A 57,671-nucleotide genomic window follows, 5' to 3' on the forward strand; every position below is an offset into this window, starting at 1 on the left:
GTCAACAGTCAACAGTCAACAGTCAACAGTCAACAGTCAACAGTCAACAGTCAACAGTCAACAGTCAACAGTCAACACTTTAAAAATCATGGCAAAATTGCAACTCAAAAACCTCAATAAAACCTACAGCCCTAAAGTAGTTCCCGTAAAAGACATTAGTTTGGATGTCAGCGAAGGGGAATTTCTGACCTTGCTGGGGCCGTCGGGGTGTGGCAAATCTACGACGCTGCGGTTAATTGCAGGGTTGGAACAGCCGACTAGGGGTGAGATTAGAATTGGCGATCGCAATGTCACTTATCTCAGACCGGGCGATCGCGATATAGCAATGGTTTTTCAAAGTTACGCGCTCTATCCGCACATGACAGTATACGAGAATATGGCGTCGAGCCTCAAACTCCGCAAAATCTCCTCCAGCGAAATCAATCGGTTAGTCACCGAAGTTGCAACATCCCTCGGATTGACGGAATTAATCGATCGCAAACCCGGAAAACTATCAGGCGGACAGCGGCAACGAGTCGCCCTCGGCCGCGCTTTAGTGCGCCAACCGGAAGTATTTTTGCTCGACGAACCTTTGAGCAATCTCGACGCATTATTGCGGGAAAAAGTTAGGGCCGAACTCAAACAATTGTTTTCCTCCCAAAAAGCTCCTGTAGTTTACGTCACTCACGACCAAACCGAAGCAATGACGCTTTCAACAAAAGTCGCAGTTCTTAACAGCGGCAACGTGCAGCAACTAGACCCGCCATACTTAATTTATACCCGTCCTGCAAATCAGTTTGTAGCCGGTTTTGTGGGGAGCCCGCAAATGAATTTGCTAGTGCTTAAATGCCAGGGCAATTTTGCTCAGTTGGGCGATTTTCGAGTTCGACTACCAGATATGCCGACTGTGCCGCCAGAAATTGTGTTGGGAATTCGCCCGGAACACGTCGGCTTCGCAGATGCAGAGGCCGGCAAGATGCCGGGTTCTGAGGCAATTAAAGGTGAGGTTTATTTAGTGGAAAACTTGGGAATGCAAAATTTAGTTAGCGTCCGAGTTAAAGGTTTGGAGTCAGTAACGGTGCGGGCTTTGCTGCCAAATGACCGCCACTGGAATTCAGAAATTGTAGAGCTGGTTTTTCCGCCTCAGTTGCTGCACTGGTTTGACGTGAAAACGGGCGATCGCTTGCAATAAGAATTTGCCCTGCATAGCATGATTGATTAAAAATTGTCTAACCCTGTGCTGAAAAATATTTTTTTTGCTTCTCACTAAGTTATGACTTTAGTTAGAGGTAGAACTCTTTGGCTGCTGTTAAGGTGATATTCATGTGTGAAAAAGCTAATTGACTGACACAATAGGTTGCGTGTTTCCCAGATTTTATCGCTAACCTATAACTCTATTTAGGTGGTTAATGGGAAGTTAAAGCTAAGTTGGCTTTACCTCGCCTTAGCTGCTGATTTTGGAGCGAGTCAATTAGATAAAAAAATGTTGAAAATTATCACCAATCAACTTAGGGAGTATTACTGAGATGAATTTGATTTCCACAGCCATTGCTCGCATCAGTTCCCTGCTTAAGGGCTTTCAAATCAAGAGTTTTTTGAGTGTTGTCCTAGTCGGTTTTCTGGTGCTGACAACCACTGTTGATTCGGGACGCACTAACAAAGGTTTTGGCACGCAAGCCAGCTCAAAGTCTGAGCTCAACAATCCTGAAAGACCCCAAACAACGCGGGAATGGAGGCAAGAAGCTCGCGAAACCTCAGACTCTCCCGGCAAACGAACTCAGAAGATTGGGCAAGAGGCAGGAGCAGCCGTGAAAGAAATGGGGGAGATGTATCAAGACACTGCTAAGAGAAGTGTCCGCGAATTAAAGGATAACTAGCTCCAAGTAGAAAAATATAACACTGAGAAACCTGATTGCTTTCGGGGCGCAGCCAAGAGAGCTCGCCCTTCCGGGTTCTCCACACCGGAAAAGTTTGACGTTTAAAATAGGTTGAGCTACTTAATACGACAGACGCAATCAAGTAGGCGATCATAAATAAACTAGAACAGATGCTCAAAAACCCAGTTTCACCTGAGAAACTGGGTTTTTGAGTTGGAAGTCTTTTATGTTAAATTAAATCAAATTCGCGCTAAAAACCCGTTGCTCAGACTCGGTGGTTAAAACTGAGATATGGCAGTATTCTCAATCAGCATTTCAAGGGCACGCTAGAAACAACGGCACACAATATAGAAGTTCCGCGTAATTCCTGATGAATAAACATCTTAACAGTCTTTGCTTGACCTGCCTGCTGTTCATCCTGCCTGTTTGTCCGGCGACAATTGCCCGCGCTCAACTTCCCGAAACTTCGGATACTAATGCCAAGCAAACAAACCTCCTCAAAGATGAACTGTATTTTGGCTTAACAAAACCGGGAGGCGAGACAATTTCTGAATCTGAATGGCAGGAGTTTGTCAAGGCAGTTATTACCCCTCGTTTTCGGGAAGGGCTAACGGTATTAGACGGCTCCGGGCAGTTTCTAAACAGCTCGGGAATTCTGATTAGAGAAAACTCTAAAATAGTTATTTTAATTTATGAAAGTAGTCCTGCAAAAAATCAAGCTATTCATGAAATTATCGAAACTTACAAGCGCACTTTCCTGCAAGAGTCCGTGCTGCGCGCAACCAGCGAAGTTAAGGTTTCTTTCTGATGTGGTCATCTAATCAGCGTATTTATGATATTATTCGTGGTAATCAAGGTCATATCCTCAAAGATAAGTAGGGTGCGGGTGCAAGAAAAATCATAAGTTGTGGGTATCGATCGCAGACTGCAAAAAACCGCTAGAAAAACCTGCCCGGGAGAAAACAAAAACATGATGAACGACGGCAACCAAAAAGCTGAAGCGCCGGAAAGCGAGGATTCACAAAATTTGTCCGGCATGGCAAAAGCTTTTCTTGTGAGCGTGGCTTGGTCTTACGCAGAGGCATTGGAGCGAATGAAACGATCGCGAAATCCACAGGAACCCGCGCCGGAATCTCCGACAGAAAAAGTCGAACCCGATACTGAAAAAAATTAATGAAAGACTATTAATGCGATCCATTTGCCAAACTATCTGGGGGTGCGATCGAACGCAATAGTCAATTAGCTGTTTTGAGTGAAGAACAATCTACTCAGAACAGCGAACTGTGCAGCTTAAGCCGAATTTGTATTGGATTTTACAATCAAAAAAAACTGAAAGCCCCGTGACCAAGAATTTCTTGATGGTACCCGCCACGTGATTTATCCGTGGAATCAATCCAAAATCTAAAATCTAAAACCCTCAAGCCCCCGAATTTATCCGTGGGGTCAATCCAAAATCTAAAATCTAAAATCGAATGACCCTTCAACAAGCTCAGGAAAAGCTTTAGTCCGGCGATGACAACTGCGTTGCAGGTTTGAACCTCAACCAATATCTATCCCTAAAAGGGATTTAAACTAAACTAATGTACGGTTTTACCGCTACAGTGTACAAAACAAATAACCAATTTTTAGATCGGTCTCATGTCTAATTCAAAAATGATTGGTAAAGCGATCGCAGGTAGCCTTTGCTTGGGCATCCTCATTAGCTTCAACGCCTCACTCAGCCCAGCATCCGCAGCAACACCAACAATTGCCCCAGAAACAGCAGCCCCGGCCGCCAGCAACATCGACACGCAACTCCTAGGCCAATGGCAAGGCACAGTCCCCTCCGGTCAGTCTTTCACCTTCGTCTTTGCCCCAGAAGGCAAATTGTTTCTCATGGCTAAAGGCCCCGACGGAGCCGCCCGCGCCAAAGAAATGAGGTACAAAGTTAATCTCGGTGAAAAACCGATGCACCTTGATGTCGGCCTCAGCAGCACAGAAACCGTTCAGACTGTTTTTGAATTGACTCCCGAAGGTCAAATGCGCCTTCAGTTGCAAGGCACCAATCCCGGACAGGCTAGACCTAATTCCTTAAACGAGCAGGCAACCGTGTTTAAAAAGGTCTCCGAGGCCACTACACTGCCTGCTGACACTCAAGTCATCGGTTTTTGAGGAAAATTACTCGCAGGCAGAAGGCACTCCAGTAGTTCTGAGTTTTGAGTTTTAAGTTATAAACCATTTAAAATTCAAAACTCATCCACGGCGAAGCGTTGCGAGGAATGTGAGCTTTCGCCATCTGTTATGCAAAGCCATCTTAAAATCTTCCTACTGCCTTCTGCCTTCAGCAGGCCCTGCTACAATCCACTTAATCTCCATTTAACTGCCATAGACCTCCATGAGTGAAACCGTCCTCGAAGTTCGCAACCTGCGGGTTCAATTTCAATCTGCGGACGCAGGCGATGCGTCTGCAACCGTCAAAGCGGTTGACGGCATTTCGTTTGAGGTCAAGCGAGGGCAAACTCTGGGCATCGTGGGAGAGTCGGGGTCGGGAAAATCGGTAACATCCCTTGCTGTTATGGGTTTGCTGTCGAGTTCGTCAACGAAAATCGACGGCGAAATTTGGTTTTATTCGACAAAAGACGGTGCTAGCAAGGGGCCTGTGAATCTGCTGGAAATGCCGGACAGGGAAAAACAAACATACCGGGGCAGCCAGATTGCGACGATTTTTCAAGAGCCGATGAGTTCGCTAAATCCCGTTTATACGATCGGATTTCAACTCACAGAAGCTATTTGTTTGCACCAACAGGTGTCGCAGACAGAAGCGCGGCGCCAAGCTGCTTCTCTGCTGCAAGAAGTGGAGCTGCTACCGGGCGACGATGAGCTCAGGCAGCGGTGTTTGGCTTTGCGGCAAGAACATTCCCGGGCTGCTGCGGGCAATCAAGCAGGTATGGAGGACGATCGCGATTTGATGCAGCTCGTCAACGGCCAAAAACAAGCTATGCTCGATCGCTATCCCCACGAACTCTCAGGCGGTCAAATCCAGCGCGTGATGATTGCAATGGCCATTTCTTGCAATCCAACTTTATTAATTGCTGATGAACCTACGACGGCTTTGGACGTAACCGTGCAGGCAACAATCTTAGCTTTGCTGCGGGAGTTGCGGGACTCTAGAGGCATGGCAATGATTTTTATTACCCACGATTTGGGCGTCATTGCTGAAATTGGCGATACGGTGGCGGTGATGTACCGAGGCAAGATTGTTGAGTGCGGTGCGATCGAACAAATTTTCAGCAATCCCCAACATCCTTACACAAAAGGTTTATTAGCTTGCCGCCCAACTCTCGATCGGCAACTGCGCCGCTTGCCGACAGTTTCCGATTTTATGGATGTCACCACAAATGCTAGCGGCGAATTAGTAATTGTCGAGAAAAATGCCGATTTAGACGGCGACAGCAGCGGGGGAAATCCAGCTTTTGCAACAGGAAAACCGCCTAGGCTGCCGCATATTTCCGGCCCTTTACTGGCTGTTAATAACTTGCGAGTCGGTTTTCCGGTGCAGGGAATGTTTGGCGAAACTAAACGCTTGTTTATGGCGGTAAACGATATTTCTTTTGAGGTTTACCCGGGCGAGACTTTGGGTTTGGTGGGCGAGTCTGGCTGCGGCAAATCAACTTTGGCGAGAGCTTTGCTGCAATTAATTCCGGCAGCCAGCGGAAAAGTATTTTTTGAAGGTCAAGAAATTACGCCTCCTGCGAAAAGTAGTTCGGCATCGCAGTGGATGGCTAATTATCGGATACAAAAAGAGTACGATCGCAAATTGCGGTGGCTGCGGCGCGATATGCAAATTATTTTTCAAGATCCTTTTAGTTCTCTCGATCCGCGCCTAAATGTTGGGGATGCGGTGATGGAACCGATGGTGATTCACCGCTTTGGTAAGAACCAGAAAGAACAGCGTGATCGCGCGGCTTATTTGCTGGAGAGAGTGGGTTTAAATCCTGATTTTATGCGACGCTACCCTCACGAGTTTTCGGGCGGACAGCGGCAGCGAATTTGTATTGCTAGAGCTTTGGCTTTGAATCCTAAGTTTATTATTTGCGATGAGTCGGTTTCGGCATTAGATGTGTCGGTGCAGGCGCAAGTTTTAAATTTGCTGAAGGAGTTGCAAACAGAGTTTGGTCTGACTTATATTTTTATTTCTCATGATTTGAGCGTGGTCAAGTTTATGAGCGATCGCGCGATCGTCATGAACAAAGGTAAAATCGAGGAAATTGGCACTGCTGAGCGCATTTACCGCCAACCGCAGCAAGCTTACACGCGGCAACTCATAGCTTCTATTCCTGCGGGGAATTTGGAGCGAATTCGGCAGCAGCAATTAGGCCGCAAATCTGCTTTGGGTGCTGTGGCGCCTTGGCCCCCATCGCCTACAGATGACTCAGAACAAAATTGATATCTAGTGTTTTAAACTCGTATCAAGTACCAATTCCCCGTTACCAATACTTCGGCTACGCGATCGTACAAGTTCCCAATTACTATAGAACTGACGCAATCATCCCAGGTATGGGGGCAACCACGGGGGGTTTGCCCCTACAAAACTAACATCTCGGGCAAGGAAAAACTGCTACGAAGATTTTTTTCATTTTATCTTCACAAATTAGCAGTTTATCTTTATTTTAACTTCATAATTTATGGTCAAATTCAACCTGCTGGAACTTGACGAATATTCCGGGTTTTTCAACCCACTGGCAGGGCGCTCCACGCAGTATTTTCCTACATCAAACCCAGTTATTTCTAGACGAAAAAAGTGGGGTATAAGACGCTACTCTAACGCGGTAAGCAGCTTCAGGCGCAGCCTACATAATTAGGTTCTGCACCCAGGAGTGCGAGTTTCTGCATCCACGAATAGCTAAATTAGGCCAAATGTCCAATGACTAACAATAATATGTCGCGTAGTATGATAAGTAAACTATCTCTATGAGTCGGAAAAATGAGAAAATGCGTACCCCAGCTAAAAAGAGATTGGTTGCTACTTCCGTAAATACACTTAATTATCGGCTTGTGTTGCCTAAACTTACGCAATTTTCCAATACTTGAGCTCGCACACTATGAAATATTTATAACATTTAAACATCTTTATTGTAATTTTTAAATCAGCACAACTCAAAGTAACTCTAGAGTAAAAGAATGAAACATTCAGTTCAACTAGAAGAATCCAAAAGCACTAAATGGGTGAAATTCCTGCAAGTGTTGTGGACAAAAATTACGGCAGCAGTCACCCGAATAGAAAAGGCAGAAGGCAGCAAGGAGTATGAAAAAAAAATCAGTGTAGCGACGATCGCCCCTGGCACTGTATTCTCAATTTTGATAATTGTACTGCTTGTCTTAAACGGGTGGCTCGTAGCTGGCAGCGGTGATAGTTTCTACGATAGCCAACTCGCCCTGGGATTTTTGGCAATAGCAAATATTGTCTTTTTGGCGGTATCGGGGCGCTCAAACACCTCTTGGGCCCTAGCGGGAAACGATCGCCCCTCCAGCGAACCCAACGGGAGCGATCGCTTTTTTAGCCTCTCGCTAGATTTACTGTGCGTCCTTAGTTTTGACGGTTATGTAAAACGCATCAACCCAGCAGCAGAAAAAATACTCGGCTATTCCCCAGGAGAAATGGTTGGCCAACTCTTCATTGAATTCGTGCATCCAGACGATCGCGAAACTACTTTAAAAGAAGCTGAAAGTATTGCTGCTGGGAATAATACCGTTGGGTTTGAAAACCGCTGGCGCTGTCGAAACGGGTCTTACAAGTGGATAGCCTGGACTGCTACCCGTTTCTACGAGGAAGAATTGATCTATGGTGTCGGCCGCGACATTACCGCTCAAAAACAAGCAGAAGCAGCGCTGCAAGAGAGTCAGCGTTTTGTTGAGCGAATTGCCAATACCAGTCCGAATCTTCTCTTTGTTTACGATGAAAGTGAGCAGCGAACTGTCTACAGCAACCGCGAAATCACTGATACCCTCGGCTACACCGCCGAAGAAGTTGAAAACATGGGCAGAAATCTACTGCCCACCATCATCCACCCTGACGACTTAGCTAAATTTCCGGGCTATTTTCAGCAATTAGAAAATGCTCCCGACGGCGAAGTTATTGAGTACGAATATCGGGTACGCGATCGAGATAATTGTTTGCACTGGTTAGTCAGCCGGAATATTGTATTTAGCAGAACCGAGGAGGGGAAAATTAAGCAGCGTCTCGGTGCTGCTACAGACATTACAGAGCGTAAAATAGCAGAACAAGCTTTAGCAGAACAATTGAAACTCTCTCTATTCACAGCAGATGTGGGAATTGCTCTAACTCAAAACCAGACTTTGCTTGCAACTTTGCAATATTGCGCCGATGCAGTTGTGCGCCATTTGGATGCTGCCTTGGCTCGGATTTGGACGCTGAATGAAGAGGGAAATGTATTGGAACTGCAAGCAAACGCGGGGATATATACTGGCATTGAGGGCGCTTACAGTCGCATTGCTGTCGGCGAGTTCAAGATTGGTTTAATCGCCCTGGAGCGACAACCTCACATCACTAATTCTGTGCAAGAAGATCCCCGACTCCACGACAAAGAATGGGCCTCACGAGAAGGAATGGTGGCTTTTGCTGGATATCCGCTAATTGTTGACAATCAGTTGCTGGGAGTAATAGCGATGTTTGCTCGCCAGGAGTTGAATGAATCAACGCTGATTGCTTTGGCCTCAAGTGCCGATACGATCGCCCTGGGAATTAAGCGCAAACAAACAGAAGAAGCTCTCGCCAGACAAAAGCAAACTTTGAGGGCAATTATTGACAACGCTCCCATTTGGGTGTGGCTGACTGATACTAAAGGCAAGATGCTGTTGGTTAACAAAACTTTTTGCGAATCTGTGAACGTTCCTGAAGAAAGATTTTTGGCAGCATCTCACTCTTGTGAAATTTTGGGAGCGGAAGCATTTGCTAACTGCATGGCGTCTGACGTGCAAGTCTGGAGTCAAGATACTCCTTCTTATGCTGATGAAGTTATCCAGTTTGCTGACGGTAAAAATCACCATTTAGAGGTGATTAAAGCTAAGGTAAAAGAGGCAAACGGCAGCGCGATCGGCTTAATCGGTTTGGGTTTGGACGTTACAAAACAAAAAGAAGCTCAAAGACAGTTGCAACAGTCGGAAGCGAGATTCCGTAAATTAGCGGAGCAGGAAGCGCTGGTGAACCAGCTAGCTAGCAATATCCGGGAATCTCTGGATTTAGATACTATTTTAGCAACAACTGTGCAGCAAATTCGCGACTTGCTGCAAGTCGATCGCTGTCTGTTTATCTGGTATTGGCCCGACGCTTCGCCACCTGCTTGGGATGTCGTCCACGAATCTAAAAATGATGACTTGCTGTCGCTTTTAGGTTATTACCCTGCTGACATAACGGGTACCCTGCCGCAAAAAATAGCTAATTTGGAAGTTTATCAAATAGATGATGTTTCAACTGTCAGCGATCCCGTAGAACTAAAATTCTTTTTGGATGTTGGTTACAAGTCTGTCTTGGATTTGCCGATTAAAAGTGCCGGGGGTTTAACTGGTGTTGTTGGCTGCGTTTCTTGCAGGGAGGTACGCAAGTGGACAAAAGAGGAAGTGGAGTTAATGGAGGCAATTGGCGATCAATTGGCGATCGCCATCAGCCAATCCGAACTCTACACTCAAAGCGTCGATTCAGCTCGGATAGCACAAGAACAAGCTGGCAAACTCGAAGTAACTCTGTGCGAACTCCAGCAAGCTCAAACTCAACTCGTGCAGGCCGAAAAGATGTCTAGTCTGGGTCAGATGGTAGCAGGAATTGCCCACGAAATCAATAACCCGGTCAGCTTTATTTTCGGCAATCTTACCTACACAGAAGAATACGCCGGAAGCCTGATGAAACTGCTGCAAATGTATCGAAATGAATACCCAGAACCTTCTCCAGCTCTTCAGGAGCAAATAGAAGTTTTAGAGCTGGATTTTGTGCTAGACGACTTGCCGAAAATGCTGTCTTCTATGCAGGTGGGAGCCACTCGCATCCGGGATATCGTGCGGAGTTTGCGGAATTTCTCTCGCCTTGATGAATCTGACATGAAAAAGGTTAACATTCACGAAGGCATCGACAGCACATTGATGATTTTAGAACACCGTCTGAAAGTTCAGCCGGATCGCCCAGCAATTCAACTCGTTAAAGAATACGGGCAATTGCCACTGGTGGAGTGCTACGCCGGACTGTTGAATCAGGTGTTTATGAATATTATTGCTAACGCTATTGACGTTTTACAAGAACCGCTCGAAAATCCGGGAATTATCCGCATTCGTACAGAGGTAGAAGGTAATCTCGCTGTGATTAGAATTTCTGATAACGGTGCAGGTATGACCGATCAAGTCAAGCAGCGGATATTTGACCCGTTCTATACTACAAAACGGATCGGTTCGGGAACGGGGATGGGTTTAGCGATTTCCCATTCAATTATTGTCGAAAAACATAAAGGTGAAATCAAGTGTTTCTCGGTGGTGGGGAAAGGCACTGAATTTATAATCGAGATTCCGATTAAAAGGACAGAAAATTAAATTGGTTTGTCTGCCAAAATACTAAGGTGCGTCAGTTGGAAAAACCAGATTTTTTTGTACTAACCTTAAGACTGACACACCCTACAGGCTACCAACAGAGAAAAGTGATTTTACCAGAAATTTGTCGAGTGCGTATTGCCCACCCTCCAACTAAAATTGATATGATATTAAAAATCTAAGATCTAAAATCTAAAATCTAAAATGGCATTACCTCCCGGCAGTTTTGGTTTACCCCTAATTGGCGATACCATCAACTTTTTGCAAGATGCCCAATTCGCCAAAAAACGCCAGCAGCAGTACGGAAATATTTTCAAAACCAGCATTTTCGGACAGCCTACAGTTTTCATGTGTGGCCAAGAGGCTAATTTGTTTGTTTTAAGCAATGAAAACCAATATTTTGTTGTGACTTGGCCTGCCAGCACGAAAGCGCTTTTAGGGCCACTTTCCTTAGCGTTGCAAACGGGTGCTAACCATCAAAATCGGCGCAAGTTGCTGTACCAAGCGTTTCAGCCGCGAGCTCTGGCAGGCTACATCGGCGGGATGGAAAATATCACTCAGCGCTATTTGGAAAAATGGGCCACAATGGAAACGCTGACTTGGTATCCCGAACTGAGGAATTATACTTTTGATGTTGCGAGTAAGTTGTTAGTAGGGATTGATAAGGGTTCGGAAACGGCGCTAGGACATTATTTTGAAACATTCTCTGACGGTTTATTTTCTATTCCTTTAGATGTGCCTTGGACTCGGTTTGGCAAAGCTAAAAATGGCAGAAAGTTACTGTTAGCCGAACTGGACAAGATTATTCGCGATCGCCAGCAAGCAACCCCTAGTGGCAAGGATGCTTTGAGTTTGCTGATTTCGGCTCGCGATGACGAAGGAAATAGTTTGAGTTTGGATGAGTTAAAAGATCAAGTGCTGTTGCTGTTGTTTGCGGGACACGAAACTTTAACTTCGGCGATCGCCTCTTTTTGCCTTCTGCTAGCTCAACATCCCGATGTGATGGCAAAAGTCCGCGCCGAACAGCAGCAGTTCCCCGCCACTGAACCGCTAACCTTGGAACAGCTCAAACAAATGACTTATTTAGAGCAGGTTATGCGAGAAGTGCTGCGCTTGGTTCCGCCGGTGGGAGGCGGCTTTCGGCAGGTAATTAATGCTTGCGAGTTCGGTGGCTACGAAATTCCCAAGGGTTGGATGGTACTTTATCAAATCAATCAGACGCATCAGGATAGCGCAGTTTATCCCGAACCAGATCGATTCGACCCCGATCGATTTAGCTCCGATCGATCGCCTAAACCTTTCAGCTACGTACCCTTTGGCGGCGGTTTGCGAGAATGTTTGGGCAAAGAATTTGCGCGGTTAGAGATGAAGTTGTTTGCGGCAAAGATTGTTCGGGAGTTTGAATGGGAGCTTTTACCGGATCAAGATTTGAATTTAATCAGAGTACCGACTCCGCATCCCCGCGACGGTTTGCGAGTGAAATTTCGGCGGAACTATTCTTAAGAACAGGCAAGATGCCTGTTCCACAATAGGTAAATGTTCTTGTGGGGAGTAGGGGTTGGGCTTCTAGCCCGCCCTGAAACCCTGATTGATATGGTGCAAGATCTCAGCCTCAATCAACATCCAATTGCATCGGCCCCAAATACTTAGTTAAATAAGGAGAAAAAACCTCATAAATCAGAGTCAATGGCTTCCCGTGATGCCAAAACAAATAGTGTCGCCCCCAAAAAGGGCCCGACTGTTCAAAAGCTGACTCCAAAGCAGCCGAATCACCGCAATAAATGCCCTGCACATCGCGATACAATTCTGTCCGCAGCCTCGCTAAACTAGCCCAAATTGGCAAAGATTTATTTTGTAAATATTCATCTACATGACTCGCTTCCCACCAAGAAGTCGCATAGGCTAAGCGCTGTCCCGAAGCTGTCCGCAGCCAAACTTGGCGGCGCAGGCGCGGCCCCGGAACGGCGACAATTTGCTGGGGCGCGCCGTCTGCGTCTTCACCCACTAAAGACATATCGATGACATCAACTTCTGTGGGTTCCCCTGTCAGCAGTTGCAGATGACGGGTGGGGGAACCGTCACCTAGGAGCAGTATTTGCCACGCTGGTGCGAGCTTGGTGTGGGGCAAACCCTTCTGTACTGCGTCTTCGGCTCCTTGCCACAGGGGGGTGAGAGCGTGCCAGGTGCGGCTGTTTTTGGGTGTGAATGTTGCAGTCAAGGGTCTTTACAAAACTTAATTTTTTGTTTATTATAACGCTTCTTCAATTATCCGCTCAAAAATTAAAATTGCTCGACCGAGGACGATCGCCCATAGGATGTCCGGTTAAATAGTTATAATACTTCTGTTCGGGATTTTTATTCTTCCTTCTTCCTTCTTCCTTCTTCTTTCTTCCTTCCACTATATGTTACGAATAACCGAAATAAAACTCCCCCTCGATCATCCTGAAGATGCGATCGCCAGTGCCATTATCAAAAAGCTGCAAATTCCCCCCGAAGAATTGCTCAGCTATTCCATCTTCAAGCGCAGCTATGATGCTCGTAAAAAAGCAGAAATCCTCCTTGTCTATATTGTGGATGTAGAGACGACACAGGAAAAGCAACTTCTCCAACGCTTCAAAAAAGATCCTCATGTAATGGTGACACCAGACACGAGTTATCGCTATGTAGCGCAAGCCCCCAACAATTTGACGATTCGCCCCATTGTGATTGGTACAGGGCCGTGCGGTATGTTTGCAGGTCTGATGCTGGCACAAATGGGGTTTCGCCCCATCCTTTTAGAACGCGGAAAAGCAGTGCGCGATCGCACGGTTGACACGTTTGGATTTTGGAAGAAAAAAGCAGAATTCAACCCAGAATCTAACGCCCAGTTTGGCGAAGGTGGTGCCGGTACTTTTTCCGATGGCAAACTCTACAGCCAAGTTAAAGATCCTCAGCATTATGGGCGGAAGGTGCTGACGGAACTTGTGAATGCGGGAGCTTCACCGGAAATTTTATATATTAACAAACCGCATATTGGCACCTTCAAACTGGTGGGAATTGTCCAAAGTCTTCGCGCCCAAATAGAATCATTAGGCGGAGAAATTCGGTTTCAAAGTCGTGTGGAAGATATCCACATCGAAAATGGAAAAGTGCAGGGACTTACCCTCGCCAGTGGAGAATATATTGCTAGTAATTATATAGTTCTGGCGGTGGGGCACAGCGCCCGCGATACTTTTGAAATGTTGTTTTCGCGGGGGGTTTACATCGAGGCTAAACCTTTTTCCATTGGTTTTCGGGTGGAACATCCGCAGACTACGATAGATCGCTGTCGTTTTGGCGATCGGGCAGGCCATAAGCTTTTGGGCGCCGCCGATTACAAACTGGTTCACCATTGCCAAAACGGTCGTTCTGTATATAGTTTCTGTATGTGTCCCGGTGGTTTGGTAGTGGCGGCTGCATCAGAACCGGGGCGACTTGTCACTAATGGGATGAGTCAATATTCTCGCAATGAACGCAATGCTAACAGCGGGATTGTGGTGGGTATCACGCCGGAGGATTATCCCGGTCATCCGTTAGCAGGAATTGAGTTTCAACGTCGCCTAGAAGAACGGGCATTTGAGTTAGGAGGTGGCACTTACAACGCCCCTGGGCAGCTTGTGGGTGATTTTTTGGCAAATCGCCCTTCCACGGCGCTAGGCAGTGTACAGCCGTCTTATACGCCGGGAGTGGTGATGACTGATTTGAGCGAAAGTTTGCCAGATTATGCGATCGCAGCTATCCGCGAAGCACTTCCGGCTTTTGACAAACAGATTAAAGGATTTGCGATGGATGATGCGGTTTTGACTGGGGTGGAAACGCGCACTTCTTCACCAATTCGGATTAAACGCAAGGAAGATTATCAGAGTTTGAATACAGAAGGCCTTTATCCTGCTGGGGAAGGTGCAGGATATGCGGGTGGAATCCTGTCGGCGGGGATTGATGGGATTAAGGTGGCGGAGGCGGTTGCTTTGAGTATTTTGCAATCTTCAAACCACAAAATTTGAGGCTGGATTTGAGGATTTTTAGATGATTTGAAGATTGCCGTCAACTGTCAACTGTCAACAGCCAACTCTGTTCAAACAGCAGCTAAACGCGATCGAATTTCCGTATCGGTATACTCCGGCGTCCAGCCTTCTTTGGTGATAAAATAGCGCACCGCTTTAATTTTCCGGGCTGCTGTCAAATAAAACCAATGTTCTGTATTCGCCGGCACGTTGATAAATTCTTCCGGCTGCACTGTGAGTTCGACTTGGCTGCCGTCAGGCCGCACGAAGCCAAAAATGCCCTCGCCTGCTACGATATAGCGGACTTCATCATCGGTGTGGATGTGGCACTTGTTGAATTTCGACAGCATGGTGTCGAGGTTGGGAATGTCTGGATGCAGTACGATTAAGTCGCGATCCTGATAGCCTGCACTTTCCGACAACTGTTGAAAGTAACTGTCGAGGGCTTGCAGCACTTGCTCTTTTTGATTGTCGTCAAGAGCATCTTTAGCTAACAAATTTTGAATTTCAGCGCTGTCACCCACGGGCCAGCGGTTGAGTTGAATGTTTAAGGAAGCGAGTTCTCGGGTAATGTCGCTCTGTTGAGTGTAGGTTGTACCGTTTTCGAGTCGCAGGATAGCCATTTTTGCACGTTCCAATTTTTGGGTGAGGCGATACACAGGCACTGTGAAAGATGTTTGTCGATCGCGCCTGTACCAGAACCACAATTTTAACGCTAATTTGAACAGGCTTTCCGACCTGTTCCACAACAGTTGAATATTTGTCGCGATAATATTGATAAGTCAGGCGCCAGCTAGCACCAGCAGCGATGGCAATACTGATTTCTTAAATGTAACTTTTGCAACAACTATGCCTACTTATACTGGAATTTCTAGCGAAGCATTTCAGCATCCCCTTGATCGCCAAGCCGAGGCAGCATTGCGGAGCGTGCCTGGATTTGACTTAATTGCCAGCAAATTTGTAGAATTTGTCTACGAACGACCGCAATTCGTTTACTTAATGGGAAATAGCATTCAAGTCGGGCCACGCCAATATGCCAGCATTTATCATATATTTCGGGAGTGCGTGCAGGCTTTAGATGTTTTTCCAGAACCGGGTTTGTTTGTTTCTCAGGATCCCTCAGTTAACAGCTATGCCCTGGGAAAGAACCAACCTTATGTAGTATTAAACACAGGTCTTTTAGACTTGTTGGACGAGGCGGAACTGCGGGTAGTCTTGGCTCACGAGTTGGGACACATTAAATGCGGCCATCCAACTTTAAATCAAATGGCTACCTGGGCGATGAGCGTTGCCTCGACAATTGGCGAGATGACTTTCGGGCTGGGAAATATGGTCGGTAGCGGTTTAATTTTCGCTTTTTACGAGTGGCGTCGCAAGGCTGAATTGTCGGCAGACCGGGCGGCTTTGTTGGTGACGGATGACTTGAACAGTGTGATGAAGACGATGATGAAACTTGCGGGAGTTAGCAGTAAATATGCTGACCAATGCAGTTTGCAAGAATTTATCCGCCAGTCTGACAACTATCAAGAGCTCGATCGAGACAATCTCAACCAAGTGTATAAATTTTTACTTTACAACGGCGGTCAGGGCGTGATGCTGAGTCACCCTTTCCCGGTGGAACGGCTGAGGTATTTGCGAGACTGGGCAAGTTCCGAGGAATACCGCCAAATTAAGCTGGGGAACTACAAGCGGGCTGTAGCTGAGGGTGCGGTTGATGTGAAGTCGCAAACGCCTAACAGTGAGACCGAAGCTTTGCGCCGTCAGATTGAAGAGTTACAGCGGGAGATCGATCGGCAAAAATCAAAGCGAAACTAAGTTTAAATTCCTCGTTTCCAGGCTCCTCGTTCGTCCCCACGCTCTGCCTGGGGATGCAGATCCGGAGGCTCTGCCTCTTCTAAAGCGAGGATTAGCGAGGCAGAGCCTCTGGATCTCGGTTCCCAGGCAGAGCCTAGGAACCAGGGAAAAAACCAGCTAAATGTTTTGTTGAAGATTTACCGGATTTGAGGGAGGGGGAAACGTAAAAGAAAGGTAAACCAGTGAGAGACTTACTCGCAACGGGCCTCCAATCTAAAAACTGTCCCCTCCTTTCGGAAATCTGTTTCTAAAGAGGTGTAGTTTAAATCAAGAGAAGCTTATAAATCAACGGGGCTAAAAAAAATGAATATTGATAACGCAATGAATACTAACAAGCCAACTTCTAATTTTTTCGGCAATGTGGGAAAAGTCGCGATCGCGATGACTCTTCTGGCCGCCGGCATGGCATTTACAAATCCTGGGAGAGACAAATACCTAACTTATGCTTCCGGCGTACTCCAAACCGAGTTGGAAAGCACTGTGTGCAAAGATTCTCGCGTTCCGAAAGCTTTGAGCGGTATTACAGATACTTTGATCGGCAGTTGCAAGAATTTGCTGACTTCGCAGCGGAACTCGATCGAAAGCTTGCTCGACAATACAACGCAGCGTCAAAATTTAGGTGTTGTCAGCATTTATACAACTGAACTGGGCAAAAAAAGCTATCAAACGGTTGGAGCTTTTGGGAATTTCGTGACGTTGCCACCTAGTTCTGAAAATGCTCAAAAGTAGAGTCAAATTAAGTTCAATTGTAGAAACCGGGTTTTGTAGAAAGCCCGGTTTTTGCTTAGGTAATTCTCTCTCAGCAAATCTCAATAAATTCGGAGAGCAGCAGCACTTATTTTTAGTCAAGCTCGCTATTAGAAGCAAAGTATTAAGTTTTCTTAAAGAAGAAAAGTTGTTGGGCAACTTAATATTAACATGAACACTATAAAGTTTTATGTTTAACAAATAAGCAGATGGCAATGCAATTAAGTAAGGGTGAGAGATTTAATATCTCTAAAGAAGCCCCCGGTTTAAAAAAAATGGCGATCGCCCTAGGTTGGCAGGTGACAGAGGCAGGACAAAGCTACGAGATTGATGTCTCTGCCTTTATGCTAGGTGCTGATGGCAAAATACCTAACGATAAATATTTGATATTTTACAATAATCTGCAATCCGGTGACAGTTCGGTACTGCAAGTGATTCGAGATAAAAACAACAGAAGTCAAGAGAATAAAACGATTTACGGCGTTATCTTAAAAAGAGTTAATCCTGAAATTGAGGAAATAACTTTTGTTGTCACTATTCACGAAGCAGAAAAGATTAATGGAAATTTTAGCAATATAAAAAATGCTTTTATCAAAATTTACAATTTAGATACAGAAAACGAACTTGTTCGGTATGAATTAAAAGAGAAATTTTCGCTAGAGACTGCTGTAGAATTTGGTCGTTTGTATAGAAAGAAGGGAGAGTGGAGATTTCAGGCAGTAGGAGCAGGATATCAGGCAGGATTGCAGAGTTTTGTTGACAAGTATTGCAGCTAAAATAATAATAAGATTGCTCCCATTACTCACGACTTGGCAGCGGGAACAGCAGATGATTTTGCAGTTCCCGGCTGGGGAGTTGGAGGTGGAGTCAGAACCGGAAGCGGAACAGTCTCGTCTGGAGCATTTGGTAACTTTGTTAACTTGCTACCTAGTTTTGAAAATGCTCCAAACCCATGTCAAATTAAGTTCAATTGTAGAAATCGGTTTTGACAGCAAGCCGGGTTTTCACTTAGGTAATTCTCTCTAAGTAAATTTCAATAAATTCAGATACAGACACCAGATATTTTTAATCAAGCCTGCGATTAGAGAAACTCTGTTAAATTTCATTAATTAAAGAACTTCTTGTGCCACTTAACCTTAAGATGAGTAGTATAAATTTTTATATTTAACAAATAAACAGATGGCAATGCAATTAAGTAAGGGTGAGAGATTTAATATCTCTAAAGAAGCGCCCGGTTTGAAAAAAATCGCGATCGCCCTCGGTTGGCAGGCGACAGAGGCAGGACAAAGCTACGAGATAGATGTCTCTGCTTTTATGCTAGGTGCTGATGGCAAAGTACCTAACGATAAATATTTGATCTTTTACAATAATCTGCAATCCGGTGATGGTTCGGTGCTGCAATCGATTCCTGAAAAAAACAACCGAGGTCAACAGAATAAGACTATTTACGGCGTAATTTTAGAGAAAATTCATCCTGAAATTGAGGAAATAACTTTTGCGGTCACTATTCACGAAGCAGATAAAATAAAGGCAAATTTTAGCAATATCAAAAATGCTTTTATCAAAATTACAAATTTGGATACGGGAAGCGAACTGGTTCGCTATGAATTAAAAGAGAATTTTTGGCGAGAGACTGCTGTAGAGTTTGGTCGTTTGTATAGAAAGAATGGAGAGTGGAGATTTCAGGCGGTAGGAGAAGGATATCAGGCAGGATTGCAGAGTTTTGTTGACAAGTATTACAGCGGAAATAGCAATAATATTGCTCCCATTAGTAGGGATTTGACACCAGAAACAGCACCAGATGATTTGCAGTTGCCGGCTTGGGAGTTGGACGTGGATTCAGAACCGGAACCTTCCGGCGAGACGGGAAGCCGGGGGCGATCGCCAATTAACAATCAAGTTAATTCGGGAAGTCGCAAAATACCGCTAGCTATAGCGGCAAGTTTAGGGGTTTTGGTTTTGGGGACAGGTGCAGGAGCGATCGCCTTAATGCGATCTGGAAATGAAACGCTGAAGCAAGCGAACATACTGGCAGTTGAAACGCAGAATGCAGGGAAAGTCACCGATGTAAATCTGCTCAGAAGTTTTGATCGACGACTTAAAGAAACGATCGCCAATTTAGAGAAAATTCCTAACCTCCCCGGCTTTGGGTATCAGCAAGCTAGAGCAGATTTGCTGCAACTGCGCCCGAATTTGGTTCCAGTAGCGCAAAACTTACAGGCGGCAGAAAGTCTAGCAACGGCTCAAAAATTGGCTATGGAAGCTGCTGTGGTTGTGCAAAAACCGCCTCATCCGATGGAAGTTTGGCAGCAGTCGCAAAGTAAATGGCAACAGGCGATCGCACTTTTAGAAGCGATAGATTCACGTACACCTGTTTATAATCTAGCTCACAATAAGTTATCTAATTACCGGGCCAATCACGCGGTTATCAGTCAAAGAGTGGCGATCACTCAAAAAGCTGCAAATTTTAGCAATCAAGGTTCTTTAAAAGTTCTAAATGGAGATGTTCCGGGGGCGATCGCCAATTTTACTCAGGCTTTAACGCTGAATCCGAACATACCTCAAGCTTACCTCGGATTGGGAATTGCTACTTCAAAACAGGGAAACAAGCAGCAGGCAATTTACAATTACGATCGAGCGCTGCAATTTAATCCTAACTTGGCAGAGGCTTATTTCGGTCGCGGTCAAGTATACTATGAATTGGGAAACAAACAAAAGGCGATCGGGGATTATGAACAAGCTATTCGCGTTAATCCTGATTATGGTTTGGCTTATTTGGAACGAGGTGCTATTCGCTGTATGTTGGGAACCAAATCGCAAGCAGTAGCAGACTTTCAACAAGCGGGAGAACTTTTCTTGAAGCAGGGAGACGGAAATAATTACAAATTAGCACAAAGCTTTATTAATGATTGTCAAGAACCGAGTGCAGAGGCTGCAATCTGCGATTATCGAAGGAAGATAGATTCCTTCGGCCGACCCTGCGGGGGCTCTCTTAATGTTCCGATTATAATTAGAAGAAAATCCGCGACTGCTACCTCAAACTCTGAGTCTACTGCTGTTAAAAGCAGTAGCAGCGTTGAAAAAATCTCGCCTGCAAATTCTGATAGCAGCAGTACAAGAACTCGCAGCAGGAGAAGAAGTAAAAGATAAACCCCAGTCGCATTAGTCAATATAGCAACCGCCAAGACGGTTAGGACGTTCTTAATGGCGGCTGAAACGATTGATTTTATTGCTCCTTTCTTCTTCCTTCTTCCGACTTCCATCAAATTTCTGCTATAGATGACAAAATCTGCTGGTAAGCATCGATGGTTTGCTGGGCGATCGCCTCCCAGTTATAATGCTTTTTGGCATACTCTTGGCCGTTCAATCCCCGCCGTTGGCGCTCTTCGGGATTGAGAAGTGCTGATTTGATTGAATTGGCGATCGCCCCTACTTCCAAAGGCCCCACCCAACCAGCTTCTGCTTGCTGTATGTCTTCAGCAATATGTATGCGATCGGAAATGGCGACAGGTACACCGGCGGCCATTGCTTCTGCTACAGCAATGCCAAAGTTTTCGTAATAAGAAGGCAATACAAATAAGTCGGCTTTTGTCAATAATTCAACTTTTAAGTCACCGCTCACAAAGCCAGTTATGGTTGTGTATTTTGCTAAGCTTGAATTCTGAATTTTTACTTTAATTTGTGTTTCATAATCAGCATCTTGGGGATTTGAACCCGCTAAAATAAAGTGAAACTCTATGCCCGATGCCAAAATACTTTTTAATGCTGGAATTAGCAAATCAAGCCCTTTTTTAGGTTCAATTCGCGACATAAATAAGATGATTGGCACTTGAGATTCTCGCAACCTCTTAGGAAACAAACCTGCTGTCACCCCCAATGGAATCACCAAATCCCGTGACACAGGCATCTTGGCTGTGCAGTTCAAACCAAATCTTTCTGAGATTTTAGCTTCTTGTTTACTTGTGAAATGAATTGCGGCTGCCCCTGCTAAATTAGGGCGTTCTAAAAGCATGGCATAAATCTGTTTCAAGCGCTTTTTTTTCTGCAAGTCGGCGGGGTCAAGCATACCGCAGGGACGCATAATATATGGCAACTTGTGATATCTAGCAATTGTAGCGGCGAGGGTAGTTACTGGCGAGAAAAGAGCGTGAATGTGAGCCAGGTCAAATTGTTGCGTATTTTCATTTAACCACTGCAATAACGAGAGTGAAAACTTATATCTGCGCCAGGGATAACAGCGGAAATAAATAATCTGATAGCCGTTTTGTTGTATTGGTTGATTTAGAGGAACATCTAAGGGAAGTTGACCGAGATCTCCGTTAGAATCTGTGGTGATAATCGTCACATCAATGTTTTTGGCCGCGAGGGCGCCAGAAAGTCCGAGTACCATTTGACTCGGCCCGCCGTAGACCAAGGAAATTGAGGGGATAATTTGGAGAATTCGCATGGGGGATAGTTCTTTCAATCAAAATATCAACATCTCCCATGACAAATTTAATTATCTGGAAAAGGCAGCCCGTCTAGCTGCTCCGCTTCCTCTCTCTTTGTGGCTGTAATTTGGGTATTGTGAGCCATTGTCTTGGAAAATTCATACATTTCACTGGCTTTGGCTTCCGCAGCTTTCACAATTTCAAGAATTTCCAGGAGTTGGCTTTCATCTGGTAATTGTTTCATGGTAATGCTTCTAATCTCTCAATTACTTTGTCTATCATAATTCTCGCTTCAGGAGCCATACGTAGCAATGCTGCTAAATAATCTCCTGCTTTTTGAACATCTTCATCGGGCACACCAGCCATCAATACATTGCCCACAATGTGCTCTGCTTGTAAGCGAACACCTGATACGCAGAATTGAAAATTACTGATAGAAGAAAAGTATTGCATCAGTATTTCATTTTCTGGAAAAAGAGACATTGCTGTTCTAAGTGCAAAAAGTCCCTGCGTTGCTTGGCGTTCGGTTTCGTGTAGTACCTGGTAGAGTTCGTCAACCAAAGAGCGTATGTCGGAAGGAATAGACATTTACTACAGCTTTTATTTAACACTTGTATTATACTGCTAAAAGTTACAACAATTCTTTGTAAAATTCCAACAACTGCTCAGCTAAAGCTTGATTGGTATAATTGCTCATCGCTCTCTGATAACCCCGATCGCCCAAATCGGCCGCCAACTCCTGCCGCTCCATCAATTTCTGCAAACACTCTCGCAAAACCCCTGCATTTCCCTCGGGGAATACTAACCCCGCATCGCCGATGACGTGGGGAATTTCCCCGCAGTCGGAACCAATAACCGGAATTTTACAAGCCATCGCTTCAATTAAAACGTGACCGAATTGTTCTTTCCAGCCCACAGTAGTCAAAGTTTTGAATTTATAGCTGGTTTGCGAGGGCAATACCAAACAGTTCATTAAGTTAATGTAGGGGGGAATTTCTTCGTGGGAAACGCTTTCTACCCAGATTATTCGGTCGCTGATTCCCCATTCAATACATTTTTCGGCCAGGTACGTCCGCAATTTTCCTTGTCCTACTAACAGCCACTTCCAAGAGCTTTTTTTCAACCCTCCCAAGGCTTCAGCTAAAGTCAATAATCCTTTTTCTTCGACAAATCGCCCTACAAATCCTACCACAAAATCGGTCGGTTCAATGCCGAACCTGCGGGATAAATCAGCGTCTTTACCCGTGCGGCGAAACAAAGTTTCATCTACTCCGAGTTGTGGCATTACTTTTACCGCACGTTGATAGCCCCGCTGCCGCAAAATTTTAGCTCCATCTAGGTTGCCTGCAATAATTCCGTCGGTGTGCTGAAGATTGTAATTTTCTAAGACTGAAACTGGCCAATTCAATTGATAAGGCAGATTCCACCAAGTAAATAATATATTTTTTGCTTGCAGTTTTAGCAGTTTATTTAGTAAAATTAACTGAGCGCAAGCGAGAGATTTTGAACCTTGTTCAACTTGAATTATTTGGGGTTTAATTTTTTGCAAAAGTTCAATTAAATGTGTGCCAAATGTTAGCAATCCTTGATTGTTTTGACTAAAGTTGGAGACGGGAACTACTGTAAATGAGTCTTTTTGATAAAATTGCGTTTCTATAATTTTATTTTGTACGCCTCCGGGCTTCCAACGCTGCGGCACTACAACTGTTACTTCAATATCGGGTTCTAGGTTGGCTAATATCTTGAATTTTTCCCGATTAATGTCCACAATATAGGTGTGACTAGCCACGAGAATTCTCATTTATTGGGAAGGGCGAATGGGGAATAGGTAATTATTGAGCGTTAATCTTGTCTTGATGGCTATAACTTTGTCCATCATTCCACAGAGATTGAATTAGTGTGTTTATAGCACTGATAAAACCCAGGATATAAAAAGCAAATCTAGTTAGGATTTTAATGGGCGAGGCGCTTTTATAACAAGGCGGATTTCCCAAAACGTGGCAGTCAAAGAGTTTGGCAAAAAATCGCAGGCATTGAAAGGCTGTTAAATTTTTCAATCCCATGAGGAAATGGTTGTGATAAAATGTGACTTGATACTCGATCGATCGCGTGCTGACATCGTGACAGCCCCCGCTCTCTTCCCCCAAGTGAACTAAACACGCATTGGGATCGTACCAAATTTTCATGCCAGTCGATCGCAATCTCAAACAAAAATCCGACTCCTCCCGCACCGCACTCCCTGCAAACCGCTCATCAAACCTCAGCCCCCATTCGGCAAAAACCTGCCGGCGAAATGACATATTACAGCCTCTAGCCGAGAGCACCTGCTGCGGTTTTACTGTATGTACCAAATCGATAAAATACCAGGCAATGCCCGCATCCATCGCTTCTAAGGGCAAATATTCGATCGCCAAATCGCCTCCTGAATTATCCAGTTTCATTCTGTCAAAAACCCTGCCCGCCACACCTCCCACATCGGGTTTTTCTAAATAGTTGTCAGCGTGAGCCGCCAAAAAACCATCTGGCAATTGTACATCATCATCAATAAATAAAATAATATCTCCAACTGCGCGCCGCACTGCATAATTTCGAGCAGCCGGCAAACTCGCCCAATCTACTCTAAACCACCGAATTTTGCCAGCCTTTGCCAATTCCTCTAAATAAACTTGAGTTTCTGATTCGTGGGTGCGAGTTTGATCAATTACCAGCACTTCAAAATTCTGGTAATTTTGCCGAATCACATCAGCCAATGTCTCTCGCAGAGGTTGCTCGCGGTTGTACGTGGGTATCACAACAGAAATCATCATTTGCAGTTGCCACTTTCATTATTTCTCTACACGCCAAAGCCAGACATCGCCCGGTTTGTAAATTGGTGTGATTTTATATTTTTGCACTTTTTCGAGTTCAAATTGCAATGCTTCTGTAGGTCGGTAGAGAAATACATCGCTAAAACCATCAGGAATTTTGACTTGGGCGGGTTTAACTGCCAGCAAAAGCTGTACTTGCGGCTTTAGCAGATAGCTGACAGACAGTATTTTTCCTGTGATGTTGTTGCCTCCGTGAGTGATTACTAAAGGTTTTTTCGCTTGATTGACAATCGCGGCTACTTGTGGATTATATTTAGTGCTAGAAGGATACTTGTTCCACCAAAGTTGTGACTGTGAGCTGACGGCACAAGAAACTATTCCACTCGATATTAGCGCTATTAAACCGAGCTGCCACAGCTTTTGTTGTCGGGGATTGGTGGCGGATACAATTTTAGCAGTCAATAGATAGGCAACAGCTAGCTGGATTCCTAAAATATAGGGAACCATATAGCGATCGGCAACGCCTCGCACTGCTATCAATACTATCGCTGTAATTCCGATCGCTGTCAATACAAACAGCCAAACTCGTTTGGGAGTTGAGCGGCAGAGTGAGTATAGTGAATGTGCGATAGCTAACAGCAATACGACCCTTACAATCAGTCTGATTAAATCTGTAGCCATATTGCTCGCACCCAATTTGATAATTCCGCCCGCCCAATGCGTGTCGATAAATATTCGGCAGGTGATTCTAATTAAAGGTTTAAGTGAAGATATGAAAGACAGGTAAATGCGGGGTAAGCCTACTGTAGCCTCGATTCTTTGCGCGTTATAAAATAATACCCAAATCCAAGGTGCAAAAATAATTATTGCAGCCGATGCAGCTAGTAAATAAGCAATTAATGTCTTGCCAAAACGCCAATTTTCTGTGATAATTACATAGATGCCGTGGGCGAATACTACTAAAAAAAATAATAAACTAGAATAGAGTCCAAAAGTCAGGGCGATCGCATAAATAAACCAAACAGCCTTGCTCAATTTAGATGTGGTGGGAGAATTTTGTATGGCGATCCTCTTGGTTGGCGTAGCCCCCGTAGGGGCGGGCTTTCCTTCGGATCGCTTCGCTAACGCTAACGCCCGCAGCAGAATTGCATTCGACAGCAAGACAAGGACTGCAAACATCATGTAAGGTCTTGCCTCTTGCGCGTACAAGACGTGAAAGGGTGAAACAGCAACGATTGTAATAGCCACCCATCCCACAGACGCAGAGCGAAATAATTCCCAGCACAGCCAATAAATGCTGGGAAAAACTAACAAACTAATCAAAGCTGAAAGACTTCTGACCGTCGCCACTTGCGGGCCGAACAACTGCACCCAAAACCGGGCTAAAATAAAATACAGTGGCGATAGTTGGGGTTCTTCTGTAGCTAAACCTTTAACAGTATTCCACCAAGTTTTTTCGGGATTTATCTGCTGGTATTTCTGCTGCAAATCTGCGACGCTAATTGTTTTGCCTTGAAAATCTTGCTGCACCATTTCCGTCCAGGTGTAGCCAGAAATTCGCAGCGAGGTGATAGATTCGTCGAACGAGTAGACTTTGCGATCCAGATTAGTAAAGCGAAACCATATCCCCGTTATTAATATGACGACAATTAAAAAAATTAACGAAATTCGATGCAGCCGCCCATTTTGAATTGATTTGGTATTCATACAATCAGAAATGGGGAAATGAAGAAAGAAGGATTTAGTTATTTAGGACAGAGGGAATAAGCAGCAGGGAATAAAGAATGAAAAATTGGTTTCAATAGCCCCTATATTTATCTAGAGGCTTCTTCCTTCTTCCTTCTTCCTTCTTCCTTCTTCCTTCTCCCTTTTTCCTTCTTCCTTCAGATTAATTCCCCATTTCCATCAGATAGCTATGTGTTGCTGAACGGCTAAAACTAAATTTTCAGTCCAGAAATTAGCCAATTCGGCGCTGGCAGCTTCCACCATAACTCGAATTAGCGGTTCAGTGCCAGAAGCGCGAACCAAAACCCGTCCCTGTTCGCCCATTGCTGTTGTAGCACGTTCGATCGCACTTTGCATTGCCTCGCACTCCTGCCATTTCAGGCGTTTTTCGCGATCGTCCACCCGAATATTTCGCAACAACTGCGGATAAGTTTGGAAACTGCCACTTACCAATTGTGCCAAAGATTGCCCGGACTGGCGCACCAGCGAAGCCAAATGCAAAGCTGTCAGCAAACCGTCGCCACTGACACCATAATGCGGACAAAGAACGTGTCCCGACTGTTCGCCGCCCAACATTGCACCAGTGCGCTGCATTTCAGCGTGAACGTACTGATCTCCGACGTTCGTTCTAGTTAGTTTGCCCCCCAATTCTTCCCAAGCTCGCTCGAAGCCGAGGTTAGCCATTACAGTAGAAATAATTAAATTGGACGGTAACTGTTCGGAGTCGCGCAACTGCCGACCCCACAGATAAAGAATGTAATCGCCGTCAATCGCTCGACCTTTGTTGTCAACACCCAAAACTCGATCGGCATCGCCGTCAAAAGCAAATCCCAAATCAGCATTGTGTTCCAAAACCGCCGCTTGCAAACTTTCGAGATGAGTAGAACCGCAGTTAACATTAATGCGAGATCCATCAGGAGAGTCGTGCAAACAGATCACATCCGCCCCCATTTGCGCGAACACCGCCGGCCCCAAACCCGCAGCCGCCCCCCAAGCCAAATCCAAAACTATCCGCATTCCCTCCAAATTCATCTGTTGCAGCGAATCACAGAGCGAAGTGGCATAATCTTTCACCAACTCAGACCGATGGTAGTGGTGTCCCCAAGCCAAGCTAGCAACCGGAACCTTTGCCCCCCGGATTCCCGCTTCGATTTGTTCCTGCAACTGCTGTGACAGCTTGGAGCCGTTTGAGTCGAAAAATTTAATGCCGTTGTCTTCTGGGGGATTGTGAGAAGCCGAAATCATCACTCCGCCGACCGACTCCGAAATGCTTGCCAGATAAGCAACGCAGGGAGTGGGACACAATCCCAAATTCCACACTTCCAAACCGGCGGCCGTCAAACCCGCTGACAGTGCCATTGCCAGCATATCGCTGGAATTCCTGCTGTCTTGCCCCAAAATCACAGGCCCCAGGTTGGAGGAATGTTGCCGTAGAACTTGTCCAGCCCAGAAGCCCACTTGCAGGGCTAAGGGTGCATTCAGCAATTCTCCAACTTTCCCGCGAATGCCGTCTGTGCCGAAGAGTTTGGTATTGGGGAGGGGGAGGCTATCTCCCACCAGCATCGTATCGCGTTTGACTGGCTGTACCGAGTTAGCAGCTTGAAAGTCGCTGCCACGAGGGCGCGAAGGTGTCTGAACCATATTCACTCCTTTAGGAATATTCACACTCACACTTTGGGTTCATGTTACAACTGAAAGCTTTATTTTCAGCCTAAACTCCATTTATTTCGTCGATTGCTAAGGCAACTTGCTCTGACAACCTACGCACAAAGCTTAACTTCATCGGAAAAATTTGTATTGTACCCAGGGGAAAAACTTTTAGTCCCGGGCGCGGCAACGCCAGGAAACCCGGTTTCTTTCTGCCTCCAGGAGTTACGCTGCTGCTGTTTGAGCCTGTCAGCAACTGCGGGTATAGAAGGTTAATGCTGTATTGCCGTATATTTTATGGCGGCAAATTTCTAGGCCGGAAATTGGTTGTGTCGATCGCTCCGGGCTGTGTTCGACGGCCATTTCGCCGTTTGGTGCTAGCATTTCTTGGCTGGCGATCGCGTTTAACACAGGTTCGTACAAGTCGCTGGCGTAGGGCGGATCGAAGTAAATGCGATCGAACTGCTGCCCCGCTAGTGTCACCAATTTCGCCGTCGCGTTTCCTCGCAGTATTTGGAATGTTTGGGATGAGTCTGCTACTTGCTCCCAGTTTTCGCGGATAATCGCACAAGCTTTCGCCGACTGTTCGATGCCAGTGACACTCGCGGCTTGCCTACACAAAGCTTCTGCACCCATCGAACCGCTGCCGGTACAAATGTCAAGCCATCTGCAATCTGCGATCGTCCCTTGCCAAATATTAAATAAAGCTTCTCTGACTCGCGAAGGTGTAGGGCGAGTTGCGAGTCCCGGCAGGGTTTTGATTTGGCGATTGCCACAGATTCTTAAACTCATTTAGGAAGAAGGAAGTTCGGCAACGGATTTTGTAACGGATGTAACGGATGTAACGGATGTGAGGAAGAAAGAAGAAGGAAGAAGGAAGAAGACTTTTACAAATGTCAAACCCGGTTTCAGCAATCTACCGGGTTTTTCAAGACTCATGCCACCTAAGCAGGTACTTTTTCCCTCACCAGACTGACAAAATTTGACAGCATTTGCAATCCCGTACTCGAAGACTTTTCCGGGTGAAATTGCACAGCCATCAGATTGTCTTTAGCTATAGCCGCCGTCACGTTTTGACTACCGTGAGTCACAATTGCCGATCGCACTTCCAAATCAACAGGATCGACATAATAAGAATGCACGAAATAAACCCAAGGATCAGACGGTAAATTTTCCCACAACGACAAATTCGCCTGAGTAAATTGCAATTGATTCCATCCCATGTGCGGAATTGTCAAACCCGGTTCCGAGCGAAATCGGCGCACTTTTCCCGCAATAACGCCCAATCCCGGTTCTACACCTTCTTCGGAACTTTCAAACAGAATTTGCAAACCCAAACAAATGCCTAAAAAAGGTTTTCCCGAGGCGATCGCACTTTTTATCGGTTCTATCAAATTGCGCGATCGTAAATTCTGCATTGCCGGGTCAAACGAACCCACTCCCGGCAAAACCACCGCATCAGCCTGCTCGATTATAGCAGGAGAATCTGTAATTTTTGGCACTGCACCCACATTTTCCAAGCCTTTACAGACCGAGTGCAGATTGCCCATGTCATAGTCTACTACTGCAATGACAGACATTGACTTACTTGCCTTATATTATCAATATCAGTATTATTGCACAAATATGACGGCGAAAATCCTGCTAACCTCATTTGATACTTGGCTTCCCCATCAGAAATCCAACTCTTCGGACGACTTATTAGCCAAGATTTCTCAGAGAAAATCTTTGCCTGATTCCCTGATTTTTTTGAGGAAACTGCCAGTAGATTTTCAGCTAGCACCTAATTTAGCGATCGCCCAAATCAACCAACTCCAACCCGACACTATTATCTGCTGTGGCATGGCCGAAAGCCGGCAAAAATTAACCGTAGAATCTTGCGCTTGCTGCGCTCGCGACATACTGAAAACAGCCGTTAATCTCGAACCGCTAGTCGCTGATTTAGCTGCAACAGAAATCAGTCACGAAGCCGGAAAATTTGTATGCGAAGCCCTATATTATGCGGTTTTAAAACACCTTGGAGATTCTCAACTTAGCAGCAAATGTATTTTCGTACACGTACCAATTTTGACTGATGAAAACACCGACAAGATTGTCGCCGATTTTTTATTAATTTTAACTCGCCTCCCTTAACAACTGACAACTGACAACTGACAACTGCCAGTTGCCAACTGCCAAGTCTTTAGCCGCCGTAATTCCAACCGGTGCTTTCTAGCAGCAACGGATTGCCTTCTCGGTGGACGCCTGCAGCCAAAACTTCTCCCACATAAACCGTGTGATCCCCGTGTTCCACAGCACCAACAACTTTGCACTCAATGTAACCCAGAGAATCCGAGATAATCGGACAACCAGTTTCCGCGCCGGGATAAAATTCTACATCCTCAAATTTATTGCCAACGCGGCGCTGCTGTTTAAAGAATTTCTGGGCTAGCTCTTTTTGCCCTGCTTCTAGGAAACTCAAAGCAAAGACACCGCTGGCTTTGATCATGCCGTGGGATTTGGAGTCTTGCTTGACGCAGTTGACAACTAAGGGAGGGGTAAAGGAAGATTGCATCACCCAGCTAGCGGTGAAACCGTTGACTTCCTCCCCGTCTTTGACACCGCAGATGTACAATCCGTGAGGGATTTTCCGCAAGATGGTCTTTTTAGCTTGTTCGTCTAGCACGGGCTTACCTGTTCGATCGATAATTCTACACCGCTCAGTTTACCAATATCGGGATCGCAAACCCACCTGTCTTAAGGGCTATTCGCTAATATTGCCTTTTTCGATCCCAAACTTGACACCAGTTTTAAGTCAGAATTAATAACTCAAAACTATTGTGCAACTCCGTGCTTTTTAAACCAATCTTGCAACCGTTTCCAAGCATCCTCAGCTTCTTTTTCCCGGTAACTGGGACGATAATCAGCGTTAAAACCGTGTGGTGTATCTGGATAAAGTACAATTTCGGAACCGCTGCTACCAGTTTTGAGAACTTCCCGCATTTTCTCGACTGTATCGTTGGGAATTGACTCGTCTTTGGCGCCGTAAAGCCCCAATACAGGCACTTTCAAAGTTGCTGCAAGGTCGATCGGGTGTTTGGGAGTTAAAGCCGTAGAATCGCCAACCAAACGCCCGTACCAAGCCGCGCCAGCTTTAACTTTGGGGTTGTGGGAAGAGTACAGCCAAACAATTCTGCCACCCCAGCAAAATCCTGTAATTCCCAACTTATTAGTATTGCCTTTTCCTGACTTTTGTGCCCACTCTACGGTAGCATCTAAATCCGACATAACTTGAGCGTCAGGAACTTTCGAGACAACTTTACTAATAATTTCTTGGATGTCGGTTATTTTAGAAACATCACCTTGACGGGCAAACATTTCTGGGGCGATCGCCAAATAACCTAATTTTGCAAAACGGCGGCAAATATCTTGAATGTGTGCGTGAACTCCGAAGATTTCTTGAATTACTAGAATTACTGGAAAATTGCTGCCGCTGGCTGGCATTGCTCGGTAGGCTGGAATTGAGCCGTCTTTGACGGGAATTTTTACCTCACCTGCCACTAAACCAGCAGCATCGGTATTGATAACGGCAGCCGCAATAGGATGAACTGCTAACGCAAATCCGGCGCTTAATGCGGTGACAGTGATAAATTGTCTGCGAGTTAAATCAGTCATGGCGATTTTAGATTTTAGATTTTAGATTTTAGATTGGGTAATTGAGAATTGGGAATTGGTAATTGGTTATTTCATAATTGCTCCTTCTTTCTTTTTCCTGACATCCGTTACATCCGTTACAGAATCCGTTGCCGAACTTTCTTCTTCCTGACATCCGTTACATCCGTTACAAAATCCGTTGCCGAACTTCCTTCGATGGTCGGAAAAGCCGATCGTGCTCTGGATGGTACAAGCGCGATCGCCCTTCTGCTGATTTTCCCAACGCCGGACTAATCACATACATTGTCGTTCTGATCAAATTATTTTCGCGCGTAGCAACGGCCATTTTGTCAAGGGGAACTAGCACAATTTTTTCATCGGGCCAGCCCAACCGATAACAAATCGCTACAGGTAAATCCGAGGGGTAATGTTCCATCAATTTAGCTTGAGCCTGTTCGACATGGCGGGCGCTCAAATACAGGCACAAACTCGCTTGATGAGCCGCTAAACTCGCCAATTCTTCGCGTTCGGGTACTTCGGTTCTGCCGCTAATTCGCGTCAAAATAATTGTCTGCACAACTCCGGGAACTGTCAACTCAATTTTAAGTTTAGCCGCCGCAAGTTGGAAAGCGCTAATTCCCGGGATTACCTCAAAAGCAATGCCCTCGGAGGCCAAAGCTTGCATTTGTTCGCCGACAGCCCCGTAGAGACAGGGATCGCCGGAATGAAGGCGGACGACGCTTTTCCCCTCGCGCACTCGTTCCACCATCAAAGGTACAATCTCTTCGAGGGTCTTATCCGCAGTTTGGATCACTTCAGCATCCGCGCGCACCCCCTGCAAAATTTGCTCTGGGACTAGCGAGTCAGCAAATAATATGACATCGGCTGCAGCCAGTAATTTTTGAGCCTTAACAGTCAACAAATCCGGGTCTCCCGGGCCTGCACCTACAATGTATACCCCTGGAATTAGGGCTTCAATCTCTGTCAAACTCATTGCTGCTAAAAAATTTGCTAAATTTACGGACTCTTCCGGATGTACCTATTTTGGTTGGAAGTAAGGGATGGTAGATGCACCCTGGTTTTGAACCCTAGAGACTAACCTCTCTGGGGTTTTTTATTGATCCTCTGGCAATTTCGGAGTGATCTTTGCCCGATCGCTATTGGGGGAGACAACATCGGGTAAAGGTCGATCGAGCAAATAAAGCCAAGCTAACCCGCCCAACCCTAAAACAATCCCAGTCAAGCTTACCATCTGTGCCGTCCGCAGCGGCCCGAACATCAAACTATCAGTCCGCAACCCTTCAATCCAGACTCGGCCGGAACTGTAAGCTGCGATATAAACCAAAAATAAAGCACCAGTTTTCAAGCGAATTTTGCCCTGCAAATCGCGGAAAAATAAAGTCAGAAGCAACCCAAATACTGTCAGATTCCACAGGGATTCGTAGAGAAATGTGGGGTGGAAGTATTCAAAATTAGCGTAGGCGGGCGGGCGGCTGTTTGGGGGAATATAAAGTTTCCAAGGCAAATCCGTAGGACGGCCAAAAGCTTCCGAGTTAAAGAAATTTCCCCAGCGTCCGATCGCCTGACCGAGAATTGCCGAAGGCGCGATTAAATCTGCCAATTGCCAAAAAGAAACTCGCTGAATTTTCGCAAAAATTAAAGCTGCGATCGTGCCACCCAAAATCGCCCCGTGAATGGCAATTCCGCCTTTCCAAATCGCAATAATATCTTCAGGTCTCTGGGCGTATTGCTGCCACTCGAAAGCCACGTAATAAATTCGAGCACAGGGAATAGCGCCCAGAACCAGCCAAATTGCCAAATCGCCCAGCAATTCCGGGTTGACGCGGCGTTTTTGGGCCAAGTATTGGGACAGACTGACCCCAATCAAGACGGCAGAAGCTATCAACAGCCCGTACCAGCGGATGGTGACGGGGCCGAGTTGAAAGATAATCGGGCCCGGCGATGTAAATTGAAAGCCTAAAGGCAGCGCAAGAATATTTAGCACCATAAAAGTTGCATTAATTTTGGTGGAAAGCAGTCAGATTGCATACCCTTGAACAAACTACAGAGTTTATTTTAGGTGGCTGCCGTCATTTAAATGCAATTTTTGTGGAATTTAGCCAAAAATTAACTTTTTTGTGGAGATTTCTTTTACCTTCTGCCTTCTTGAGGATTGACAGCAGCTTTGGTCGAGAAGTTGTGAACTACCCAGCGCTGATGCTATCGCATACAGCGTGGGCTTCTGTCTTCGTAGGGGAGTGCCTCAGATTGGACTTACGCCCCACCTTTGGACTTACCTTCCCTCCAACAGCAGAAACGGCTGTTCCATCCGTCTTTAGCATTCTGATACCTTCATTCCTGATATTTGTTGCAGCATTGCCATCTCTGTCGTGATGAGTGCCACAGTGAGAGCAAGTCCACTCGCGCACCTCTAGAGACATTTCCGAGACTTGATGCAAACAAACTGAACAGGTTTTCGAGCTAGGAAACCATCGATCAATTTCTACTAACCTACCGCCTTTGCGGTCTAATTTGTAGCTCAGGAAATTGACAAACATTCCCCAGCCAGCAGCATCAGAAATAGCTTTAGCTAAGCAATGATTACGAACCATGCCTTTAACATGAAGATTTTCTACTATGACAACTTGGTTTTTGTTGACCAGCTTTGCACTGAGTTTATGCAGAAAATCCTGCCGACAATTGGCTACCCGTTCGTGTACCTTAGCAACTGATTTTTTAGCTTTTTTGCGAGAATTACTACCATCCTTTTTACGCGCTAACTTTTGCTGCTTACGCTTGAGATTTTGTTGATATTTTACAAAATGTTGAGGATTCTCAAACTTAGAAATCTTAGTGCCGTCGGCAACGATCGCAAAGTGTTTTAATCCTAAGTCAATCCCAACGATTTTCCCAGAGGTAGAAACTTCTCGATTTTCACCTTCAATCTCAAATAAAATTGCAGCAAAGTATTTACCCGAAGGGTTTTGGCTAACTGTGACAGTTTTGATTTTTCCGTCAATCGGTCTATGTAATTTTGCTTTGACTACTCCAAGTTTAGGGAACTTGAGTTCAGAGTCAGAAACGACTTGAACATTTTGGGGGTATTGAATCGACTGCTTATGCTTTTTTGACTTGAACTTAGGAAACTGAGCTCTTTTGTCAAAAAAGTTTTTATAGGCAGTCGTGAGATTAAGCGTAGCCGCCTGTAGCACTTGACTGTAGCAGTCACTTAACCATTCATATTCCTTTTTTAGCGCTGGCAGTAAAGCATTTAATGCAGATTGTCCAAGCCCTTTGCCAGTCTCTTGATAGACTTCAATGGACTTATTAAGCGCGTAATTCCACCACCAACGAGCGCAACCAAAACTCTGTGCCAGATGCTGGGACTGCCGATCGGTAGGGTATAAACGAACTTTGACAACTTTGCGTAGCATTTAGTTACTGCTAATTGCTATTAATAGTAAATATTATATCAAAGGTTTTGCCGATCTGCAAAGATCGCTACAGAACAAGTGGGTTCGATGCCCACTTGTTCTGTACGCTTTCATCCCGGCACTCAACGGACTACTATTAGAGTGCGGGACTTCCCGCTTGTTAGTTAAATTTTGTGATGACCTATGTCTCCTACTTCCGTTTCTCAGGTGTACTCTTCTGGTAATTCCAAGGGTGCGAATCAGTCTCGCAAGACTGCTGCTTTGGCTGTTGAGTCGGGTAAAATTCCGCCCTTGTTGGGGGCGAGTTTAGCTGAGTTAACGGAGTGGGTGCAGCAGCAGGGACAACCGGCTTATCGCGGAAAGCAATTGTACCAGTGGATTTATGAGAAAGGTGCCCGATCGCTCTCTGACATTTCTGTATTCTCGAAACAGTGGCGCGAGACTGTTGCTAAAATTCCGATCGGGCGATCGACTATTCACTATCGATCGGTCGCACCAGACGCCACCGTAAAGTATCTCTTAAAATTGGCAGACGGTCAAATCATTGAAACAGTCGGCATTCCCACCGATAAACGGCTGACTGTGTGCGTCTCAGCCCAAGTTGGCTGCGCGATGGGATGCGACTTTTGCGCTACCGGAAAAGGCGGTTTCAAGCGCAATTTAGAAAAACACGAAATCGTCGATCAAGTCTTGACAGTACAGCAAGATTTCGGCCGCCGAGTCAGCCACATCGTATTTATGGGAATGGGCGAACCCCTGCTGAATTTCGATAATGTTGTAGCTGCTGTCAAGTGTTTGAATCAAGACGTAGGAATTGGACAGCGAAATATCACCATTTCTACAGTAGGAATTCGCAATCGCATCAGCCAACTAGCTGAACATCAACTGCAAGTTACCCTAGCCGTCAGCCTCCACGCTTCTAATCAAAGATTGCGGGAAGAGTTAATTCCTAGCGCCCGCCCTTATCCTTTGGGTGAGTTAATCGCAGAATGTCGGGAATATGTGCGATCGACTGGACGCAGATTAAGTTTTGAATACGTACTTTTAGCAGGTGTGAATGACTTGCCAGAACACGCAGCCGAGTTAGCAACTCACTTGCGCGGTTTTCAGTGTCACGTCAATTTGATTCCTTACAATCCGATTCAGGAAGCTGAATATCAGCGACCGACTCCCAATCGAATTAACAGTTTTGTGTCGGTTTTGAAGGAAAAGAAAATTGCAGTTAGCGTGAGGTATTCTCGCGGCTTAGAAGCAGATGCAGCCTGCGGACAATTGCGGGCATCCGAGGTTTAGAATTAGATTTTTAACCCTAAAAATTGTCGTAGGGTGCGTCAGAGTGCGTTATTTAATCGATGATTGAGAAGCTACGTCCTGACGCACCCTTATACTTTAGCTACAAGCGTTTAACAAGTATCCACCGCAACTCTAACGGCGGTGTTTGTTGCACCGAAAATAAATCGCGCCCGCTAGCCCAACTGACAAACCAAGGTGTCGGCGGCCACGCCGACTCAGGCAAATGTTTTTGTTCGTATTCAATCACAGATTCATCCGAAATAATTTCTAACGGCAAACCCTCTATTGCTGCTTGCAATTCTTCTCTGGTAATCAGATAAGACCAACATAATTCAGACATTTGTTTTGCCATCTCATCCGGTTCGTAGCCATCTACAGCTAAGAAAGTGCTGAATAAGATAAACCCGCCACTTAAGACAGCATCGGACATTTTGCCGAGGAAAAGGCGGACTTGTTCGGGATAGCGGAAGTGGGAGAGAACTTCAGTAGCAAGGGCTAATTTGTACCGATAAGTTTTCATCCTCAATAATGGGTCTAAAACGTCGCCTTGGGTGACATTTATCGGCAAGTTTTCGGCGGTTGCTGCTGCTGATAGTTTCTCGGCAAATATCGGTGTTAGTTCGATCGCATCCACGGAATGGCCTAACCTTGCTAAGGGCAAACTATTGCGCCCTGGGCCCGCACCGACATCTAAAATAGGTGCTTTTCCCGGTTCGCCTAATTCGGCGGCAATGGCGATGACTTTGGCATCGGGATGGCTGCCGAATAAAGGTTCGGGGCGAATATCCGGCCAGCTATGATATTTCTGGGCCATTGATTCGATTTGAATCTTCGTATTCAGAGTAATGCCGCCGGCTAAACCGGTTTGGGAATTGGCGGGAAAGTATGAGACTATGAGGTTAGCGTGGGGGGAATTTTTGAATCCTTCTGCTAAGGCGTTGGCGATTAATGTTCGCAAGTTTTCGGCTTGGGCAGCGTCGATGTTTTGTCCGAGAATGTTTAAGAAGTCTGACAGTAATTTAAGATAGTCGTCTAGCATTGATGGCAAGCAAGGCAGATAGAATTCTCCCTTGATGCCGATGTTCTTTTTGAGCCTTTCTTTGAGAATTAATTTCAGACGATTGGAGTCTATCAGCGGCGCGCCTGTGTCGGGTGATTCGCTGACGGGCAATTCGGGGATAGATGCGGCACTGGTAAGGTTTTTAGTCACAATCTTTTTGATTAGATTCAGCAATAAGTGCGATCGCACCGAGCATAATCTTGTGCTCTTGCACCTGAATTCTCGCGTGCAGCGTTTCTGCGGTATCATCAGGCAATACAGGTACCGCAGCCTGCATTAAAATCGGCCCGCTGTCTACTTCTAAACGGGCGATATGCACCGTACATCCGGTGATTTTAACCTTGGCGGCCAGTGCTTGCTCGACGGCGCGAATTCCTGGGAAACTCGGCAGTAAGCTGGGGTGAATGTTAATAACGCGATCGGGAAAAGCATCAAACAAAACTTCGGTAACAATTCGCATCCAACCCGCCATCACTACCCATTCTACATCATATTCTTGAAAAGTTTTGACAATTTTTGTATCCAATTCTTCGCGGCTTTTGCAGTCGCGGTGATTGAGCAAAATGGAGGGAATGCCGTATTTTTCTGCTCTGGCTGCGGCTTTGGCTTCGGGATTGTTGTAAATTAATACTGGGATTTTAGCGTTGAGTTGTTGATTTTGGATGGCTTGGGCAATTACCTCGAAGTTGCTGCCGCTTCCTGATGCTAAAACTCCTAATTTTAAGGGAGGATGAGCCGGAGCGATCCTCTTCGAGGGCTTCGCTAACGCACTTTTGCCAATCTCAGGAGAAATCAGGCAGGCATTGGAATTAACAGATACTGGATTAGCGGTCATTCGATTTTAGATTTTAGATTTTAGATTTTGGATTGGCCCCACGGATAAATTCGGGGGCGTGAGGATTTTAGATTTTGGATTGATTCCACGGATAAATCACGTGGCGGGTACAATCAAGAAATTCTTGGTCATAAAGATAAAAACTATTCAATCGTATTCTACTATAGAGGTAAAGGGTAAGGTGTGCTTGGTCGCACTCTACATCGAGATATTGGCTCAGTCCTAAGTATATTTTATTCTGTGACTTACTGATTCAACCCTATTCTACAATATTCTCAAAAAACTCTTCCCTGAGAATCGAATAAAGTTTTAGATCCCAATATCTGTCTTTCACAAATAGGTGCTGTCGCAATATCCCTTCCCTTTGCATTCCCACTTTTTCCATCACCCGCGCGGAAGCAATATTGTTAACTTCACATCGAGCCATAATTCGATTCAGCAACATCTCCCGAAAACCGAATTCAATCACTGCATTAACAGCCTCGCTCATGTATCCTTCTCCCCAATAGCTCCTAGAAAGTGCGTAGCCAATTTCCGCGCGACTGTGCGTCATGCTCCATTCCACAAATCCGCAAGTCCCGATAAACTTTTTCTCGGCTTTATGGACGAGTCCCCAATCTACCAGCTCTCGTCTTTTGTACATTTTTGTAAGTGACCTGAGAAAGTATTTAGTGTCTTCGATCGAGGTGTGAGTTGACCACATTGTGTATTGTGATACTTCGGGATTTGAAGCATACTCAAACATATCGCTCGCATCGTTTAAAGTAATTTTTCGGAGCAGGAGCCTTTCAGTTTCTATAGTGGGTAAATTAGCTAATATATCGAGAAGGTTCATTTTGACATTGACCTATATTGTGATACCATTTAAAACTAAAAGCTAAAATTTACAAGCCAATGGTTCGGATTAAATTTGGGCGTTTTAACTGGTTGGATAATGATGCGATCGCAGCTTGGACTTTCCTGGCCCCAGCTTTGCTGTTTCTGGGTACTTTTTTGATTTGGCCGATCGCCTATTTATTTTACCTCAGCTTTACCAGTGGCAGCTTTACCCAGTCGGGAGTGCGTTGGATTGGCTTCAACAACTACTGGCGTCTAGTCACAAACCCGGATTTCTGGCAAATTCTCCAAAATACGCTCTATTTTACTACTGCAACAGTCATTCCCAGTTTAGTGATTCCATTGGGCTTAGCAGTTTTGCTAAATCGGTCGTTTGCTTGGCGAGGAGCTCTCCGCACCGCTTATTTTATTCCTTCGATTACCTCTTTAGTTGCAGTTGGCTTGGGTTGGCGGTGGTTGTTTCAAACCGAAGGCCCGGTTAATAATGCCCTAAGTGCGCTCGGCTTAAATCCAATTCCTTGGCTTAGCAGCACAGTTTGGGCAATGCCAGTGATAATTCTGCTCAGTGTTTGGAAACAATTAGGCTTTAATATGGTAGTATTTTTAGCAGGATTGCAAGCAATTCCGGTAAATCGTTACGAAGCTGCAGAATTGGATGGAGCTAATGCTTGGCAGCAATTTTTGTACATCACTTTACCCGGTTTGCGGCCGACTTTAGTATTTGCTACTGTCACTACTGCTATTTTTACCCTGCGGAGTTTCGAGCAAGTTTATGTCATCACCGGCGGCGGCCCTTTGAACTCTACTAATTTGCTAGTTTATTATATTTACGAGCAAGCTTTTTCGCAATTTGATTTTGGCTATGCAGCCGCTGCGGCAACTTTCCTGATGGCTGTAGCTTTGCTATTAGTCTATTTACAACTAAAAGTTTGGGGCGAAGATGCTTGATTTCACATCCGGTAGTGTATAGGAGGGGCGGGTTTACGAGATTGTTTGTTTTAGGCATAGATGGTTGATAAAACCCGCCACTACGCACAAATTATACAATCACCCCTGCCCAATGCCCAATTACCCATTCCCCATTTTATATTCCATGTGATCTGCTGTTTGTTCAGCTTGTGCTGTTCCCAGAAGCTTGCCGACAACGTGCAGAGACATATCAATTCCCGCAGCAATTCCCCCAGAAGTGATGATTTTGCCGTTATCTACAAATCGGTGATTTTCGATAATAGTTGTGTGGGGCGCTAATTCTCTCAGTAACTCCAATGCCCGATGGTGTGTAGTTGCTGCCAAACCTTCCAACAAACCAGCTTTTGCCAAAAGCAGCGAACCCGTACAGACAGAAAGCACTAATTCTGCTGTTCGCGCACAATCTTTTATCCAGTTAATAACTGCTGAGTTATCGATTAATTTTCTCGTACCTTGTCCTCCCGGTACAATTAAAATATCCGGTGGCGGACAATCGAAAATGGTGCAGTCGGGATTTACACTCAAACCGTTGCGGGCATTGACAGCACCGGGATGTTCGGCTACCGTAGAGACTGCAAAAGGTCGTGAAGCGAAGCTATCCCGAAGCGAATCGCCCTTACTTAATTCTGATGTCACCGAAAACACTTCAAAAGGGCCTGCAAAGTCCAGTACCTCGACATCATCGAACATTAAAATAGCTACGTTCCTAGTTGTCATAAGACCTACTTCTGATATAGGCAAAAAATCTCGGAGATTTGTTATCGTAGAACAGGTATAATTTAAATTATTAAAGCTATGCCGAAAAATATTCGCCATCGCGCCCTAACAATCTGTCTTTTATGTCTGGCTTGCGCTTTAGCAATTGCTGTTGCGCCAATTGTCACGCCCGCTCAATCCACAACTCAATTAGAGTTTCGCATTACTCAATTAGAAAGGCAAATTTCTGAACTCAGGGGACAAATCTACAGCTTGCAGAACCAAGGTTCTAGAGTTAACCGGCCTCAGTATCCTTCCCCTTCAGGTTCTGGTCGCACAAATCCTAGAACGCTTTCGGGAGACCCGATGTTTGACAATTTAGCAACTTTGGCAATTGAAACTAAGCAAGATGTTATTAAAATTCAAGAGCGCTTGTCAAAGCTAGAAGCGTCGAGAAATCGCTAGAGAAGTCATTAGTCATTAGTCATTAGTCAGAAGGAAGAGGTTCAAGGGAAGAGGGAAGAAGTCAGTAGTCATTAGTTAGAAGGATGAAGTCATATTCTCGCCAACTCAAAACTCAAAACTCTCCCCCTCTCCTTCTCTCCCACTCTCCGACGTTGAAGTCGAGAAAAGCAGGGTCTGCTAAAAGTTAACTGGCAGAACTATTCAATGATATGGAAATAAAAGCCTGCAACCACAAAATTGATTGCTAACAGCAACAGAAACCAGCCTGCGCGAAAGGTGTAAGGGAATTTGCCCGTTTTCATCACGGAGTCGGATTTTAATTGGTTCTTGGCTATCTCTGGCATAGGTAAAGCTCCTAATTCATAATGTCACTCTATTTACAAATAGCAGAGAGCGTCGCACTTATGCACAATCCTCTAGAGTTATTTTTTGTAACAAGGAGTTTATACCGAGTTGAATTCAAATTAGTTTCAATCGCTCTCTCCGGCGTGGTAGGAACTGCGGACGAGAGGCCCCGATCGCACGCGCTCAAACCCCATCTCGCGGGCGATCGACCCGAAACGGTCAAATTCGGTCGGCGTCCAGTATTTACGCACTGGGAGGTGCTCTAGAGATGGTCTCATGTATTGACCGAGAGTGAGCCGATCGCACTTGGCATCCCGCAAATCAATCATCGCTTCGACTATCTCGGCTTCGGTTTCCCCGTGCCCCAACATCAAACCGGATTTGGTGGGAATAGTTGGGTCATATTGCTTAACAATACGCAGAACGTCGATCGAGCGATCGTACTTCGCCCCCCTCCGCACCGGCCCTTGCAAGCGACGCACCGTCTCAATATTGTGGTTGTAACAAGCCGGTTTAGCCTCCACCACCGTGCGAATCCGCTGTCGCTGCAACTCGTCGAGGCCGGAATTCTCCCCCTCTGAACTCCTCCCCATTCCCCCCCAAAAATCCGGCGTCAGTACCTCAACTTCAGTATCCGGGTTAAGAAGGCGGATTTGGGCGATCGTCCTGGCAAACCAACCCGCACCCCCATCCGGCAAATCATCCCTCGCCACCGAAGTCAGCACCGCATAGCGCAAACCCAACAACTGCACAGCCTCCGCCACCTTTTGCGGTTCCTCCGGGTCTAGGGGCATCGGAGAATGACCTTTATCTACTTGACAAAAAGCACAAGCGCGGGTGCAAGTCGGCCCCATCAACAAAAAAGTCGCCGTTTTTTGCGCGTAGCACTCGCCCCGGTTGGGACATCTCCCCTCCTCACAAATCGTGTGAATTTGCCGCTGTTTGATAATTTTTTGCACTTGGGAAAGTTCGCTAGCTTTGCCAACGGGCCTACGCAACCACTCCGGCATCGCCTCGATTTCACCCCGCATTTGGGCGGCAACTGCTTTGACAGTAGGAGTTTTAGGAGTTTGGGGCGACATAAAATTAAGTGGCGATTGAGTTAATTCCTTCGATCGTATCCGAAATCAAAGCCCCTGAACTTGTAGGAGTATCACCCGAAATCAGAATTGCGCCGAAGTGCAACAAAACTAAACTCGCCCAGAATTATGGGTAGAATTCTGTTAGGGATATACTGAAGGTTGCAAATCATCACTCATTCATTACTGAAGGAGTCAGTCGTGGCTGGTCAAAAAATCTTGGTAATCGATGACAGTAAAGTCATCCGCGTCCGAGTCCGAGAGATGTTGCCTCAGGGTAACTTTGAAGTTCTAGAAGCAAAAGACGGCGAAGAGGGACTCAAACTGATCCGTCAAGCCCGGCCAAATCTAATTATGTTAGATTTCCTACTGCCCAAAGTCAGCGGTTGGGAAGTGTATCAAAAAGTGCAAGCCCATCCTGAGCTTTCTAAGATACCTTTGGTGATCATGTCGGGCCGCGAAGAAGAGGTGATGGAAAAAATTCCGAAACCCTTTGAGAAGCATTTTTTTGCATTCATCGCCAAACCGTTTGAGAAGAAGCAGCTAACCGAGGCGATCAAATCGGCGATGGTACTGGCCAAAAAGAAACCAGTGCCGGAAGCCCCAGCAGCCGCCGCTGCACCCAGCTCTGGAGCGGGCGCCGCCGAAATTCAGGCGATGACTGCGAAAATGGCTAAAATGCAAGCGGAAATTGATGCACTCAAAAAACAAATGACTCAGGTGATTACGATCATCAAGCAGAAATTGAAATAATTCGGCTGTTTTTTGAAGGCACTTATGTAGAAGGAAACTTCCACACCGTGAAACTTTCAGTTGAGTCTCAAGGGCTGCGATTTTATCTGCATTTTTTTGCCCAATTGTTTGAGCGAGTGCGATCGCCAATAGCCTGCAACTGGTTTCTCAAAATCCCAGTGAGAAAATCAATTAAAAGTTAAAAATAAAACAAGGGAGGAAATTAATTATTAATTAATATTAGGATTTTTAATTCCCGCTAGTTCCACACTCAATTATCAACTCCTCAGTCTCATTTTTTTGGTTAATGACTAACGACTATTCCGATTTTTTGCCTCAACTGCGTGCCTCAACTGAGCAATTATTGAAAAGATTAGACTGCTTCGATCAAGCGCAGGTATTAGCGATCGGAGATTTGACCTTGGACGAGTTTCTTACCGGACAAGTAGAGCGAATTTCCCGCGAAGCACCTGTGTTGATTTTGCGCTACGAAAATACTCAGCAAGTACCAGGAGGTGGCGCAAATGCTGTCTATAATTTAGCCAAACTGGGAGGCAAAGTAAAAGTTGCTGGTTTGGTGGGAAAAGACGACCAGGGAAAGGCTTTGTGCGGTATTTTTGAGGCGGCGGGAATTGATACGGGTGGGATTTTAATCGATTCGCAGCGTCCAACTGTCACCAAAACTCGAATTTCCGGGCACGCGCGGCAGTCGGTGACTCAGCAAATTGTCCGAGTCGATCGCAAATCGGACGAGTTGCCGGATTTAGATTTGCAGTTGCAACTGGCAGACTACATCCGGCAGCAAATACCGACAGTAGATGCAGTGGTTTGTTCCGACTACGGCGACGGAGTTTTGACAAATTTGGCGATCGAATCGGCAGTGGTTCCCGGCAAAACAATTGTAGACGCTCAAACAAATTTGCAGCGATATTCTGGAGCGATGCTGTTTACTCCAAACTTGCCCGAAGCCGAGCAAGCAGTCGGATATGCTATCAAAAACCCTCACACTTTAATGCAAGCAGGACGCGATTTGTTGAACTTAACTCAAGCTCAAAAAATCTTGATTACTCGCGGCGAAGAAGGGATGACTTTGTTTGAAAGGGCCAACGGCGAAGAAATCAAAAATTCACCCCCTCCAACATCCATTTGTGAAAAGGGGGAATTTGCCATTCAAAGTTGGGACATTCCCCCTTTTAACAAGACTGATGTATTCGACGTAACCGGTGCTGGAGATACAGTTGTAGCAGCAATGACTTTAGCTTTGTGCGTCGGTGCATCGGGTTGGGAAGCGGCAGTTTTGGGGAATTTGGCGGCTAGTATTGTCGTGCGTCAATTCGGTACGGCAACGACGACAGCAGACGAAATGAAAGAAGCTTTGAAAACGATGATTGCAGTATAGGGGCGGGTAAGCTCTACTGCATTTAAATTGCATATTTCGGGCGTTGCTGTGAGTAACGGGCCACAAGAGTTTGATTACTTGTTCCCAGGCAGAGCCTGGGAACGCAGATCCGGAGGCTCAGCCTCCAATTTTCCCATCGCTTTTCAAGGCAGAGCCTCTGGATATCGGTTCCCAGGCAGAGAGAGCCTGGGAACCAGTTAAAATTCCCAATTCCCAATAACTACTTACTCTTTTTCAAAAGTTGTCCCTTGTCATCAATTGTCAAACCACTATTGGAAAAATCGCTCTTTGTCAAACGGTTAATCAACCCCACACTCCTAAAATTGTTATCAACAGCCGGCACACCTCGCCCGTCAAGTTGGATGGGGATAATCTTACCAGAAACAAAATCTCCTTGCGGAGTCATTTTCACATCCAAAATCAGAGATTGACCGAGTGCTCCTGCTGTGGACAAAGTGCGATAACCCAAAAAATTGCCCAGCGAATAAGCAATCAATTTCCCTTTATAAAGCTCCATAGCTCTGGTAACGTGCGGGCCATGTCCCAAAATCAAATCTGCCCCCGCATCAATCATCGTCCGCGAAAACAAAACCATATTTCCCCGGTTTTCTCCGTAAAATAATTCGTTTTTATTCCTCACATTCAGAGCTCCCGTTCCTTCAGCTCCAGCATGAACAGATATCACTACAATATCAGCGTTTTGCTTTGCTTTTTTGACAAGTTCGGCTCCCGCTTTCAATTCCAGCAAGGAATTGTGAACTTCGCCGTAGTTGCTGAAACCGATAAAGGCAAACTTCACGCCCTTGACATTTTGATAAACAATTTGATCTCTTTTGCCAATAGCCTTCATGCCGTTGCTGTCGATGTTTTTAATCGTGTCCTTAAATCCCTGCTCGTTAAAATCGTAAGAGTGATTGTTGGCAACATTCAAAATATCAAAACCAACATCTTTGAAAATTTTCGCATAACTCGGAGGCGTCCGAAAGGCAAACAGCATTTGCCCGCCACCTGCTTTCGAACTGTAAGGATAATCGGTCATCGTGCTTTCAAAATTGCCAAACAGAATATCAGCTCCTTTGAGGTACGGTTTTACCGACTCTAATAACATCTCTTTTTTTGCAGGCAGTTTGTTGTAGGGAAAATTCGTGCCGGGGATCATGTCGCCAACTGCTTTGATGCTGACAGTGGCGGGCACAATGGCAGGTTTTTTGGCAGCCGGGGAGGGCGATTTTGGAGCGGGAAGGGGTTTGGCTGCGGGTGCAGGTGTGGGTGTCGAGCTCACTTTTTGTACCGCAGGCTTTGACGTTAGAGGGTTATTAGTAGCGGTGGTTGAGGATTTGTAAAGTTGAGAAGCCAGCACAAAGCCGGATATCGGTACGAGAATTAGACTCAGAGCAGCGACTGACAGCCCAGATTTTTTAGTTTTAGTGCGGGCTAATTCTGGCTGCGGTGATGGCTTTTGCTGCCTTTGGTTTGGGGGTTTTCGAGTTGGGATTTTAGGGGGTTGGGGCGGAGATTTTTCTGGTGTTTGAGGGGGCGCCGTTGTGACATTTTGAGTTTTTTCTAGCTTGGGCAAAGTCACAGGAATGGGAGAAGCGGCTACACTAGCGGCTACTGCTGCACTCGCAGCTACTGCTGCATTCACGGCAACTAAGGCACTCACGGGTGCGGAAGTCAAGCGTTTTTTTAATTCTACCGTCTGAGTCCAAGCGGGCAATTGCTGGCCGCCGCGCCGCCCGTAAACTGTCACTGAGTAAAGGTTATTTGGTTGCAGCCGCTGCAACCCTTTGACTGCGACTCGGAGACAGGCTTCTTCTGCGGGTAATTGTTCGGCTTCCAGCAGCAGGTGCAGGGTGTCATTTTCCCGGCTGGCTTTAGCCGTGACGCCGAAGCTTTGGAGTGCTTGGCCGATCAGAAATGCGATCGCCCTGGCATCGCCTTCTTTTGCTAAATTTAAAATATCTTGTTGGCTCACAAATGCCTCTACTCTCTCACACTAGAAATTTAGCTCGATCTTATATCAAATTTGGCGGCACAGGATGAAATACCGATTGATTTAACTTAAGTAAGTGGGTACAAATAAACAAAACGTTGGCAGAGGACACCTACGTAAAAGGGTCTACTCGCTCTCACTATAGCTCCTAACTAAATCCGACCCTACTTTTACAAGATAGTATGATTTTTGGCGCTTGCTAGCTGACTACAATATTTCCTAACGGTTATATTAGGCGATCGCCCAAACACTTCTATCCGGGATAATTGCCCCCTTCAAATTAACATCGGTCAAATCAGTGCTCTTTTTCTTACAGCATTTTTGGTAAATAAAACTGGTTTATGAGTTTCTGAGTACGTCCTTGAATGTACTGAAAATATGCGGTTTAGCAGCGAAGAATTAACGAAAAAACCGGGTTTCTCGTTTCCAGTTTCAATCCCCCTGTCCCACTTGCACCCAAATTCAGACAAAAACGATCAACCCGCAGGCTCGGAAGCTTGTTAAACTCTTGGTCATGCCACGCTATTAGTGAGAAATCGACGGCGAGCCACAATCGTCTGCTAGCGCCCCCGCAGTGCTGCGCTGCGGGGCCTGCACTGCACACTGTACGTAGGTGAGATTGGCTGCAATCAACTTTCGGGATGCCGCTGCTAAAGTCGTGGCCGCCGATGTAGTTGTTCGTTTTAAACTAATTATTTAAAGGAGTTGCACGTCAATGACACAATTGTGCTTATAAGATCTGGCTCAGTGCCCTCTCAAACCAGGGTTTTTCGCTAGTCTGGTGGTATTTGTGAGTTAGTTCAGCCCATAGCAGCTAGGATCGAGCTAACTCAAGGTTAAACTAAAGCTCGTCATGCGGCGTTGCCTCTCAAAACCCGGATTGAGTCTTATGGCGCATTACCGCTCCTCTGTATGTTTGTTCACCTGCATTGCCTGTCTGGGCGTTGCGTTCAGTCCAAGTGCCGACGGAGGGCAACAGGTACTCAATGCCTCTGCGCGTGCTGTTTCCCAAGAAATTGCTCAGGCAAACTTTCCCCCGGACGATCGCCAGGATTCCAAGCCTCCCAAACCGTCTCCAGCGCCCGATAAAAACAAATCTCAGCCGTCCAAAACGTCCAAATCTAATTCTAAGCTCCCGAAATCGGTATCCAATTTGATCGTCATTTTGTCTCGTCAGCGGGGGTTCTTAATGTTGGGTTTGGCAGCAGTTGTCGTCACGGCAGCGGCAGTATTTATCATGCTCAAATTAGTTAGCAGTGACGAGTCAAATTATTCTAAGCGAAGACGGGGAAGATTTGAGCGCCACAACCAAAGAAACTCTCAATTTACTAATCCCGATTCTCCTACAAACTCGCACCAAATTAGACGCCAAGAGACTTCTTCTGGGCTACAATCGCTGTCACCCTTGCCCTACCCTTTTGATTTACCAAAAGGCCACAGTATCGAGAGCAGCGATCGACCTTTACCGTTGATCGGGGAATCCGGGGAACCAGAATCCCAGAATGCAGCATTCGAGGGCGATCGAATTAATTCCGACACCTCGCCTTTGGAGACTCACAGCAATGGCTACAGCGACACAGGTTTCAACATTCCCCAAACAACTAATCAAGCCGATTCCCTAGCGAGTTGGAAGAAAGATATTGCCATTCCCGAAACTGATGGTAGACCTAAAGTTGATATTATTGAAGCACTGATTGAAGATTTGCAGCTCCTAAATCCGGCAAAGAGGGGCAAAGCAATTTGGGAACTAGGCCAGCGGGGAGATTCCAGAGCAGTTGAGCCGTTGCTCGATTTGCTAGCCAATTCCGACTCGAAGCAGTACAGTTTAATTTTGGCAAGTCTCTCGGAAATTGGCATTCGCACGCTCAAACCCATGAATAATGCCTGGTCAATTTCACTGCAAAATGAAAATCCTGAAGTGCGTAAAAATGCGATTCGCGACTTGACGCGGATTTACGAATTGGTGAATCAAATCAGTTACTTGCTGCACCGTGCGACGGACGATCCCGATCCCGAAGTTCAGGAAGTTGCTCGCTGGGCAATCAATCAGTTGAACCGCATCCGTCCGCGTTCTGGGATGGATTAATAAATGTAGCAATTTTTAAATAATTTGAAAATTGAGATTTGAGATGGGAGAATTTATAATTTAGATTATGTTAAAATTAGTGAAGGCTGACTAATGACTAATAACCATTTAAAACTATTGTTCCTGTCAACTTCGGTCGGTCAACTAGGTTCGGGGTTGGGTGGCGGTGTCGAACTTACAGTCCTTAACATTGCTAAAGAATTACAGAGTCGCGCTCAGAAAATAGCAGTTGTAGCGCCGATAGGTTCAGTCTTAGAATCTATTCCAGTAATCGAAATAACGGGTGATTTGCAAGTAACCGCCCAAACACAAGATTACAATGCTCCTATTGTGATGCCCGCAGATTCTGTGCTGGCGAATATGTGGGAATATGCTCGCCAAGTTCAGGATGAATGGGATGTCATTGTTAATTTCGCTTACGATTGGCTGCCGTTTTATTTGACACCATTTTTTAGGACTCCGATCGCACATTTGATCAGCATGGGCTCCCTTTCTGCTGCCCTCGATCGCATTGCCGGACAAACCGCCGTCCAGTTTCCTGGCACGATCGGAGTTCACACCGCTTCTCAAGCCAAAACATTCGCCTTTGCCGATGAATGTCAGTTGTTGGGAAATGGCATAGATTTATCCCTGTACGAATTTTGCAACCAACCGCAGTCTAAATTAGCTTGGCTAGGCCGCATCGCCCCGGAGAAAGGCTTAGAAGATGCAGTAGCAGCAGCGAAAATTACAGGCATTCCCCTGAAAATTATGGGCAAAATGCAAGATGAGGATTATTGGCAAAAAATTTGTGCAGATTACCCGGATGCTCCGGTAGAATATTTAGGGTTTCTGACAACAACCCAAATGCAAGAGCAAGTCCGGCAGTGCCGAGCATTGTTGATGACGCCGCGTTGGGTGGAAGCTTTCGGAAATGTCGCGATCGAGGCTTTAGCGTGCGGTGTGCCTGTGATTGCTTACGAGCGCGGGGGGCCGTCGGAAATTGTTAGAGACGGACTGACGGGCTTTTTAGTGGAGCCTGATAGTGTAAATGGCTTGGTAGGTGCGATCGCCCGCTTAGACCAAATTGACCGTAGCGCTTGCAGGCGACAAGCAGAGGTAGAATATTCTTTAGGAGCTTTGGGCGATCGTTGTGAACACTGGTTCAAATCTATCACTGCTAGTAGGGTGCGTCAGTAATAATACTGGCAAATTTTTAGAAATATCCGCTGACTGACGCACCTTACAAGTTTATTGAGCAGCAATTCAACTCTATTCTAAAATTGAGTTAAATAAACTCTTAATCGACCACAAAAAAGAAAACTGAACAAACTATGGCAACCGAACGTTTAGTGCTTTTATCCAGTAGAGAGATCGAAAAAATGCGCCAATCAGGCCGTTTAGCGGCCGAACTTCTGCTACATCTCGAACCAATGGTTAAACCGGGTGTAAGCACTTTAGAAATTAACGACGAAGCCGAACGATGGACTTTGGCACACGGAGCCAAAAGCGCTCCGCTAGGCTATAAAGGATTTCCCAAATCTCTGTGTGCTAGCGTCAATGAAGTAGTCTGTCACGGCATCCCCAATGCGAAACAAATTCTTAAAGAAGGGGACATTATTAATATTGATGTAACCCCTTTAGTTGACGGTTATCATGGCGATACTTCCAAGACTTTTTTTGTCGGGAAACCTTCACCGATAGCGAAAAAGTTAGTTGAAGTAACCGAGGAATGTTTAAGAAGAGGAATTGCGGAAGTGAAACCGGGTGCTCGTACTGGTGACATCGGTGCAGCGATTCAAGAATATGCTGAAGCACAGGGTTTTTCGGTAGTGCGAAATTTTGCGGGACATGGGATTCACCGAGTCTTTCACACTGAACCGGAAATTCTGCACTACGGCAAGCGGGGCACGGGAAAGAAGCTCAGACAAGGCATGGTTTTTACGATCGAGCCGATGATTAATGAGGGTACTTGGGAAGTGGAAATTCTCGCCGATGGTTGGACATCTATCACCAAGGATGGAAAGCTTTCGGCTCAATTCGAGCACACTCTGGCTGTGACTGATTCTGGGGTGGAAATTCTAACTTTGCCTTAATTGTTGACGGTTGACTGTTGATCGTTGACGGTTGACAGTCAATGGTTTGCCATCAACTATTTAAAGGAGCTAATATGGAAAGCTTTTAACAGCTACAAGTTTATCAATTAGCTGAAAAAGTATCAAACAAAATATGGTTTAGTGTTAAAAAGTGGGACGACTTTGCGAAGGATACGAGGGGCAAACAAATAGTGCAATCGGCGGATAGTGTTGGTGCTAATATTGCAGAAAGACCTGGGCGCTATAGGTATCAAGATAGTCAGCGTTTTGTGAAAATTGCCAGAGGTTTATTGAACGAAACAAGGGATGGTTGAGACTGGCATACACTCGCATTTTTTTGACCCAAAAACAAATCGATCGACTGCATCCTTTATTAAATGAACTTTCACCAAAGATAAATGTCTATCTTAACCCACTAAAACAAAAAGCCAAAAATTAACAGTCAACAGTCAACAGTCAACAGCCAACAATCAACCTAATGACTAACATAAAATTTCTGCAACCAGGAGATTTGCTCAAAGTAATTGCCCCTAGTGGCACTTTGCGAGAATCAAGCAACTTTGAAAAGGGTGTAGAAATTTGGAAATCTCGTGGCTATAGAGTTGAATTAACACCGGGTTTTGATGATCGCTGGGGCTATTTGGCAGGTTCTGATGAAAACCGCGTCCGACAGTTGGCAGATGCCCTCAATGACCCGGATTGTCGCGGTATTCTCTGTGTTCGAGGCGGTTTCGGCAGCACTCGACTTTTGGAAAAAGGAAAAGTGGGAGATTGGGCAAATTCCCAATTCCCAACTCCCGATTCCCATTCACCTAAATGGTTAATCGGCTTTTCAGATATTACTGCTTTGCTGTGGAATCAGGCTAAATTGGGTGTTTGGGGTGTTCACGGGCCGATGCTGACAACTTTGGCTGCGGAACCGGATTGGTCTGTCGATCGACTTTTTGACTGCATCGAAGGTCGTCCCTTACAATCTTTGCAAGGTAAAGGATGGGGCGGCGGACAAGCCACCGGGCGGCTGTTTCCTGCGAATCTGACGGTGGCTTCTCATTTGCTCGGAACCCCGTATCAACCGGATTTGACCGGGGTTATTCTCGCATTTGAAGATGTTTCAGAGGCTCCGTACAGGGTCGATCGAATGCTGACTTTGTGGCGGATGGCGGGGGCTTTCGCTGGGGTGCGGGGCATTGCTTTGGGGCGCTTCAGCCGCTGCGAGATTGACCCGAGTATTCCCAGTTTTAGCATTGAAGAGGTTTTGCGCGATCGGCTGGGGGATTTGAATATTCCGATTGTCTCGGATTTGCCCTTCGGCCACGAGGGGGTTAACGCTGCTTTACCTATGGGAATTACAGCTTGTCTCGACGCCGAATCGGGATTGCTGATTTGCGGCGATAAATCGCAACTTTAGATTAGGGATCAACGTCTGTAACTTTAGCTTGAGATTTTGCACCCGCTAAAAAGTCTGGTTGGGTGAGGTTGACACGGTTGGCAGAAATTACATTTAAAATGGATTGTGTATGCAAATGTCGGCACAAAAAAAGCAAAAAGATTTTAAATTTTTCGAGAGGTTGATATGAAAGCACACAACTTGTTAAACAGTATTGCTGCCGCATTCCTACTTACAGGATTGGCACTTACGGGGATTTCCTCTAGTGCTGTTGGCGAACAGATACAGAATAACGATCGCATAGATGGAGTAATTCGCCGCACTTCCCCCATCTACCGTTTCCGGAATATGTGGGTTCCGGGTTCTCCGACGGAAGAATTGCGTGGTCAAGAATACACATTCAGCGCTCGCGAAGGCGACAATATTGAAGTGTTTTTAGATACAGATAGAAGTCGCGGTTTTACTCCGGTCATGGTCTTGTTTTATGGGAACAACAAACAAGTCGCTTTTACGCAAGACCGTTCTTTTAATTATCAAATTCCTCGTAGTGGCGATTATAAACTGTTAGTGTTAGCAAAAGATGCAGCCAGAGGCGGTAGCTACACGCTGGAAGTTTCGGGAATTGATGGGGGCGACAGACGATCTCGCAATTCGCGTGACGATTGGTACACGAAGCGAGATGATGGCCGAAATGACGGTCAATATGACAGAGCACAGCTTTTGCAAGATGATTTTGATTTGCGGTCTGTTGATTGTCGCGAGAGACGTTCTATGGTGAGAGTAAGGTTTGACGATGGTAATCAAGATTCAACTTACTGCGCTGTCCCGAATAGAAGGTTTCCGGCGGGAGATTATTACTACAATTCACGGACTAGAAATTTAGACTCGGCGAGGCGGAATGATAGTAGATTCGATGCGGGCCGAGATCAATGTCGGGTAGTGGTGGGCGGAGTCTGCGTGACGAGATAGTAGGGTGCGTCGCTCTCTACAATCTACAACGAAGCTCGAAAATGTCACAGCGACGCACCCTACAAAATACTGTGGGTACGTCGCTATTTACAATCTACAACTAAACTCGAAAATCTCGCAGGGACCCACCATACTTACGGGTGCGTCGCTCTGTATAATCTACAACTAACCTTCGTAACCGGGTTTTTCACGCTCATCTTTAAGCTGCAACGGGTCTTTCGGAAAAAAGCTGGTTTCTGAGCACCGGCCCACTCCGACAGAAACCAGGTTTTTTACGCTCATCTGTGGGCTGCAACGCGTCTTTCGGAAAAAACCTGGTTTATGACTACCCGTGCGTTCAGGATTATTGGTATATTAATAATATTAATGATGTGGCAAAATGTATGAGCGTTAAAGAACTTGAAACAGCAATTATGAACTTGTCAGTTAAGGAACTATCCGAACTTACTGCTTGGCTGATAGAGTATCGCCAACAAGTCTGGGATAGGCAAATTGAAGACGATTTGGAGGATGGGCGGTTAGATGCGCTACTTGATGAAGTCGATGCAGAGTATGAAGCGGGATTGGCTAAAGTCTTATGAAGCATCTGACTTTACCGCGTTTTTGGCACTGCTATCACCAGCTACCTAAAGAAATACAAGCCTTAGCCGATAAAAATTACGAATTACTCAAAGTCGATCCGTATCACCCTTCGCTGCATTTTAAAAAAGTTGGCAGGCGAAAGCAATTGCAATCGGTGCGAGTAGGCGATAGTTACAGAGCTTTGGGAGTTGAGAAACCTGAAGGTATTGTCTGGTTTTGGATAGGGACTCATAGCGATTACGATGCAATATTAGCTCAGAAATAAGGTTCACTTTGAATCCTTCAAACTAGAAAGTACGTCATCTATCAAACATAAAGGTGTCATGGAGATGCACAGTATTTGCAATACTAGGAGTACCCAAAGGTTTAAAGCTAGCATAAAACCGGGTACGAGTATCAAAACCAAACCTATACAAATAATGTAAAAATTTGAGCTGTACAGCAAAGGAGCAAATAAAGCAGTGAGAAAAAGCCATTTGAGGAAAAATGGCAAGTTACCCTTAGTGTTTACCTTGTTTGTCCACTTGCCCTGAAAAGTAGGCTTGTAGATAAAGCCGAGTAGAGACATATCCCTCCAAAGTTCTACAGTGGATTCAAATTTTATTTTATTCATAGTCTTAACGTCGGGAGTCAAAAATAATGTAAGAGCAGCATCCAGAATCTACCCGTTTATCTTCTGAAGTATCGCTGTAGTTAATTCTTTACTAGGTTTTTATTCAATTTTTTTATTCAATGAGTCTCCCCAACGAGTGGGAAAAACTCCATTATACAGCCCATATAATTCAAGAAGTCTAGATGTCATTTATGAGGCTGGTGGCGTAAAAAGGGCGGTTCAGCTAATTTACCGCCAGCCTCGCAACCAACCAAATCCCGAGCGCCCAAAATCGAACTCAGCCACTCCCCTCATCTTCCTCCCCGCTAACAGATGAATTTTTTGTCGAAAAGGACGATCGCACAGTGGTAAGCTACCAAAGGCATTGAAATATCTAAGGTAGAGAAAAGTTAAAATGTCGGCATTAAATGAAGTTCCCTTGTTGTTGCGGGCAGCCCGTGGCGAAACCCTAGACCGCCCGCCCGTATGGATGATGCGCCAAGCCGGTCGCTACATGAAGGCTTATCGAGATTTGCGAGAAAAGTATCCCTCGTTTCGCGAACGTTCTGAAATTCCCGAAGTGGCGATCGAAGTTTCCCTTCAGCCGTGGCGCGCGTTTCAACCCGACGGCGTAATTCTGTTTTCCGATATTGTCACCCCCATGCCGGGTTTGGGCATCGACATGGACATCGCCGAAGGTAAAGGGCCGATTATCCACGCACCCATCCGCACTCAGCAGCAAATCGACAACCTGCAAGCGCTGAACCCGGAAGAAAGCTTGCCGTTTATCAAAACAATCCTGAAATCCCTGCGCGAGGAAGTCGGCAACAAATCCACCGTGCTCGGTTTTGTCGGCGCGCCCTGGACTCTGGCGGCCTATGCCGTTGAGGGCAAAGGTTCTAAGGATTATGCCATCATCAAAAACATGGCATTTTCCGATCCAACTTTACTGCATCAGTTGCTGTCGAAATTCGCCGATGCGATCGCCGTTTACGTGCGCTATCAAATCGACTGTGGCGCGCAAGTAGTGCAAATGTTCGACTCCTGGGCCGGCCAACTTTCTCCGCAGGACTACGACACTTTCGCTCTACCTTACCAGAAACAAGTATTCGAGCAAGTCAAAAAAACCCATCCCGACACCCCGCTAATTTTGTTAGTCACCGGTAGCGCCGGCCTCCTCGAACGCATGACAACATCCGGCGCGGATATAATCAGCGTCGATTGGACAGTTGATATGGCCGACGCGCGCAAGCGTTTGGGCCCCAACATGAACGTTCAGGGAAATCTCGATCCCGGCGTGTTGTTTGGTTCTCAACCGTTTATTCGCGATCGAATTCTTGATACAATTCGCAAAGCCGGTCATCGCGGACACATCCTCAATTTGGGACACGGCGTCTTACCGGGAACTCCCGAAGATAACGTGCGTTTCTTCTTTGAAACCGCAAAACAAGCCGACAAATTGCTTGCAGTTGCGGCTTGATTGGATTTTGATTTTAGAATCCGATCAAATCCGGTTAATTGCACCTGATATTTGTAGAGATACGGCAATGGGCATTGCCGTGTCAACTTAACGTTAAACGTAGTATCGGTCTGCTGTCTGATGATTAGGGATCGATCCCCCCTAGCCCCCCTTAATAAGGCGGGGACAGGAATCTTCTCAGAGTCCCCCTTATTAAGGGGGATTTAGGGGGATCGAGACTCACTTAAAAGCGAGATTTATCAGGGGTTTCAGTCTTAAGTTGACACCAATGGGCTCTAGGAGTCTCCCTACCGTGGAAAAAGATTATATAATCGGAGCGAATCCGGTTAATTGCATCTGATATTTGTAGGGATACGGCAATGCCGTCTCCGTACCGTCGAAAAAGCGTCAAATCCTCCCTCTTCCCCTGCGGCAAAATGAACTCCAAAAAAATTTTTGTGACGGGTGCAAGTGGCTGTATCGGTCACTACATGGCCGAAACTTTGATTCAACAGACAAACCACGAACTTTACCTCTTAGTTCGCAACCCCGAGAAATTAAAATTTGACTGGAAAGCCCGCCCCGGCATCCATATAATACAAGGCGATATGCGAGATATCGATCGACACGCCGAACTTTTGCAAACAATGAATGTAGCAATTTTAGCGGCCACTGCTTGGGGAGGAACTCAAGAAGTGTTTGACGTTAACGTAACCAAAACTCTCGGGCTAATTCAACTACTTTCGCCACAGACTTGCCAACAAGTAATTTATTTTTCAACGGCAAGTATTCTCGGCCGAGACAACAATTTGCTGAAAGAAGCCGGGGAACTGGGGACAGATTATATTAGCTCAAAATACAATTGCATGGTGCATTTGTCAGCCTTGAAAAAGTTGCCTCCGATTACGGCACTTTACCCGACATTAGTATTGGGAGGAGACGCAGAAAAACCCGTCTCTCACTTGTCCTCTGGTCTGCCACTTGTGGCTAAATGGATTGGTTTGATTCGCTGGTTTAAGGCAGACGGCAGTTTTCATTTCATCCACGGCGCAGATATTGCTAAAGTAGTGAATTATTTAGTAGAACATCCGTCGGCTTCCGAGGAACCGCGACATTTTGTGCTAGGAAATCCGGCGATTACAGCTAACGAAGTGGTAGAACAAGCTTGCAAGTATTTGAATAAAAACATATTTTTTCGCATTACTCTTTCACCTTGGCTGGCCGATTTCTTTATTTGGCTGTTCCGAATTCAGGTGGCTGCTTGGGATAGATTTTGTATCAGCTATCGCCATTTTACCTATCAAAATCTTGTGAATCCCGAAAGCATAGGAATGCCGAGTTACTGCGGCACAGTGGCTGATATGTTAAGAACTAGCGGGATTCCCGGCAAAGATTCAAATTAGGCGAGGAGGAAGAGGGAAGTTCGGCAACGAGCAATGTACGGGATGTAACGGATGTAACGGATGTCAGGAAGAAGGAAGAGGTTCGAGGGAAGAAGGAATGGGCACCAAACGAGTAATGTAGGGTGATTCGTGTGTACCAAACGAGTAATTAACTGTTTAAAGTTCTTTTTTGCCTTAATCCCATGCTTTTTAAATGCGATTATCGTCAATTAAGGGTCAAATACGATAAGATATCAGCATTTGCAAACTTTAACAGGGAACTGCAAGCTAAAAATTGCGCTCATTTTGTTGGTATTAGGGGGTGTCACCCCTCGCCAGATATTTGATCGAGTGCAAGATCGTAATTTTAGCCTTAACATGAAGTCTTGAGAGTCGATCAAACTCTCAAACACGCCAGCCCGATCGCAAGTTGTTTACTGATGTGAGGTTTAACATATAATGCGAGTTCTTCTAGTTTACCCGCTGTTTCCGAAAACATTTTGGTCTTACGAGAAAATCCTAGAATTAGTCGATCGTAAAGTGCTGCTGCCACCGCTGGGTTTGGTAACAGTAGCAGCTATTTTACCCCAAGAATGGGAATTTAAGTTAGTCGATCGCAATATCAGACAAATCACCGAAGCAGAATGGGAATGGGCAGAGCTCGTTATTCTCTCCGCAATGATTGTCCAAAAAGAAGATTTGCTAGACAT

55 protein-coding genes (1 of these 55 running past the window's edge) are annotated in these 57,671 nt (G+C 45.6%); 31 read left to right on the forward strand and 24 right to left on the reverse strand.

The annotated features are described in order from the left end of the window. The first annotated feature begins 88 nt into the window (after positions 1–88). The 8 genes from QUA04_RS06430 (at position 89) to QUA04_RS06465 (ending at position 11,930) form a co-directional block, all read left to right on the forward strand. On the forward strand, positions 89–1,171 hold the full coding sequence (locus tag QUA04_RS06430) for an ABC transporter ATP-binding protein (protein ID WP_333255064.1): 1,083 nt from the start codon (positions 89–91) through the stop codon (positions 1,169–1,171). Between the two features lie 334 nt (positions 1,172–1,505). Continuing rightward, the gene (locus tag QUA04_RS06435) at positions 1,506–1,856 is read left to right on the forward strand and encodes a hypothetical protein (protein ID WP_333254920.1); all 351 of its coding nucleotides are present in this window, start codon (positions 1,506–1,508) and stop codon (positions 1,854–1,856) included. Positions 1,857–2,226: 370 nt separating this feature from the next. After that, positions 2,227–2,664, forward strand: coding sequence for a DUF3574 domain-containing protein (locus QUA04_RS06440; protein WP_333254922.1), 438 nt, complete (start codon positions 2,227–2,229; stop codon positions 2,662–2,664). Positions 2,665–2,826: 162 nt separating this feature from the next. Continuing rightward, complete coding sequence (locus tag QUA04_RS06445; RefSeq protein WP_333254924.1) at positions 2,827–3,030, forward strand: hypothetical protein; 204 nt, start codon at positions 2,827–2,829, stop codon at positions 3,028–3,030. A gap of 464 nt (positions 3,031–3,494) precedes the next feature. Further along, on the forward strand, positions 3,495–4,007 hold the full coding sequence (locus QUA04_RS06450; protein ID WP_333046430.1) for a hypothetical protein: 513 nt from the start codon (positions 3,495–3,497) through the stop codon (positions 4,005–4,007). Between the two features lie 223 nt (positions 4,008–4,230). After that, positions 4,231–6,282 (forward strand): ABC transporter ATP-binding protein, encoded by a 2,052-nt coding sequence (locus QUA04_RS06455; RefSeq protein ID WP_333254926.1) that lies wholly within the window; start codon positions 4,231–4,233, stop codon positions 6,280–6,282. 734 nt (positions 6,283–7,016) lie between these two features. Beyond that, the gene (locus tag QUA04_RS06460; RefSeq protein ID WP_333254929.1) at positions 7,017–10,430 is read left to right on the forward strand and encodes a PAS domain S-box protein; all 3,414 of its coding nucleotides are present in this window, start codon (positions 7,017–7,019) and stop codon (positions 10,428–10,430) included. 201 nt (positions 10,431–10,631) lie between these two features. Next, a complete protein-coding gene (locus tag QUA04_RS06465) occupies positions 10,632–11,930 on the forward strand; it encodes a cytochrome P450 (protein WP_333254931.1) in 1,299 nt (432 codons plus the stop codon). A 109-nt stretch (positions 11,931–12,039) separates the two neighbouring features. On the opposite strand, the gene QUA04_RS06470 is transcribed toward QUA04_RS06465, so the two are convergent. Continuing rightward, the gene (locus tag QUA04_RS06470) at positions 12,040–12,645 is read right to left on the reverse strand and encodes a chorismate lyase (RefSeq protein ID WP_333254933.1); all 606 of its coding nucleotides are present in this window, start codon (positions 12,643–12,645) and stop codon (positions 12,040–12,042) included. Positions 12,646–12,829: 184 nt separating this feature from the next. Between QUA04_RS06470 and QUA04_RS06475 the strand changes: the two genes are divergently transcribed. Continuing rightward, the gene (locus QUA04_RS06475; protein ID WP_333254935.1) at positions 12,830–14,449 is read left to right on the forward strand and encodes an NAD(P)/FAD-dependent oxidoreductase; all 1,620 of its coding nucleotides are present in this window, start codon (positions 12,830–12,832) and stop codon (positions 14,447–14,449) included. Positions 14,450–14,520: 71 nt separating this feature from the next. On the opposite strand, the gene QUA04_RS06480 is transcribed toward QUA04_RS06475, so the two are convergent. Next, positions 14,521–15,072 (reverse strand): acireductone dioxygenase, encoded by a 552-nt coding sequence (locus tag QUA04_RS06480; protein WP_333255065.1) that lies wholly within the window; start codon positions 15,070–15,072, stop codon positions 14,521–14,523. Between the two features lie 226 nt (positions 15,073–15,298). Between QUA04_RS06480 and QUA04_RS06485 the strand changes: the two genes are divergently transcribed. The 5 genes from QUA04_RS06485 to QUA04_RS06505 all read left to right on the forward strand — a co-directional run bounded on the left by QUA04_RS06485 (position 15,299) and on the right by QUA04_RS06505 (position 20,200). After that, positions 15,299–16,264, forward strand: coding sequence for a M48 family metallopeptidase (locus QUA04_RS06485; protein ID WP_333254937.1), 966 nt, complete (start codon positions 15,299–15,301; stop codon positions 16,262–16,264). A 342-nt stretch (positions 16,265–16,606) separates the two neighbouring features. Further along, complete coding sequence (locus tag QUA04_RS06490; RefSeq protein ID WP_333254939.1) at positions 16,607–17,032, forward strand: DUF4359 domain-containing protein; 426 nt, start codon at positions 16,607–16,609, stop codon at positions 17,030–17,032. 227 nt (positions 17,033–17,259) lie between these two features. Beyond that, the gene (locus QUA04_RS06495; RefSeq protein WP_333254942.1) at positions 17,260–17,826 is read left to right on the forward strand and encodes a TerD family protein; all 567 of its coding nucleotides are present in this window, start codon (positions 17,260–17,262) and stop codon (positions 17,824–17,826) included. A 13-nt stretch (positions 17,827–17,839) separates the two neighbouring features. After that, positions 17,840–18,076 (forward strand): hypothetical protein, encoded by a 237-nt coding sequence (locus QUA04_RS06500; RefSeq protein ID WP_333254944.1) that lies wholly within the window; start codon positions 17,840–17,842, stop codon positions 18,074–18,076. Between the two features lie 153 nt (positions 18,077–18,229). Further along, positions 18,230–20,200 (forward strand): TerD family protein, encoded by a 1,971-nt coding sequence (locus QUA04_RS06505; RefSeq protein ID WP_333254947.1) that lies wholly within the window; start codon positions 18,230–18,232, stop codon positions 20,198–20,200. Positions 20,201–20,312: 112 nt separating this feature from the next. Here QUA04_RS06505 and hpsP read toward each other — a convergent pair whose 3' ends face one another. From hpsP to hisH, 9 genes are all read right to left on the reverse strand, one after another. Further along, a complete protein-coding gene (hpsP, locus tag QUA04_RS06510) occupies positions 20,313–21,497 on the reverse strand; it encodes a hormogonium polysaccharide biosynthesis glycosyltransferase HpsP (protein ID WP_333254948.1) in 1,185 nt (394 codons plus the stop codon). 47 nt (positions 21,498–21,544) lie between these two features. Beyond that, positions 21,545–21,724: a hypothetical protein gene (locus QUA04_RS06515; protein ID WP_333254950.1), complete on the reverse strand. Its 180-nt coding sequence runs from the start codon at positions 21,722–21,724 to the stop codon at positions 21,545–21,547. Next, on the reverse strand, positions 21,721–22,068 hold the full coding sequence (locus QUA04_RS06520; RefSeq protein WP_333254952.1) for a hypothetical protein: 348 nt from the start codon (positions 22,066–22,068) through the stop codon (positions 21,721–21,723). The genes QUA04_RS06515 and QUA04_RS06520 overlap by 4 nt, the downstream gene beginning before the upstream one ends. Positions 22,069–22,111: 43 nt before the next feature. Further along, positions 22,112–23,281, reverse strand: coding sequence for a hormogonium polysaccharide biosynthesis glycosyltransferase HpsO (gene hpsO / locus QUA04_RS06525; RefSeq protein WP_333254954.1), 1,170 nt, complete (start codon positions 23,279–23,281; stop codon positions 22,112–22,114). Between the two features lie 31 nt (positions 23,282–23,312). Next, the gene (hpsN, locus tag QUA04_RS06530; RefSeq protein ID WP_333254956.1) at positions 23,313–24,287 is read right to left on the reverse strand and encodes a hormogonium polysaccharide biosynthesis glycosyltransferase HpsN; all 975 of its coding nucleotides are present in this window, start codon (positions 24,285–24,287) and stop codon (positions 23,313–23,315) included. Between the two features lie 18 nt (positions 24,288–24,305). Beyond that, a complete protein-coding gene (locus tag QUA04_RS06535; protein ID WP_333254958.1) occupies positions 24,306–25,994 on the reverse strand; it encodes a glycosyltransferase family 39 protein in 1,689 nt (562 codons plus the stop codon). A 198-nt stretch (positions 25,995–26,192) separates the two neighbouring features. Continuing rightward, positions 26,193–27,653, reverse strand: a complete 1,461-nt coding sequence (glmM, locus tag QUA04_RS06540) for a phosphoglucosamine mutase (protein WP_333254959.1) — start codon at positions 27,651–27,653, stop codon at positions 26,193–26,195. Between the two features lie 255 nt (positions 27,654–27,908). Further along, a complete protein-coding gene (gene rsmD, locus QUA04_RS06545) occupies positions 27,909–28,451 on the reverse strand; it encodes a 16S rRNA (guanine(966)-N(2))-methyltransferase RsmD (protein ID WP_333254961.1) in 543 nt (180 codons plus the stop codon). Positions 28,452–28,603: 152 nt separating this feature from the next. Further along, entirely contained in the window at positions 28,604–29,239 is a 636-nt protein-coding gene (gene hisH / locus QUA04_RS06550; RefSeq protein ID WP_333254963.1) for an imidazole glycerol phosphate synthase subunit HisH, read from the reverse strand. Positions 29,240–29,285: 46 nt separating this feature from the next. Here hisH and QUA04_RS06555 point away from each other — a divergent pair, with 46 nt between their 5' ends. Continuing rightward, positions 29,286–29,792, forward strand: coding sequence for a pyroglutamyl-peptidase I family protein (locus tag QUA04_RS06555; protein ID WP_333254965.1), 507 nt, complete (start codon positions 29,286–29,288; stop codon positions 29,790–29,792). Between the two features lie 49 nt (positions 29,793–29,841). Here QUA04_RS06555 and QUA04_RS06560 read toward each other — a convergent pair whose 3' ends face one another. The 5 genes from QUA04_RS06560 to QUA04_RS06580 form a co-directional block, all read right to left on the reverse strand. Then, the gene (locus QUA04_RS06560; RefSeq protein WP_333046458.1) at positions 29,842–30,324 is read right to left on the reverse strand and encodes a flavin reductase family protein; all 483 of its coding nucleotides are present in this window, start codon (positions 30,322–30,324) and stop codon (positions 29,842–29,844) included. Between the two features lie 149 nt (positions 30,325–30,473). Continuing rightward, positions 30,474–31,313: a dienelactone hydrolase family protein gene (locus QUA04_RS06565; protein ID WP_333254967.1), complete on the reverse strand. Its 840-nt coding sequence runs from the start codon at positions 31,311–31,313 to the stop codon at positions 30,474–30,476. 166 nt (positions 31,314–31,479) lie between these two features. Beyond that, a complete protein-coding gene (gene cobM / locus QUA04_RS06570) occupies positions 31,480–32,286 on the reverse strand; it encodes a precorrin-4 C(11)-methyltransferase (RefSeq protein ID WP_333254970.1) in 807 nt (268 codons plus the stop codon). Between the two features lie 120 nt (positions 32,287–32,406). Further along, positions 32,407–33,300, reverse strand: a complete 894-nt coding sequence (gene lgt / locus QUA04_RS06575; RefSeq protein WP_333254972.1) for a prolipoprotein diacylglyceryl transferase — start codon at positions 33,298–33,300, stop codon at positions 32,407–32,409. A gap of 196 nt (positions 33,301–33,496) precedes the next feature. Further along, on the reverse strand, positions 33,497–34,726 hold the full coding sequence (locus QUA04_RS06580) for an RNA-guided endonuclease TnpB family protein (RefSeq protein WP_333254974.1): 1,230 nt from the start codon (positions 34,724–34,726) through the stop codon (positions 33,497–33,499). Between the two features lie 183 nt (positions 34,727–34,909). Between QUA04_RS06580 and rlmN the strand changes: the two genes are divergently transcribed. Continuing rightward, entirely contained in the window at positions 34,910–36,019 is a 1,110-nt protein-coding gene (gene rlmN / locus QUA04_RS06585; protein ID WP_333254976.1) for a 23S rRNA (adenine(2503)-C(2))-methyltransferase RlmN, read from the forward strand. Positions 36,020–36,119: 100 nt separating this feature from the next. Here rlmN and QUA04_RS06590 read toward each other — a convergent pair whose 3' ends face one another. The 3 genes from QUA04_RS06590 to QUA04_RS06600 form a co-directional block, all read right to left on the reverse strand. Next, entirely contained in the window at positions 36,120–37,229 is a 1,110-nt protein-coding gene (locus QUA04_RS06590; protein ID WP_333254978.1) for a class I SAM-dependent methyltransferase, read from the reverse strand. Then, positions 37,222–37,914 (reverse strand): phosphoribosylglycinamide formyltransferase, encoded by a 693-nt coding sequence (gene purN / locus QUA04_RS06595; RefSeq protein WP_333254980.1) that lies wholly within the window; start codon positions 37,912–37,914, stop codon positions 37,222–37,224. The genes QUA04_RS06590 and purN overlap by 8 nt, the downstream gene beginning before the upstream one ends. Positions 37,915–38,173: 259 nt before the next feature. After that, entirely contained in the window at positions 38,174–38,749 is a 576-nt protein-coding gene (locus tag QUA04_RS06600; RefSeq protein WP_333254982.1) for a GNAT family protein, read from the reverse strand. Positions 38,750–38,808: 59 nt separating this feature from the next. On the opposite strand from QUA04_RS06600, the gene QUA04_RS06605 reads away from it, so the two are divergent. Continuing rightward, on the forward strand, positions 38,809–39,699 hold the full coding sequence (locus QUA04_RS06605; RefSeq protein ID WP_333254984.1) for a sugar ABC transporter permease: 891 nt from the start codon (positions 38,809–38,811) through the stop codon (positions 39,697–39,699). A gap of 120 nt (positions 39,700–39,819) precedes the next feature. Here QUA04_RS06605 and QUA04_RS06610 read toward each other — a convergent pair whose 3' ends face one another. Further along, positions 39,820–40,437: a DJ-1/PfpI family protein gene (locus tag QUA04_RS06610; protein WP_333254986.1), complete on the reverse strand. Its 618-nt coding sequence runs from the start codon at positions 40,435–40,437 to the stop codon at positions 39,820–39,822. Positions 40,438–40,515: 78 nt separating this feature from the next. Between QUA04_RS06610 and QUA04_RS06615 the strand changes: the two genes are divergently transcribed. Continuing rightward, positions 40,516–40,881 carry a hypothetical protein gene (locus tag QUA04_RS06615; protein ID WP_333254989.1) on the forward strand — a complete coding sequence of 122 codons (366 nt, stop codon included), beginning with the start codon at positions 40,516–40,518 and terminating at the stop codon, positions 40,879–40,881. A gap of 197 nt (positions 40,882–41,078) precedes the next feature. Here the strand turns inward: QUA04_RS06615 and QUA04_RS06620 are convergent, their stop codons facing one another. Both QUA04_RS06620 and lipA read right to left on the reverse strand, forming a co-directional pair. Further along, on the reverse strand, positions 41,079–41,225 hold the full coding sequence (locus tag QUA04_RS06620; protein WP_333062195.1) for a photosystem I protein PsaX: 147 nt from the start codon (positions 41,223–41,225) through the stop codon (positions 41,079–41,081). Positions 41,226–41,351: 126 nt separating this feature from the next. After that, a complete protein-coding gene (lipA, locus tag QUA04_RS06625) occupies positions 41,352–42,308 on the reverse strand; it encodes a lipoyl synthase (protein ID WP_333254991.1) in 957 nt (318 codons plus the stop codon). A 198-nt stretch (positions 42,309–42,506) separates the two neighbouring features. On the opposite strand from lipA, the gene QUA04_RS06630 reads away from it, so the two are divergent. Then, positions 42,507–43,058 (forward strand): response regulator, encoded by a 552-nt coding sequence (locus QUA04_RS06630; RefSeq protein WP_190659700.1) that lies wholly within the window; start codon positions 42,507–42,509, stop codon positions 43,056–43,058. Between the two features lie 286 nt (positions 43,059–43,344). Next, positions 43,345–44,436, forward strand: a complete 1,092-nt coding sequence (locus QUA04_RS06635; RefSeq protein WP_333254993.1) for a PfkB family carbohydrate kinase — start codon at positions 43,345–43,347, stop codon at positions 44,434–44,436. A 220-nt stretch (positions 44,437–44,656) separates the two neighbouring features. On the opposite strand, the gene QUA04_RS06640 is transcribed toward QUA04_RS06635, so the two are convergent. Beyond that, positions 44,657–46,411, reverse strand: coding sequence for a CapA family protein (locus tag QUA04_RS06640; RefSeq protein ID WP_333254995.1), 1,755 nt, complete (start codon positions 46,409–46,411; stop codon positions 44,657–44,659). Positions 46,412–47,318: 907 nt separating this feature from the next. On the opposite strand from QUA04_RS06640, the gene QUA04_RS06645 reads away from it, so the two are divergent. The 8 genes from QUA04_RS06645 (at position 47,319) to QUA04_RS06680 (ending at position 53,793) form a co-directional block, all read left to right on the forward strand. Next, positions 47,319–48,515: a HEAT repeat domain-containing protein gene (locus QUA04_RS06645; RefSeq protein WP_333254997.1), complete on the forward strand. Its 1,197-nt coding sequence runs from the start codon at positions 47,319–47,321 to the stop codon at positions 48,513–48,515. Between the two features lie 93 nt (positions 48,516–48,608). Then, positions 48,609–49,694 (forward strand): glycosyltransferase family 4 protein, encoded by a 1,086-nt coding sequence (locus tag QUA04_RS06650; RefSeq protein ID WP_333254999.1) that lies wholly within the window; start codon positions 48,609–48,611, stop codon positions 49,692–49,694. A gap of 134 nt (positions 49,695–49,828) precedes the next feature. Then, on the forward strand, positions 49,829–50,590 hold the full coding sequence (map, locus tag QUA04_RS06655) for a type I methionyl aminopeptidase (protein ID WP_333255001.1): 762 nt from the start codon (positions 49,829–49,831) through the stop codon (positions 50,588–50,590). A 131-nt stretch (positions 50,591–50,721) separates the two neighbouring features. Beyond that, complete coding sequence (locus QUA04_RS06660; protein WP_333255067.1) at positions 50,722–50,904, forward strand: four helix bundle protein; 183 nt, start codon at positions 50,722–50,724, stop codon at positions 50,902–50,904. A gap of 164 nt (positions 50,905–51,068) precedes the next feature. Beyond that, entirely contained in the window at positions 51,069–51,998 is a 930-nt protein-coding gene (locus tag QUA04_RS06665; protein WP_333255003.1) for an LD-carboxypeptidase, read from the forward strand. Between the two features lie 165 nt (positions 51,999–52,163). After that, positions 52,164–52,946: a hypothetical protein gene (locus tag QUA04_RS06670; protein WP_333255006.1), complete on the forward strand. Its 783-nt coding sequence runs from the start codon at positions 52,164–52,166 to the stop codon at positions 52,944–52,946. Positions 52,947–53,329: 383 nt separating this feature from the next. Further along, positions 53,330–53,527, forward strand: a complete 198-nt coding sequence (locus tag QUA04_RS06675; protein ID WP_333255008.1) for a hypothetical protein — start codon at positions 53,330–53,332, stop codon at positions 53,525–53,527. Beyond that, on the forward strand, positions 53,524–53,793 hold the full coding sequence (locus QUA04_RS06680) for a ParE family toxin-like protein (RefSeq protein WP_333255010.1): 270 nt from the start codon (positions 53,524–53,526) through the stop codon (positions 53,791–53,793). Before QUA04_RS06675 ends, QUA04_RS06680 begins: the two co-directional genes overlap by 4 nt. 3 nt (positions 53,794–53,796) lie before the next feature. On the opposite strand, the gene QUA04_RS06685 is transcribed toward QUA04_RS06680, so the two are convergent. Then, positions 53,797–54,141: a hypothetical protein gene (locus QUA04_RS06685; protein ID WP_333255012.1), complete on the reverse strand. Its 345-nt coding sequence runs from the start codon at positions 54,139–54,141 to the stop codon at positions 53,797–53,799. Positions 54,142–54,535: 394 nt separating this feature from the next. On the opposite strand from QUA04_RS06685, the gene hemE reads away from it, so the two are divergent. From hemE to QUA04_RS06700, 3 genes are all read left to right on the forward strand, one after another. Continuing rightward, positions 54,536–55,600: a uroporphyrinogen decarboxylase gene (hemE, locus tag QUA04_RS06690; protein WP_333255014.1), complete on the forward strand. Its 1,065-nt coding sequence runs from the start codon at positions 54,536–54,538 to the stop codon at positions 55,598–55,600. Positions 55,601–56,016: 416 nt separating this feature from the next. Then, a complete protein-coding gene (locus QUA04_RS06695) occupies positions 56,017–56,982 on the forward strand; it encodes an NAD(P)-dependent oxidoreductase (RefSeq protein WP_333255016.1) in 966 nt (321 codons plus the stop codon). A gap of 438 nt (positions 56,983–57,420) precedes the next feature. Continuing rightward, positions 57,421–57,671, forward strand: the 5' portion of a protein-coding gene (locus QUA04_RS06700; protein WP_333255018.1) for a B12-binding domain-containing radical SAM protein. The gene runs 1,342 nt beyond the window's last position; only the first 251 of its 1,593 coding nucleotides appear in the window; the start codon lies at positions 57,421–57,423; the stop codon falls past the right edge of the window.

Origin of the sequence: Microcoleus sp. S13_C5 (assembly GCF_036700845.1) — a bacterium.
Classification (GTDB): domain Bacteria; phylum Cyanobacteriota; class Cyanobacteriia; order Cyanobacteriales; family Microcoleaceae; genus Microcoleus.

What these genes read in the sequence shown, in the direction of transcription:
- QUA04_RS06430 (WP_333255064.1), top strand. Translation starts at nt 89, where the DNA reads ATGGCAAAATTGCAACTCAAAAACCTCAATAAAACCTACAGCCCTAAA.
- QUA04_RS06435 (WP_333254920.1), top strand. Translation starts at nt 1,506, where the DNA reads ATGAATTTGATTTCCACAGCCATTGCTCGCATCAGTTCCCTGCTTAAG.
- QUA04_RS06440 (WP_333254922.1), top strand. Translation starts at nt 2,227, where the DNA reads ATGAATAAACATCTTAACAGTCTTTGCTTGACCTGCCTGCTGTTCATC.
- QUA04_RS06445 (WP_333254924.1), top strand. Translation starts at nt 2,827, where the DNA reads ATGATGAACGACGGCAACCAAAAAGCTGAAGCGCCGGAAAGCGAGGAT.
- QUA04_RS06450 (WP_333046430.1), top strand. Translation starts at nt 3,495, where the DNA reads ATGTCTAATTCAAAAATGATTGGTAAAGCGATCGCAGGTAGCCTTTGC.
- QUA04_RS06455 (WP_333254926.1), top strand. Translation starts at nt 4,231, where the DNA reads ATGAGTGAAACCGTCCTCGAAGTTCGCAACCTGCGGGTTCAATTTCAA.
- QUA04_RS06460 (WP_333254929.1), top strand. Translation starts at nt 7,017, where the DNA reads ATGAAACATTCAGTTCAACTAGAAGAATCCAAAAGCACTAAATGGGTG.
- QUA04_RS06465 (WP_333254931.1), top strand. Translation starts at nt 10,632, where the DNA reads ATGGCATTACCTCCCGGCAGTTTTGGTTTACCCCTAATTGGCGATACC.
- QUA04_RS06475 (WP_333254935.1), top strand. Translation starts at nt 12,830, where the DNA reads ATGTTACGAATAACCGAAATAAAACTCCCCCTCGATCATCCTGAAGAT.
- QUA04_RS06480 (WP_333255065.1), bottom strand. Translation starts at nt 15,072, where the DNA reads ATGGCTATCCTGCGACTCGAAAACGGTACAACCTACACTCAACAGAGC.
- QUA04_RS06485 (WP_333254937.1), top strand. Translation starts at nt 15,299, where the DNA reads ATGCCTACTTATACTGGAATTTCTAGCGAAGCATTTCAGCATCCCCTT.
- QUA04_RS06490 (WP_333254939.1), top strand. Translation starts at nt 16,607, where the DNA reads ATGAATATTGATAACGCAATGAATACTAACAAGCCAACTTCTAATTTT.
- QUA04_RS06495 (WP_333254942.1), top strand. Translation starts at nt 17,260, where the DNA reads ATGGCAATGCAATTAAGTAAGGGTGAGAGATTTAATATCTCTAAAGAA.
- QUA04_RS06505 (WP_333254947.1), top strand. Translation starts at nt 18,230, where the DNA reads ATGGCAATGCAATTAAGTAAGGGTGAGAGATTTAATATCTCTAAAGAA.
- hpsP (WP_333254948.1), bottom strand. Translation starts at nt 21,497, where the DNA reads ATGCGAATTCTCCAAATTATCCCCTCAATTTCCTTGGTCTACGGCGGG.
- QUA04_RS06515 (WP_333254950.1), bottom strand. Translation starts at nt 21,724, where the DNA reads ATGAAACAATTACCAGATGAAAGCCAACTCCTGGAAATTCTTGAAATT.
- QUA04_RS06520 (WP_333254952.1), bottom strand. Translation starts at nt 22,068, where the DNA reads ATGTCTATTCCTTCCGACATACGCTCTTTGGTTGACGAACTCTACCAG.
- hpsO (WP_333254954.1), bottom strand. Translation starts at nt 23,281, where the DNA reads ATGAGAATTCTCGTGGCTAGTCACACCTATATTGTGGACATTAATCGG.
- hpsN (WP_333254956.1), bottom strand. Translation starts at nt 24,287, where the DNA reads ATGATGATTTCTGTTGTGATACCCACGTACAACCGCGAGCAACCTCTG.
- QUA04_RS06535 (WP_333254958.1), bottom strand. Translation starts at nt 25,994, where the DNA reads ATGAATACCAAATCAATTCAAAATGGGCGGCTGCATCGAATTTCGTTA.
- glmM (WP_333254959.1), bottom strand. Translation starts at nt 27,653, where the DNA reads ATGGTTCAGACACCTTCGCGCCCTCGTGGCAGCGACTTTCAAGCTGCT.
- rsmD (WP_333254961.1), bottom strand. Translation starts at nt 28,451, where the DNA reads ATGAGTTTAAGAATCTGTGGCAATCGCCAAATCAAAACCCTGCCGGGA.
- hisH (WP_333254963.1), bottom strand. Translation starts at nt 29,239, where the DNA reads ATGTCTGTCATTGCAGTAGTAGACTATGACATGGGCAATCTGCACTCG.
- QUA04_RS06555 (WP_333254965.1), top strand. Translation starts at nt 29,286, where the DNA reads ATGACGGCGAAAATCCTGCTAACCTCATTTGATACTTGGCTTCCCCAT.
- QUA04_RS06565 (WP_333254967.1), bottom strand. Translation starts at nt 31,313, where the DNA reads ATGACTGATTTAACTCGCAGACAATTTATCACTGTCACCGCATTAAGC.
- cobM (WP_333254970.1), bottom strand. Translation starts at nt 32,286, where the DNA reads ATGAGTTTGACAGAGATTGAAGCCCTAATTCCAGGGGTATACATTGTA.
- lgt (WP_333254972.1), bottom strand. Translation starts at nt 33,300, where the DNA reads ATGGTGCTAAATATTCTTGCGCTGCCTTTAGGCTTTCAATTTACATCG.
- QUA04_RS06580 (WP_333254974.1), bottom strand. Translation starts at nt 34,726, where the DNA reads ATGCTACGCAAAGTTGTCAAAGTTCGTTTATACCCTACCGATCGGCAG.
- rlmN (WP_333254976.1), top strand. Translation starts at nt 34,910, where the DNA reads ATGTCTCCTACTTCCGTTTCTCAGGTGTACTCTTCTGGTAATTCCAAG.
- purN (WP_333254980.1), bottom strand. Translation starts at nt 37,914, where the DNA reads ATGACCGCTAATCCAGTATCTGTTAATTCCAATGCCTGCCTGATTTCT.
- QUA04_RS06600 (WP_333254982.1), bottom strand. Translation starts at nt 38,749, where the DNA reads ATGAACCTTCTCGATATATTAGCTAATTTACCCACTATAGAAACTGAA.
- QUA04_RS06605 (WP_333254984.1), top strand. Translation starts at nt 38,809, where the DNA reads ATGGTTCGGATTAAATTTGGGCGTTTTAACTGGTTGGATAATGATGCG.
- QUA04_RS06610 (WP_333254986.1), bottom strand. Translation starts at nt 40,437, where the DNA reads ATGACAACTAGGAACGTAGCTATTTTAATGTTCGATGATGTCGAGGTA.
- QUA04_RS06615 (WP_333254989.1), top strand. Translation starts at nt 40,516, where the DNA reads ATGCCGAAAAATATTCGCCATCGCGCCCTAACAATCTGTCTTTTATGT.
- QUA04_RS06620 (WP_333062195.1), bottom strand. Translation starts at nt 41,225, where the DNA reads ATGCCAGAGATAGCCAAGAACCAATTAAAATCCGACTCCGTGATGAAA.
- lipA (WP_333254991.1), bottom strand. Translation starts at nt 42,308, where the DNA reads ATGTCGCCCCAAACTCCTAAAACTCCTACTGTCAAAGCAGTTGCCGCC.
- QUA04_RS06635 (WP_333254993.1), top strand. Translation starts at nt 43,345, where the DNA reads ATGACTAACGACTATTCCGATTTTTTGCCTCAACTGCGTGCCTCAACT.
- QUA04_RS06645 (WP_333254997.1), top strand. Translation starts at nt 47,319, where the DNA reads ATGGCGCATTACCGCTCCTCTGTATGTTTGTTCACCTGCATTGCCTGT.
- QUA04_RS06650 (WP_333254999.1), top strand. Translation starts at nt 48,609, where the DNA reads ATGACTAATAACCATTTAAAACTATTGTTCCTGTCAACTTCGGTCGGT.
- map (WP_333255001.1), top strand. Translation starts at nt 49,829, where the DNA reads ATGGCAACCGAACGTTTAGTGCTTTTATCCAGTAGAGAGATCGAAAAA.
- QUA04_RS06665 (WP_333255003.1), top strand. Translation starts at nt 51,069, where the DNA reads ATGACTAACATAAAATTTCTGCAACCAGGAGATTTGCTCAAAGTAATT.
- QUA04_RS06670 (WP_333255006.1), top strand. Translation starts at nt 52,164, where the DNA reads ATGAAAGCACACAACTTGTTAAACAGTATTGCTGCCGCATTCCTACTT.
- QUA04_RS06675 (WP_333255008.1), top strand. Translation starts at nt 53,330, where the DNA reads ATGAGCGTTAAAGAACTTGAAACAGCAATTATGAACTTGTCAGTTAAG.
- QUA04_RS06680 (WP_333255010.1), top strand. Translation starts at nt 53,524, where the DNA reads ATGAAGCATCTGACTTTACCGCGTTTTTGGCACTGCTATCACCAGCTA.
- QUA04_RS06685 (WP_333255012.1), bottom strand. Translation starts at nt 54,141, where the DNA reads ATGAATAAAATAAAATTTGAATCCACTGTAGAACTTTGGAGGGATATG.
- hemE (WP_333255014.1), top strand. Translation starts at nt 54,536, where the DNA reads ATGTCGGCATTAAATGAAGTTCCCTTGTTGTTGCGGGCAGCCCGTGGC.
- QUA04_RS06695 (WP_333255016.1), top strand. Translation starts at nt 56,017, where the DNA reads ATGAACTCCAAAAAAATTTTTGTGACGGGTGCAAGTGGCTGTATCGGT.